The following is a 57,671-nucleotide window of genomic DNA, read 5'->3' on the forward strand; positions in this document are numbered from 1 at the left end:
TACCCGGAACGGATATACTTCAATATGCTATGTTATATGAATAAATAGATTGTATTATTGGTAGGATATCAGTCAATTGATATCAGCTAACTGATTTTATTACAGCACCTATAGAGAGTGATGCTATAGGTGCTTATTTTCTATAGATACTTTTGATATTTAATTCGATAAGGCTAAAGTCTAAGCTACTGTTATTATGAGCAGAAAAATTAGGTAGTTTTTGTCTTTGATTAATGGTACAATATTAATTGGTTAATTGTTGTAAAAAACAGCATGATAGATTTAAAATATTTTCTGGAGTATAAGAAAGGTATTCATTATGGGCAAGACGAATAATAAAAAGATGAGTAAAATAAAACAATTCATTCCTATCTTGTTTTTTATGTTAATAGGAGCTATGTGTGGAGTATTAATCGTTGAATTTATTGAGAATATGGACACGGCAGGAAAGTCCATAGGTCAAATGATACTCTCAGCTGCTTTACTATTCATAGGTATGTATGTAGCAATATTTCTACAGATTATCATCCACGAAGCGGGACATTTGATTTTCGGAATTATGACGGGATATCGTTTTTCCTCTTTTCGTATTGGAAGCCTTATGTGGGTAAGAGAAGGTGATAAGATTAAATTCAGTAGACTTTCAATTGCGGGAACCGGCGGACAATGCCTTCTCATTCCACCGGATATGAAGGATGGAAAATATCCATATATACTATATAATCTCGGTGGAGCAATGATTAACTTTTTATCAGCCCTGATATTCGCTGGTCTTGCATTTCTTAGCAGGGATACCGGAATTGTGTTTCCGCTTTTCATGATGCTGGCAGTGATCGGTGTTGTTTTTGCTTTTATGAATGGTATTCCTTTAAAATTGGGAACCGTGAATAATGACGGGCATAATATTATTTCTCTTGGGAAAGACAAGGAGGCTTTACGGTCTTTTTGGATTCAGATGAAAGCCAACGGGCTAATTGCCTCTGGACACCGACTGAAAGATATGCCGGATGAATGGTTCGAGATGCCTTCCCAAGAAGCTATGAAGAACAGTATGACTTCTGTAATGGGTGTATTGGCTTGTAATCGACTGATGGATGAAATGAAGTTTGAAGAGGCCGAACAAGCTTATGAAAAACTTCTTCATATGGACACGGGTATTATCGGACTTCATCGAAATCTAATGGTGGTGGACTTAATCTATTGCGAACTAATTGGAGAAAACAGACAGGACCGACTGGATGATATGTTAGATCAAGAACAAAAAAAGTTCATGAAAGTAATGAAAAAGTTCCCTTCGGTACTCCGGACTGAATGTGTTTACGCACTACTGGCAGAAAAAGATGATGCTAAGGCTTCACAAATCAAAGCGAGATTTGAAAAAATGGCAAAGAATTATCCTTATCCGAGTGAGATTGATGGGGAGCGCGAACTGATTACATATGCATATAACTTAGAAAAGAGTGAAAAGTTTTAGAATAAACTAGATTTCATAAGCTAAGAATACGAGTTTATACTTCGAGGATTAAATAAGATAGTGTGAAATATTTTTTCAAAGGTTATTAGTAATATGATAAAGACTATTAACAAAAAAAATTCCGAAAACCTTATTTCTAAAGCTTTCGGAAACTTCAAGATTTTTTAAATGCGGATGAAGGGACTCGAACCCCCACGAGTGTTAGCCCGGCAGATTTTGAGTCTGCTGCGTCTGCCATTCCGCCACATCCGCATTTGTGACGAGGATTATTCTAACACAATTAAATTTATATTTCAAGTATGAAAATAAAAAACAAACAGAAAATAACGTTGACCCCAAAGGAGCGGCTATTATGACATGTATGAGGGCACAGAGTTTAATCACTCCCTTCATTAACGACGAACTGAATATCAAGGAATTAGAGGAATTTATTGAACATGTTCGTTCCTGTAAAGAATGCAGGGAGGAGCTTGAGGTATATTATGCCCTTTTAACCGCCATGAAACAGTTGGATGAGGATAAGAATCTATCCGATGATTTCAGTATGGAGCTTTCCGCAAAGTTAGAGAAAGCACAGGAAAAAATCATTCATATTAAATTTGCTTATTATCGAAAGAAAGGTATCCTGATTTTTATTATTATAATGTTAGCATTTTTCATCAGTTTCCAGTATGCTTTCATAAGTCAGGAAAAGGAAAACCCCGTAACCGAGAGTACATTCAAACTTCGTACTGAGTTTCAGAAACGAAGGTATGAGTTGATTGACATAGAACTAAAAGAGAAGCTCGAAGATCAGGGATGGGACTATTAACCATAGTAAACCCGGTATAAACGATATAATTTAATAATGGAATATATTAAATTCGTATAAGATTTTAACAAAAGTGAATAAATTACGAACTCTAAGATTAGTATGAAAAATAATGGTATATCAGGGATATGCTATAAGCAATACAAGAAGCAGTACAAGCACATGATAGATTATGTAATATATATGGACAAGTATTTATAACAAAATGAATGATATTACGAACCGGATTTATTCGGATGGTTATATGAAAGATGGAAAGGAGGATTTCGTAGGTTATTTATACAGTCTCATTACCTACGAAGATATTTATGGATAAAAATAAAAAATTAGTTCTAATTGATGGCCACAGTATATTAAATCGTGCATTTTATGGATTACCGGATCTGACTACCTCAAAGGGAGAGCATACGAACGCAGTTCTTGGGTTTTTAAATATTATGTTTAAGATTTTAGAGGAAGAGAAGCCGGATTATCTGGCAGTGGCTTTTGACACCAGTCATCCTACCTTCCGCCATGAGATGTTTGCCGAGTATAAAGGTACCAGAAAAGGAATGCCGGATGAGCTTAGAGAACAGGTACCGGTGATGAAAGAGGTCTTAAAGGCCATGCATGTCAGCGTAATCGAAAAGCCCGGCTTTGAGGCGGATGATGTTCTGGGTACCTTAGCAACTAAGGCAGAGAAAGAAGGGAATCTTGTGTCCTTAGTATCAGGTGACCGGGATCTGTTACAGCTTGCCAGCGAGAAGATTAAAATCCGGATTCCTAAGACGAAGAGAACCGGCACGGAGATTGAAGATTATCTCGCTCAGGATGTATTGGATCGGTATCAGGTAACACCAAAGCAGTTTATTGATTTAAAAGGACTCATGGGAGATCCTTCCGATAATATTCCGGGGGTACCGGGGATTGGTGAAAAGACAGCAGGTAAATTGATTGGGACATATCAATCCATTGAAAATATATACGAGCATCTGAATGAGATGGCTCCCGGTAAGGTAACAAATTCCCTGAAAGAAAATCAAGACAAGGCATTCTTATCGAAGGAATTGGCTACGATCTGTACAGATTGTGAGCTGGACTTTAAGATGGAAGATGCTAAGATTGGCAACCTATATAATGAAGAGGTATATCTCTGGTTTAAAAAGTTGGAGTTTAAGAATCTGCTTTCCAAATTCCAGACGGAGGAGGTAACCCTTACAACCGGTATTGAAGAAGGCTTTACTACGGTTGAGGATTTGGCTGAGGCAGATAAAATATTTGGCATGATGGATGAAAAGGTAGCACACCCGGTGGGGCTTCATCTAATCGTAGAAGAGGACAGTATTATTGGTCTGTCCTTATGTAATAGTGAAGAAAACGTATATTATATCAGATGTACCGATTTTATTACACAGGATTATCTAAGGGAGAAAGCCAATAAGCTAGCGAAAGGATACCTGGTATCTGTGATTGGATTAAAGGAACTGTTACCGTATCTTGCATTTTCAGAGAAAGACAATGTATTTGATGCTTCAATAGCAGCTTATCTTTTAAACCCCGTTACCGATACCTATCATTATGATGATATTGCCAGAGATTATCTGGCTCTTACGCTTCCTTCTAGGGAGGATTTACTTGGTAAGGCTTATCTGTCAAAGGCAGCGCAGGAGAACCCTACAGCTTTTCTATCCTATGCCTGCTACAGTGCCTATGTGGCTTACCGGTCTGCAGAGAGACTTCGGGATCTGTTATATCGTTCGGAGATGCTGCATCTATTTGAGACAGTAGAGATGCCTCTGATTTATACCTTATATGATATGGAGGTTAGGGGAATTCGTGTAGATAAAGAGGATTTAAAGGTTTATGGGGATCATCTGGAAACCGGTATTTTATCCTTAGAAAAGCAGATCTATGAGCAGGTGGGAGAAAGCTTTAATATCAATTCTCCGAAACAGCTGGGAGTGATACTCTTTGAGAAGCTACGACTACCCTTTGCAAAAAAAACTAAAACCGGTTATTCCACGTCAGCGGATATTCTGGAAAAGTTACAGAGTGAGCACCCCGTGGTGGCAATGATTTTGGAGTACAGACAACTGACGAAATTAAAATCCACCTATGCGGATGGCCTTGCGGGTTATATCAGAGAGGATGGAAGAATTCATGGACGTTTCCATCAAACCATCACGGCAACAGGTAGGATCAGCAGCACTGACCCTAACCTTCAGAACATTCCAATCCGCATGGAACTGGGAAGACAAATTCGTAGGGTATTTATACCGGAAGAGGGATATGTGTTCTTGGATGCGGACTATTCTCAGATTGAACTGAGGGTGTTAGCTCATATGTCAGAGGATGAGAAATTAATAAATGCCTATAAGGAGGCGAAGGATATTCACCGTATCACGGCATCCGAGGTGTTCCATACTCCATTTGAGGAAGTGACTCCGGCACAGCGAAGTAGTGCGAAAGCCGTTAACTTCGGTATTGTCTATGGTATCAGTTCTTTTGGACTTGGTCAGGATTTAAATATTAGCAGAAAAGAAGCGCAAATGTATATTGAAAAGTATTTTGAAACCTATCCTAAGATCAAAGCTTATCTTGATAAATTAGTGGCAGATGCGAAAGAGGAAGGTTATTCTACAACCTTATTTGGACGCAGAAGGCCGATTCCTGAGCTTAGTTCCAGTAACTTTATGCAGCGCTCCTTTGGTGAGCGGGTTGCCATGAATTCTCCAATTCAAGGAACTGCAGCTGATATTATTAAGATTGCCATGATTCGGGTCAATCAAAAGCTTAAGGAGTTAAAGATGCGCTCCAGACTCATACTTCAGGTTCATGATGAGCTTTTGGTGGAGACGCATAAGGAGGAAGTAGCTGAAGTATCAAAAATCATGGTAGAGGAGATGCAGGGAGCTGCCGAGCTTATGGTTCCTTTAGAGGCTGAGGTAAAGGAAGGAAAGAACTGGTTGGAAGCTAAGTGATTTTCATAATATGTTATATTCATAGGTTGAAATCCTGATTAATTACTTTTATAAAGAAATTAGCCATGTAATTTATTCATAAATATAATTAATATCTTGAGTGCGGATGATATCAGGATAAAACCAGGATACAAATAGGATATGTCTATGCCGATGTAATATTAAAGGAGAATTTAATCATTGAAAATGAGATTATGAAATAAATGAAATAAGCTAATAGAATTGTCATAAAATAAACAGGATATAATCAATAAATAAATCGATAAATCAAACATTATATATGTTATGATTATTGAGTAATATAGCGAGGATAAGAAATTGATTTATGACCCGGCACATTCAGATAAGAAAGAGAATAATAATAAGATGAAAATCATTGGGATTACCGGTGGTATTGGTAGCGGTAAATCTTTGGTAGCTAAGCTTTTGGAGGATAAATACAATGCTTATGTCATCAATACCGATGAAATTGCCAGAAAGCAGATGGAACCGGATGGGATTAGTTATCCGGGAGTTGTTCGTTATTTTGGTGATGAAATCCTTCAAAAGGACGGCAAGATAGATAGAGTCCGTTTAGCACAAATTGTTTTTGCTGATAAGGATAAGCTCCTTAAAATAAATGAACTTACCCATCCTTTGGTTTTGGAAGAAGTGCAGCATAAAATCAGTGAAAAACGTAAGGAAGGGACTACGGATTATTTTGTAATAGAAACAGCCCTTATGATTGAATCCGGTTATGATACCGCCTGTGATGAGGTTTGGTATGTATATGCACCTGAAGAGGATAGAAGAAGTCGGTTAAAAAGAGACCGGAATTATACCGATGATAAGATCGATGCGATCTTTGCCAGTCAAAGCAAGGAGGAGGATTTTCGCAGAAAATTTTCCAAAGTGGTTGAAAATGACGGAAGTAAAGAAAATCTTGAGGAACAGATTAATAGATTAATCATGTCTATACAATAGAGTTACGTGTCAATCATTAATTCTTAAAAAGCAGTTATGATCGTTTGAATTGAATAAAGAACAATTTTATATAAAGTAATTTTACTTCAATACAGAAGTATTAGATTATTCATTTACTTATAGGTTCTTGACATTGTATATAAACATATCTGATATAGACAATGTCGAATCTTTCCTTGACAAAAGTCATGAAATGAGGGATACTCAGTTAGAATATTAAGTGAGGATAAGGAAGATTAACATGAAATTATGCAGTATAGCAAGCGGCAGCAGTGGCAATTGTATCTATGTCGGCAGTGAACAGACCAATTTATTAGTGGATGCCGGTATTAGTGCAAAGCGAATTGAAAACGGACTAAACGGCATTGATATCATGCCTGATACTATACAGGGAATACTGATAACCCACGAGCATTCGGATCATGTGTCAGGTCTAGGAATTCTGGCCAGACGTTATCATATACCAATTTATGCAACAGGGGAGACAATTAAAGCGCTAAAGCGGATAAAATCCCTTGGGAACATATCCGAGGATCTTTATTGTCCCGTAGAACCCAATAAGACATTTGAGATAAACGACATTAGTATAGAACCCTTTGCAACCTCCCATGATGCTTCTGATCCGGTCTGTTATACGATGCAGGCTAGTGGATATAAGGTGGGAATCGCTACGGACCTGGGTATGTATGATGATTATATTGTATCAAAGCTTAGTGATTCGGATCTTCTTATGGTAGAAGCAAATCATGATGTTAATATGCTAATGGTAGGTAAATATCCGTATTATCTGAAACAGAGAATACTTGGTAACAGAGGGCATCTTTCCAATGACACCTCTGCAGATTTAATCAGTAAATTAATGAATTATAAATTAAAACATATATTACTTGCACACTTAAGTAAAGAAAATAACTATGAAGAATTAGCTTACGAAACCGTATGTTGCGAACTTACAAACAGAGGATGCGATTTTGCATCTCTTCATTTGAGTGTAGCACATAGAGAAAGACCGTCAGAGATGGTACTTTTATAGATTATTAAATACGAAAGGCATGGTTGATATTATGAAGAGAACTGTAATTACAGTGGTAGGTAAGGATAGCGTAGGAATTATAGCAAAGGTTTGTACCTATCTGGCGAATAATAAAATTAATATTCTAGATATTTCCCAAACGATTGTACAAGGGTTTTTTAATATGATGATGATAGTGGATACTTCCGAAACGCCAAAGGCTTTTGATGTGATATTAGAAGAGTTAGAACAGATTGGCACAGAAATCGGTGTAATAATAAAAGCACAGCATGAGGATATTTTTGATAAAATGCACAGAATATAGATAGGAGACGGATAACATGATTAATATACATGAGGTCATCGAAACCAATAAGATGATAGAACAGGAAAACCTGGATGTCAGGACGATTACACTCGGCATCAGTCTCTTGGATTGTGCAGGGCCGGATTTGGCTGAGGTAAATGCTAAAATATATGATAAAATCACCACGACGGCTAAGGATTTAGTAGCTACCGGGAACAAAATACAAAGGGAATACGGTATTCCCATTGTGAATAAACGAATTTCTGTTACGCCAATTGCCTTGGTAGGTGCGGCGGCGTGTAAGACGGTGGAAGATTATGTATCAATAGCAAAAACTCTTGATCGGGCAGCTGCCACAGTAGGTGTTAATTTTCTCGGAGGTTATTCTGCTTTGGTGTCTAAGTCCATGACAGCAAGCGATGAACTGTTAATCAGATCCATTCCACAAGCGCTTTCTCAGACAGAGAGAGTCTGCAGTTCTGTGAATGTAGGTTCTACCAGAACCGGTATCGATATGAATGCAGTTAAGCTCTTAGGCGATATTATCCTTGAGACAGCACAGCTGACAAAAGAGAAGGATTCTATTGGTTGTGCCAAACTTGTGGTATTTTGTAATGCACCAGATGATAATCCGTTTATGGCCGGTGCTTTCCATGGTGTAACCGAAGGAGATGCGGTAGTTAATGTTGGAGTTAGTGGACCCGGAGTAGTGAAAAAGGCGCTGGAAAGTGTCCGGGGAGCAGATTTTGAAACCCTATGCGAGACGATTAAAAAAACTGCATTTAAGATAACCCGTGTTGGTCAATTGGTAGCACAAGAAGCATCTAAAATGTTAAATGTACCATTTGGCATTGTTGATCTTTCTTTGGCACCGACACCTGCGATAGGTGACAGTGTGGCAGAGATCTTAGAGGAAATCGGGTTAGAGTATGCAGGTGCACCGGGGACAACCGCTGCATTGGCACTTTTAAATGATCAGGTGAAAAAGGGTGGTGTTATGGCTTCCTCTTTTGTAGGAGGACTAAGCGGTGCCTTTATTCCGGTAAGCGAAGATCAGGGAATGATTAATGCTGTGGAAGCCGGAGCGTTAACCTTAGAGAAATTGGAAGCTATGACTTGTGTTTGTTCTGTAGGACTTGACATGATTGCTATCCCCGGAGATACCAAGGCTACTACAATTTCTGGAATTATTGCGGATGAGATGGCAATCGGTATGATTAATCAGAAGACAACTGCAGTTAGAATTATACCGGTAATCGGGAAAACAGTAGGAGACAGGGTTGAGTTTGGTGGGCTGCTGGGTTATTCACCAATTATGCCCGTAAATCAATTTTCCTGTGACAATTTTATTAACCGTGGCGGAAGAATACCGGCACCGATCCACAGCTTTAAAAACTAAGGAGTATGACTTTTTTCATCATTAGAATCTAACATATTAATGTATAGTAATTGTAGCATTATATTATATAAAATAATTAAAATGAACCGGACCAGGATGTATGTCGTCTAATCTATGCGATTTCCCGTCAAACAAGACGGCCTGGCCCCCGGTTCTATGTTGTGTAAGCAATAAAATATTTCATAGGAAAGGCAGTGTTAAGATGAATAAGAGCTTGGAACAACTGGACTATAAGGGGATTTTTAAATACTTTACAGAAATATCTAAAATTCCGAGAGGTTCGGGTAACGAAGGGGAAATTAGTAAATATCTGGTGACATTTGCAAAAACGCATAATTTGGAGTATACTCAAGATGAGGCGAAAAATGTAATTATGATTAAGGAAGCTTCTCCCGGTTATGAAGATGAACCTGCCATTTTACTTCAGGGACATATGGATATGGTATGTGAAAAGCTTAAGGATTCCACTCATGATTTTCTCAAGGATGAAATTAAGCTAATTGTCGATGGGGATTTTCTTCATGCAGACGGTACCACCCTGGGAGGAGACAATGGAATTGCAGTTGCTTATATCTTAGCATTGTTTTCAGATGAAACCTTACCTCATCCGAGGCTTGAGGCGGTAATAACAACCGATGAAGAAGTAGGAATGCTTGGAGCTAAAGAGTTAGATCTTTCTGGTCTAAAAGCAAAATATATGATTAATATGGACTCGGGAGAGGAAGGATATCTGCTTGCCAGCTGTGCAGGAGGTTTAACAGGAACCTGTTACTTACCGATTAATCGTATCACAGAATATGGTAAAAAAATCAAGGTAAGTATCGGTGGCTTAATTGGTGGTCATTCCGGTATGGATATCGTAAAAAACAGATCCAATGCCAATAAGGTAATGGGACGTTTGTTGTTTGATTTGAGAGAAAGTGAGCAATTCGGAATAATCCATATGGAGGGTGGCTTTAAGGATAATGTTATCCCCAGGGAGGCTTACGGCGAACTTTTAGTTACTGTAGATGAAACAACGAATAATTCGAAGGATGAAAAGGCATTAACTGAAGCGTATCTTAAGATAAAAAGTAGAATAGATGAACTTACTAAGGCATATCAGCACGAGCTGTCCGGTAGCGAACCGGATTTGAAAATAACAGTAGAAGATCTGGGTGACGGGGAATATCCTATGCTTCATCCTGTCTCCTTTGAAAAAGTGCTTTTTATGCTGGTAAATATGCCATATGGAGTACAGGTAATGAGTTCTCATATCGAAGGCTTAGTGGAAAGCTCTTTAAATCTGGGTATTTTCAGATTGGAAGAGGATAAGGCGATTTTTTGTAACTCAGTTAGAAGTTCAATTGGTAACTATAAACATTATATCAGTAACCGTTTAAATTATTTGGTTAGTTTTTTGGGGGGAGACTACGAAGTCAGGTCCGAATATCCGGCCTGGGAGTATAAAAAAGAATCTCCGCTCAGGAATCATTTAAATCGAATTTATAAGGAACTATACGGAAAAGAGATGAAGGTAGAAGCAATCCATGCAGGACTTGAATGTGGATTCTTCCATGAAAAGATGCCCGGTATTGATATTGTATCAATCGGACCGGAGTTATACCGTATTCATACCATCGAAGAAAGACTTAGCATATCTTCGGCAATACGGGTATATAAGTTCGTAGAAACCGTTCTTAAAGAAAAAATAGGGGATTTGTAGATAATCGATAAGCATGAGTCTTACTACACGGACCGGGGGAGTCACAGTGGAACGTGTAACGTTAGTTTGGATTTTAATACCAAAGTAACAATTCTCTGACACATTTACATGATATTCTTCAAAGATATGGAACTTTTCAGAAACTCACACTAGTAACTCTAACTCCTTCACTTGGATCTGATGCTAAGTAGGGTTGTTCGTATACAAAGGGGAAACAGGAATGAGGCATAGTGAGGATTTCGCCGATTAAAGAATATGTAGCTGATGAGCAATCCGGCAAGTAATGGAGCAAGTCATAAGGGTTACAGTAGGTTTTTTGTGGTTGAGCACAACGATATTAGGAGATGAAATTATGAATAAGGGAGATACAAATTCAAATTTTGATTTTGATATGGATCCGGAATTTAATGAAAATTTTTATAAAAACATTGATAAGGTTTTAAGTGATATAGATGAAGATGAAACCATTGATGACGAAAAAAACAATGATAGTAACTATGAATTAGAGGATGAAGATGACACTTTAGAGCGTATGGCTCTTACGGATGAGATGGATGAAGAAACCGAGGAAGAAGTGAATGATGAGTTGAACGATATTAATGCTTCCCTCGCGAAACAGATTTGTGAAGAACTTCAAAGTATTGATGCCGGAAAAGCAAGTATAAAGAAGAAGAAACTACCAAAATGGAAGAAGGTACAAGGTGCAATTATTGTAGGGCTTATTTGCCTCCTTGGGTTTGCGTTTTTCCTTGGATTTACGAAACCGGGAAACCAGTTGCTTATGCGGATGGGTATAGATTTAGGTGGTAAGATATGGGCCACCTGGACCAGAGATTTTGAGAAGGAACCGGAATTAGTTGAGGATACGGATCGTTTAGAGGAGGATCTTAAGTCAGATGCTGAGGAAATAGATCCAAATACGATACTATGGCCTGAGCTTCCGGGCCAAGGAAGGCATGAAGATTACGCTTATAATATACTCTTATTAGGGGAAGAAGCAATCGGTTCCGGATCAGCAAGAGGAAGAACAGACCTGATTATCATTGCTACCCTCAACACAAAAGAGAATTCAGTTAAGCTTACTTCACTGATGAGAGATATGCTGGTACAGATACCGGGATATCAGGATAATAAACTTAATTCTGCTTATGAAAAAGGCGGAATACCTCTGTTATATGAGACGATAGCATTAAACTTCGATATAAAGCTGGATGGCTGTGTCATGGTTAACTTCGAAAACTTTGAAAAGATCATTGATAGGCTGGGAGGCTTGGAGATAACCCTGACGAAGGGTGAAGCAAAATATCTAAATACAACGAATTATATCTCAAAACCGCAATACAGAACAGTGGTTGAGGGTAAACAGAAGTTAAACGGTAACCAGGTCTTAGGATATTCCCGTATCCGTAAAAGAGCAACAATCACTGGTGAGAATAATGATTACGGAAGAACAGACAGACATAGAATTATCTTAAATGCGATATTTGAAAAGTATAAAACCACCAGCAAGGTAGATCTGGCTTCTATTATGTTCAGTGTATTACCTATGATTACTACCGATATTAATGGACAGAATTTTGAAATGCTTTTAAATACTTTTATCGATATGGGAACTATGGAAATCGAACAATTAAGAATTCCTGCAGAAGGAACCTTTACCGATAATGTTAAAGTTCGAGGTATGGATGTTTTAATTCCTAATAAAGTTGAAAATATAGAGATATTACATGATTTTATTTTTGGAGAAGAGTAACAGCAGAAATGGATTTCGGTAAGTCATACCAAGTAAATTCATCTGCATGAAATGGCACATGAAACACAATGAATTATATATTCTGTTGTTTGAGCAAGTGCATGTATGCATTGGGAAAAGGGGGCATACATGCACTTGACTGATGCAATAGTGGGGCCTCTACAGGAAGAGGAAATCACCTATTGAATAAAATGAAATCCTACGAGGCACAATGCCAATAAAGATAAACAAAGCCCCTAGGATTTGTCTTGGATCTAATGTGGATACGTGTCTACAGTTATAAATCTATTATAACCATCATATAATGATGCATCATATAAGTTTAAATCTTAGTATGATAATTCCAATATTACAATTAAGCTTATAGGAGGGGTTTTAAGCAACAGCTGACTTAGGATTTGTAAGAAGTTGCATAAACCGAATGCACATCAATATCAGGTGGCGGTGGTAGATTGAAGAGACTGTTAAGAAAGGCAGAGAAGATTTATAATCATTTATTCCGTACAAGGAGGATCTTTTTTTTCTATCTTGTATTACTTATTTCGGTATTATTTATTACAGGATTTGAAATGAAACTCTTACATACGGAGATACTAGTGAAACAGATAAAGCAGGAAGGTATTGATTATGATGCTTTTCGTGATTTGCGGATAAATGAGAAAGTAATTAGAAAGATTGATAAGAAGGTAAAGCACATAGTTAAGCAGCATCCTAGGCTGAAAGGATATGCTTATATTGATAATATTGCATATTTGACCTTTTCCATGCTTGCGAAAGATTATAATCCGGTAGCCCACGGTGTATCGGACGTAGATACCTTCTTGAGGGGAATTGGCGATGTAGCAGGGACAGAAAGCTTTCAGGAGCTATATCGATATTATAAAGCGATTTTTTCTGACCTTATGTTTTTTCCGGTTCCGAGTAAAAATTCTAAGGAAGAGGATATTGAATATTGGGACACCTGGTATGATCTTCGTAAATACGGTGGAAACAGACGCCATGAGGGAACAGACCTTATGGCTATAGAAAATGTCCGGGGAATCTTACCGGTGGTTAGTATGACCGACGGCATTGTAGAGAATATGGGATGGTTGGAACAGGGCGGTTACCGTATCGGGATAAGATCGGAAGCTGGTGGTTATTTCTATTATGCCCACCTGGATACTTATGCACCGGAACTAAAGAAAGGTGATAAGGTGATTGCCGGACAGCTGTTAGGCTTTATGGGAGACTCTGGTTATGGAAGCGAAGGAACCATTGGCAAGTTTGATGTTCATCTTCATCTTGGTATCTATGTGGATTCAATCATGGGGGAGATGAGTATAAACCCATACTACATTTTAAAAATGCTCGAAGACAATCGATCCGGTTATCTCTATGAATAAAAATAATTTATAAATTAAGCATCTAAACTCTTTTGTAATCATCAGGGAGATTAATATACCGAGTCGTATTTGATATATCTGATTTGTTGCACAACAACGATAAAAAAGAAAATCTTTATATTTCATGGTGGTTTATGGTATAATTACAGGCATAAATGCGTCAATATAAGAATATGGACAATCCACCATACGGCAAAATTTTATTACTGCTCAAGTTTGCGGGCTAACAGCAGAATGGAGTGAATTCATGGAAGTTTATCTTGATAATTCAGCTACAACGAAAGTAACTGAGAAAGTCAGAGACAAAATGATACAAGTGTTATATGAGGACTATGGCAATCCATCCTCAAAACACATTATGGGAATGAAGGCTGAACAATATATGAAGGAAGCTGCCGATATAATTGCATCGACACTTAAGGTTGATTCGAAGGAACTTATCTTTACTTCCGGAGGTACGGAAGCTAATAATTTAGCACTTATTGGCACAGCCTTGGCTAATAAACGAAGAGGACGGCATATTATAACGACTAGAATTGAACATCCAAGTGTACATCAACCTCTAATATATCTAGAACAGCTAGGTTATGAAATCAGTTTCATCCCGGTGGACAAGAGTGGAAAAATTATAAAAGAAAAGCTGTATGAGTTGGTGAAAGAAGAGACGCTTCTGGTATCTATAATGTATGTAAATAATGAAATTGGAGCGGTACAGGATATTCCCGAAATTATTAGAGAGTTAAGGCAGAGAAAGAAAGATATTCTGATCCATATTGATGGAGTACAAGCGTTTGGAAAGTATCGGATACATCCCAAACGGGAAGGGATTGACCTCTTTACCTTTAGCGGTCATAAAATTCACGGTCCCAAGGGAAGCGGTGTCCTCTATGTAAGTGATAAGGTGAAGCTCAATCCTATGGTTTTTGGTGGTGGTCATCAAAGAGGTAGAAGATCCGGTACGGAAAACGTTCCTGCTATTGCCGGAATAGGACAAGCAGTCTCAGAGCTTTATGAAGACTTCGATCATAAAATTAATAAAATGTACGAGCTGAAACAAACCTTCCTGAGGGAGGTAAGTAGGCTGGAAGATGTTACAGTTAACGGGCTTGTGGCAGAATGTACGGATGATTTTGACATGGAACAGCTTAAGAAGACGGCGCCCCACATTATGAGTGTAAGTTTTCAAGGTGTGAAAAGTGAGGTTTTCTTACATGCTCTGGAAGATAGGGGGATCTATGTATCCTCCGGTTCAGCATGCAGCTCCCATCATCCACAGCCCAGTGTGACGTTAACAGCAATTGGATTGCCAAAGGACTTAATGGATGCTACGCTGCGGTTTTCCATGTCTGATAAGACAACTATGGAAGAGATACAATATACATTGGCGAATATCAAAGAATTATTACCGATACTAAGAAGATATACGCGGAAGTAGACGGATTATCATTAGTTTAATAGATTAAGCAACAGGAATAAGTAAGTTATTACTACGAATATAAAACAAGAAATAACAGATGAGTATTATTATTTTATATAACTGATTGCATGGTAGGTATTGGTACAGTTATAATGACGTAATCAATAAAAGAAAGAAGTAAAGTTTATTAATATAACTCCAGGAGGAAGTTAAATGTTTAAAGCATTTTTGATAAAATACGCTGAGATTGGTCTGAAAGGAAATAACCGCTATCTCTTCGAGAATGCATTACGGGATCGTATGAAGGATGCATTAAAACCGTTAGGTGACTATAATGTCAGCAAGGAACAGGGCAGGATATTCGTGGAATGTCCTGATGAATATGATTATGATGAGACGATCGATGCACTTAAGAAGGTATTTGGTATTTCCTCTATCTGTCCTGTTGTGGTGATTGAAAGCTCAGAGTGGGATGCCTTGACTAAGGGGGTTGGTGACTATGTGGAAGCAATGTACCCAGACCGTCACTTTACCTTTAAGGTAGAGGCAAAACGAGCAGATAAGAAGTATCCATACACCTCTCCGGAGATTTGTTCCCATATGGGTGCTTATCTTCTAAGGCGTTTTGGCGAACTAAAAGTAGATGTTCATCAGCCGGAAGTACGTATTACGGTTGAGGTTCGTTCAAAGGCGTATGTTTATTCCATTGTGATACCCGGCCTTGGAGGTATGCCGGTAGGGACCAACGGAAAAGCCATGCTGCTTTTATCAGGGGGGATTGATAGCCCTGTAGCTGGATATATGATTTCCAAAAGAGGAGTATCCATGGCCGCCACTTATTTTCATGCTCCTCCCTATACCAGTGAAAGAGCAAAACAAAAGGTGGTAGATTTGGCTAAGAAGATTGCGAAATATACCGGACAGATAAAACTGTTTGTAGTTAATTTTACGGACATACAATTGTATATCTATGATAAATGCCCTCATGATGAGCTTACAATTATCATGCGCAGATATATGATGAAGATAGCGGAAAAATTGGCAGAACAAGAGGAGTGCTTGGGTCTTGTAACCGGAGAAAGTATCGGACAGGTTGCAAGTCAAACCTTGCATAGTCTTGCGGCAACCAATGAAGTATGTACCTTACCGGTGTATCGTCCTTTGATTGCTCTGGATAAGAATGAGATAGTTGATATAGCACAAAGGATCGATACCTTTGAAACATCCATTCAGCCGTTTGAAGACTGTTGTACAATATTCGTAGCAAAACATCCGGTAACAAAACCAAATCGGAAAACGATCAGACATTCTGAGAAAAATCTGGAGGAGAAGATCGAAGATATGATAGAGACTGCGTTAAGTACCGTGGAAACCATTGTAGTAGAATAATGGCGATGGTGTATGAAAGATTAACTATGATAAGGCAAAAAAAGAGCTGTTAGAAAGGATTGTTCTATCCTTTCTAACAACTCCAGATAAGCGATTATAAATTAGCCAACAATATAAGGTTTTAATATAGCTAGGATTTCTTCCATGTTCTCCTCGCTGTGGATGTTTAAATCGATTACCTTAGATAAATCAAGACTAAAGATACCCATGATGGATTTTGCATCTATAACGTATCTGCCGGAAACTAAATCAAAATCGGAATCGAATTTAGTCACATCATTAACAAATGCTTTTACCTTATCAATTGAATTTAATGATATTTTAACTGTTTTCATAGGGCCATGTTCCTCCTTTATTCGAATATATGTATATACTATATTTTAACAAATCAAAAGTCAATATACAAAGTTCATAAAAAAAAGAGGAAAAGTTGTGTAGGTTCTTATAGCTAGAATAAAATTAATATAAAAAGGTTTGTTGTAAAATACGGCTTTCAGGAGTATTACGTTAGATTATTCTCCAAGCGATTCATGATACAATACAGCCTTCATACCGTAATATTCATGAAGTAATTAATTACTTCTAAGTGAGTTGAAACATGATAAAGGGGAAATCAGGGTTAGAAAGGATAAGTATAATAAATGAAAAAGACAGCAGCATTTTTGACCCTCGGATGTAAGGTGAATACCTATGAAACCGAGGCAATGCGTGGGATGTTTGAGGCAGCAGGCTATGAAATCGTAGATTTTAAAGAGTTAGCTGATGTATATGTTATAAATACCTGTACGGTTACCAACATTGCAGATCGTAAATCAAGACAGATGCTGCACCAGGCCAAAAAAAGAAATCCAAAAGCAATCATAGCAGCGGTAGGCTGTTATGTTCAGGCAGCTGAACAAGAGCTATTGGCTGACAGTGCAGTTGATATTGTTGTCGGTAATAATAAAAAATCTGATATTGTCACCATGGTCGAGCGTTTCTATATGAGTAAGCATAAGGAAGAGCTGGTTACGGATATTAACAGGGAAAATGAGTATGAAGAGCTGCATGTAATCACAACCATGGAAAAAACCAGAGCATTTATTAAAATCCAGGATGGATGTAATCGTTTCTGCTCTTATTGCATCATTCCTTATGTTAGGGGGAGAGTAAGAAGTAGAGGTATGGATGACATTCTTTCCGAAATAACATCACTGACAAAAAAAGGTTATAAGGAATTTGTACTAACAGGAATTCATATATCTTCCTATGGAACAGATTTTACGGAGTTTATTCATGAGAAAGATGGCAATGAAGATATTGACGATGATAAGACTAGGATACCATTGGCACAATTAATTCTTCTGATCAGCCAGATACCGGGAATTGAACGAATAAGACTGGGTTCATTAGAACCGGGAATAATAACAGAGGATTTTGTTAACGCTGTATCAGGAGTGGAACAGTTTTGCCCACATTTTCACTTATCGTTGCAAAGTGGAAGTGATACGGTATTAAAACGAATGAATCGAAAATACACTGCAAGAGAATATTTTGATAAGGTAGAGTTATTGAAAAAGTTCTTTGAACAGCCGGCATTTACTACCGATGTAATCGTGGGATTTCCGGGCGAAACCCATGAGGAGTTTGAAGAAACTTTAGATTTTGTTAAAAAAATAGGCTTCTCACAGATTCATGTATTTAAATATTCTAAGAGAGCCGGAACAAAGGCTGCGAATATGTCCGGTCAAATCTCAGAAGAGATAAAAGGCATTAGAAGTAATAAACTGATTACGATAGCAAATAAAATGTCAAAAGAATACAAATCATCCTTTATGGGAAAAATAGAGAAAATTCTTATCGAAGAAGACCTTATGATTGATGGGAGAACCTACCAGGTAGGTCATAATGAAAGATATCTAAAGATGGCCATAAATTGTGATGAAAATCTTTCAAATCAGATTGTAAATGCTAAGGTAACAAGTTATTTAAAGGATGATATCCTTCTTTGTGAAATAACTCATTGAATTTTTTGACTAAATATATTAATATAGAATAAATAGAAAACTAATCCTATAGATCGATTAACAACACAAGTGCCTAGTCGCAGTTCGGGAGAAACTTATAATAAAGTGTTTGTTCCGGTTTAGTCATCAGAATGATAAGGAAGTGAAATAATGCCAAAGCCTAATAATACACAATTTTTTAAAGTGCAGAAGGATACTGAGGTTGTTGTAAGTGAAGTGATACAGACAGTTTATTCTGCTTTAACGGAAAAGGGATATAACCCTGTAAATCAGATTGTCGGTTATGTTATGTCTGGAGACCCGACCTACATAACGAGCCATAAGGGTGCTCGAAGCTTAATTATGAAAGTAGAACGGGACGAGATTATAGAGGAGTTGTTGCGTTTCTTCATCGATCATAAAATAAGTCAGAAAAGCACCAGATAATTATAGAGGGAGAACACACAATGAGGATTATGGGACTGGATTTCGGTTCTGTCACTGTAGGGGTAGCAATTAGTGATCCACTTTTGCTTACTGCGCAGGGAATTGAGGTAATACGCAGAAAGCAGGAGAATAAGCTGAGGCAGACACTAGCTCGGATAGAACATTTAATTGCTGAATACGATGTAACCTCAATTGTTGTAGGATATCCGAAGCATTTGAACAATTCCATCGGAGAACGGGCAATAAAAGCAGAAGAGTTTGCGGGGAAGTTAAGAAACAGAACGAATTTAGAAGTGATTCTTTGGGATGAACGTCTAACAACGGTGGCGGCACATCAGGTGCTTTCAGAGAGTGGACTTAATATTAAGGAAAAGGCCATGGTTGTTGATAAACTGGCAGCAGTTTTCATATTACAGGGGTATTTGGACAAGTTAAATTTTATTAAGAATGGAGAAATTAGTGGGGATATAGGAAAGGATTAGGTTGGGATATATTATGGATCAAAAACCAGAAGAAATTATCTTTACATCAGAGGATGGGGAAGAAGTGGTTTTTCAAGTTTTGGAACAGACCCGTCTAGGCGGCGTTAATTACCTCTTAGTCAGTGTCCCTGAGGAGGATGACGATGAGGCAGAGGCTCTCATTCTAAAGGATATATCGAAGGATACGGATGAGGAAGCTATTTATGATATTGTGGAAGATGACCGAGAGCTTTACATGGTTGCCGCAATATTTAAGGAACTACTAGATGATATAGAATTCGATTAATTGCATGAATATATAATTAGATGAAATTAGGTGATGATATGCCTGAAAAGCAGGAGCAGTTTAAGTCATTATTAAAACGAAACGGACTGAAGGTAACCACCCAGAGGGTGGTAATTTTAGAGGAGTTAAGCAGTCGGCCGGGAAGACATCTGACAGCTGAGGAAATCTATGATTTAGTTAAGAAGAAGTACCCTGAGATTGGGTTGGCTACTGTTTATAGGACAATTCAGCTATTATCAGAGTTGAATTTAATTGATAAGCTTAATTTAGATGATGGATATGTCAGATATGAAATTGGGAGTAAAGGTCAGGAGGAATCCTGTCACCACCATCATCATTTGATATGTGTGGATTGTGGAAAGGTTTATGCTTTTCAGGACGATTTGCTGGAAACACTGGAAGAACGTATTAAACAAACCATGGGCTTTGAGGTTGTAGACCACGAGGTAAAACTATATGGTCACTGTAAAAAATGTTTAGAACAATCTAATGAATCTAATTCATAGTAAGTGATTTAACGAGGGATTTGTTTTGCGATTTCAATCTTAAATACACTTAAATATATCATGCACTTAGTTAATGGATAGAAATAAGTACATAATAACCATTGGAGGTGCAAATATTTGAAAGAAAACGAACAGAAAAAGAATAACAGGGAAGACTTACAGGGTGTTAAGATAATACCACTTGGTGGTTTGGAAAAGATAGGAATGAATATTACAGCAATTGAATACGAAGACAGTATTATCGTTGTTGATTGTGGTTTGTCTTTCCCGGATGATGAGATGTTAGGAATTGATTTGGTAATTCCTGATGTAACTTATTTAAAAGAAAATATTGATAAGGTAAAGGGTTTTGTAATTACTCATGGACATGAAGATCATATCGGTGCTCTCCCTTATATCTTAAAAGATATTAATGTACCAATTTATGCTACAAGATTGACGGTTGGTATTATTGAAAATAAATTAAAAGAACATAACTTATTAAAAAATACGAAGAGAAAAGTAATTAAATACGGTCAGTCGATTAATCTAGGATGTTTCCGTATTGAGTTTGTAAGAACCAACCACAGTATTGCAGATGCGGCGGCGTTAGCTATTTATACACCGGCAGGAGTAATCTTCCATACCGGTGACTTTAAGATTGATTATACGCCGGTCTTTGGGAGTCCCATTGATCTTCAAAGAATTGGTGAAATCGGTAAGAAGGGCGTATTAGCACTTTTATGTGACAGTACGAACTCCGAACGCCCGGGTTATACGATGTCCGAAAGTAGCGTTGGAAAAACCTTCGATAACATATTCGCTGACTATGCAAAGCAAAGAATTATTGTAGCAACCTTTGCATCGAATGTTGACCGTGTTCAGCAGATTATTAATTCCGCTGAGAAATTTGGCAGAAAAGTAGTCATCGAAGGCCGTAGCATGGTTAATATTATTACAACGGCAATTGATCTTGGATATATAAGAATGCCGGAAAATATGTTGATTGATGTAGAGATGATGAAAAACTATACGGATGATCAGTTGGTGTTAATTACTACCGGAAGTCAGGGGGAAGCCATGGCAGCCCTTTCCCGTATTGCAGCAGCCATTCACAGAAAAGTGTCAATAAAACCGGGTGATGTAGTTATACTTAGCTCAACACCGATTCCCGGCAATGAAAAAGCGGTATCTAAGGTGATTAACGAACTTTCCATGAGAGGTGCGAAAGTGATATATCAGGATACTCACGTATCCGGCCATGCCTGCCAGGAAGAAATCAAGCTGATGTATTCGCTGGTAAAACCCAAATATGCGATTCCGGTGCATGGTGAGTATCGTCATAAGATGAGACACGCTGAGATCGCGCAATTGATGGGTGTACCTAAAGATAACATATTTCTAATTAATTCCGGTGATGTTCTGACCTTATCTCAGGAGAAGGGTAAAGTAACAGGAGAAGTACCTGCCGGAGGTATTCTTGTAGATGGATTAGGTATTGGCGATGTAGGTAATATTGTACTACGTGACAGACAGCATCTGTCAGAGAATGGCTTAATCATAGTTGTGGTATCTCTGGAGAAATATACAAATAATATAATGGCAGGTCCTGATATTGTTTCCCGTGGATTCGTTTATGTGAAGGAATCCGAGAACCTGATGGAGGAAGCCAGGGTTGTAGTAGAAAAAGCCTTGGAAAAATGCTTGAGCAGAAACAACACTGAATGGGGCAAGATAAAGTCCGAAATTAAAGATTCCTTAAGTGATTATATTTGGAAGAAGACTAAGAGAAATCCTATGATCTTACCGATTATTATGGAAGTATAGATAAACTTATTGTTTTAATCCAACAAGGTAGATATTAGTTGTTGATAGAAGAAGCAGCGATGCCGGGTTGTGTGGATAAAAGGAGCGATTATATGGCGGCGAAATCTTCATCCGTTAAAGTAACATTAAAAATAACGAGCTTAATCCTGCGTTTGCTTATGAATATAATTTTTTATATTCTGGTTGTTATTCTGATTATAGATGTCAGTCGAAGGGCATTTGATTTTACTTATCAACTTTACGGACCTGTTACGGTGGATCCTGCACCCGGTCGAAAGATACTAATACAGATTAAACCGGGTGAAACGACGATGGATATTGCAAATAAGCTTGAACTTAACAGGGTGATTAAAAACAAATATTCCTTTTATTTAAAAGCAAGACTGCAAAATCTTATGATACAGACCGGAACCTATGAAGTGTATTCCTCTATGACTTATAAGGAAATATTAGATGAAATCACGAATTATAAAAATTCTATTATACAGGATCAGGAACAGCAGTCGGAAGAACAAACGGAATAGCACAGTTTTTATATGAATGATTAACAAGTTTGCAAGAGTGAATATTAATGTATGAAACTCTAGTTGAATAAACTTTAGCTAGCCAATATGATGGGGCTTAAGATAAAATGCGATGAATACATGGTGTACATGATGATTAATCGGAAAGGGCTTGGTAATTATATGATAGTTGACGAAAGAATTACAGCGTATATCAATTCCTTAGATAAAGAACTAAAGAAGGAGTTACTGGATCTGGAGAAGGAAGCGCTGGTAAATCATGTACCTATCATAAAAAAAGAAACACAAGGTTTTCTTCGGTTTTTACTTTGCATGAAACAACCAAAACGTATCTTAGAGGTCGGAACAGCCATTGGCTTTTCCGCCCTCTTTATGAGCGAATATACAGTAGATGATTGTAAAATTACAACGATTGAAAAGGTTAAAATGCGGCTTGTGGAAGCGGAGAAAAATTTTAGTAATCCAATATTTTCTCATAAAGATAAAATTAAACTACTAAAAGGGGATGCTTCGGAGGTTTTGAAAGAGCTGGTATCAAAGAATCTGAAATATGATTTTATTTTTTTAGATGCAGCGAAAGCACAATACATGAATTTTCTTCCGGATCTCATGAAACTTTTAGATAAACAGGGTGTGTTAATTACAGATAATGTATTGCAGGACGGAACAGTTACAAATTCCCGCTATAGTGTTACAAGAAGAGATCGGACCATACATGCTAGAATGAGAGAGTATCTATATGAGATTACCCATATGGAAGAATTGGAGACAACGATCTTGCCGGTCGGAGATGGTGTTTCTATCAGTTATAGAATATAAGAAGACAATTAGAGCAACGCAGTGAATGTAAATACGGTTAATGCCAATAGATTAGAAATAATACAAGTAAAAAACATAAAGTTCATTAAAAGAGTTGATAAAGAGACTTACTTTTTGTACTATGTACGGAGAGTAATGATCCATATGGATGAGTTGCCAACAAAGTGTTAAAAGTTTAGAAAGTGTGGTTTTATGATAGATGAGAGAAAGAAACCGGAGCTGTTAATTCCGGCAGGAAATTTAGAGACTCTTCGTACAGCCGTTATGTATGGAGCCGATGCCATCTATATTGGCGGAGATTTATATGGACTAAGAGCCAAGGCTAAGAACTTTTCCATTGACGATATGAGAGAGGGTATTGCTTTTGCTCATAGCCATGGAAAAAAGGTATATGTAACTGCCAATATTACCGCCCATAATCAAGATTTATCAGGGATTAGAAATTATTTTAGAGAATTAAAAGCCTTCGGTGAAGACAGACCGGATGCTTTCATTATATCAGATCCCGGTGTGTTCTCCATTGCATTGGAGGAGGTACCGGAAATAGAGGTGCATATCAGCACGCAAGCTAATAATACGAATTATGAAACCTACCGATTTTGGCATAAGCTAGGGGCAACTAGAGTGGTAACTGCCAGAGAATTATCTTTGGAGGAGATCGTGGAACTTAGGTCTAAAATTCCTCATGATATGGAGATAGAGACCTTCGTTCATGGAGCAATGTGTATTGCTTACTCCGGACGATGCCTACTCAGTAATTATTTTACCGGAAGGGATGCCAATCTTGGTGCCTGTACGCATTCCTGTCGTTGGAAGTATCATATCGTAGAAGAAAAAAGACCAGGAGAGTATCTACCGATAGAGGAGAATGAGAGAGGAACGTATATATTTAACTCTAAGGACTTATGTATGATAGAGTACATCCCCGAACTGGTGAAAGCAGGAATTGATAGCCTGAAGGTGGAGGGAAGAATGAAGACAGCACTTTATGTGGCTACGGTAGCAAGAACCTATCGAAAAGCGATTGATGACTATTTTAAAGATCCTAAGCTTTATGAAGAGAATAAATCGCTTTATTTGGAAGAGGTCCGTAAAGGAGTTAACAGGCAGTTTACAACAGGCTTCTTCTTTGGAAAACCTTCTGAAGAGGATCAAATCTACGATCACAATACTTACGAAAAAGCATATACTTATCTTGGAACCATATCTGGTGAAAAAGATGGGTTATATGAATTGGAGCAGAAGAATAAATTCTCGGTTGGAGAAACCATTGAAGTAATCAAGCCAAGTGGTGAGACAATCCAAACAGTGGTTAATACAATAACCGATGATCAGGGAAATGAGATGGATAGCTGTCCCCATCCTAGGCAGAGAATTTTTATCAATATAGGAACAAAGTTAAATCCCTATGATATTTTAAGGCGAAAGGAATAAAACTTATATATATCCTATCCTATTATCCTTTTTTGGAGCATAGGTAGTATAAGCGGTCTACTGTCCTTTTTTTGGAGGTAAAGAAAATTAAGCAGTCCTACTGTCCTTTTTTCGGTGGTAAAGAAAATTAAGCAGTCCTTCTGTCCTTTTTTAAGAGGGATAGGCACTTTATGTCAATAATGCGCATAGGATAATAATGAAACTTAAGCATTGAGGGTGCTTATCTTCGTGAAATCGTTTCCAAAGCCGTTAAGTACGAAAGAGGAATCGGACTATCTGATACGATGCAAAGAAGGTGACAAAGAAGCAAGAGATAAGTTGATTGAACATAACTTAAGATTAGTAGCGCATATCGTGAAAAAGTACAATATGGTAGATAAAGAAACAGATGATTTGATATCGATTGGAACTATCGGATTGATTAAAGCAATCGATACCTTTGATGATGAGAAAGGGATTCGCCTGGCAACCTATGCTTCCCGGTGTATCGACAATGAGCTCTTAATGATGCTCAGGAGCGGTAAACGTTTAGCCAAAGAAGTGTATTTATACGATCCTATCGGATCCGACCGGGAAGGCAATGAAATCAATCTGTTGGATATTATAGAAGAAGCAGAAGTTGATATTGTTGAAAATATCGTTCTGGAAAATGACATAAAAAAACTGTATGGTTTGCTCGGTAAAGTATTAACAGATCGGGAACGGGAGATTATCTGTTTGCGTTACGGATTGAGTAACCATAAAGAAGTAACACAACGGGAGATAGCCAATAAACTTGGTATATCGAGAAGCTACGTCAGCAGGATAGAAAAGAAAGCATTAAAGAAACTGCGTGAGTGCTTTGAAATATAGTAATCGCTGAAGCAGTTTCTTTGAGAAGAATTGCAAAATGCTACTTTTCCTGTCAGCGGATGCTTTAAATAAATAATGTGTTTTATCCACTATACTTATTAACAGACTGTTGCTGATTTGCATAAAAGGCAGATTGGCAGCAGTTTTATTATGCGTATATCACTGCATATCTTTTATATGTATATTTGTATGCATATATTTCTTGTAATAATTTAAGTTATGTGTAAAAATGGAAGTAATATGATAATGCAAAATAGAAGAAATGAGGGGTGGCGATTAGTATATACTATGGCATTCATCGCTACCATATAGTATGTTATTAGTGGGTAAATAAATATATGCCAATCTATATGCATAATAATAGTACATGTATTCACAAATGCATTCAGATATTAGATAGCGGGCATGTAAAAAGGAGGTAGAAAATGAATGTAGCAATTGAAGTAGAGAATCTGGTTAAAAAATACGGAAATAATACGGTACTCCATCAGCTTACCTTCACAGCTATGCAGGGAGAGATATTTGCTTTACTTGGGGCCAATGGTGCAGGTAAGACAACCACCTTAGAGTGCATAGAAGGCATCAGAAGTTATCAGGAGGGCAGTATACATGTGCACGGTAAGATAGGAGTTCAGTTACAATCTACGTCGTTACCCGGAAGTATTACAGCAATAGAGGTATATAAATTATTCAGTAAATGGAATAAGATCAAAGGAGATATGACATTATTAGAACGGTTTGGTGTTTCTGATTTTAAGAATAAACAGTATAAATCATTATTGACTGGCCAAAAGAGGCGCCTGCATCTGGCAATTGCGCTCGTACATAATCCCGATATTATTTTCCTGGATGAACCGACTGCAGGGCTTGATGTTGAAGGACGGGTTGCTTTACATAATGAAATCAGAGGATTAAAAGAAGCCGGTAAAACAATAATCATGGCAAGTCATGATATGGCTGAGGTAGAGAGCTTATGTGACAGAATCGCAATCTTAAGGGAAGGAAAATTGGCTTTCCTAGGCACTGCAATGGAGCTAACACAAACCTATTATGGAGAAAGCAGGATCATTATTCGAACCAGATATCCATTTCCTACCCGAAATTTAATAAACAGTAAACAAGTTAAGACAACGGAAAACGATCAGAATTATCTTGCGGTAATCACTGAAGACATCGGAGACGCTCTCCTTGAACTGTTGACTATACTAAAGGAGTTAGATAATGATGTGTTGGATATTAAAATAGAGAGGGCAACCTTAGAACAACGTTTTATGGAGATAGCAAAGGAGGGGAGATAAGTATGGGTGCATTTATCTATGGCGTAGCTCTTCAGTGGAAATTGGATTTAAGAAATAAAGGAGTATTAATTACCTATTATCTGGTTCCTTTACTTTTCTTTGCATTCATAGGAACGATATTTACCTCGATTAATCCGGAAGCTAAGGAAACCTTAATTCAGTCAATGACAATATTTGCAATTACAATGGGTGCTTTTCTCGGATCACCGATACCGCTGGTGGAATTGTATTCCAGTGAGATTAAAAAAGCATATAAGGTAGGTAAAATCCCATTGTGGACAGGAATTGTGAATAATTTAATCTCTGCCTTTGTTCATCTGTTTCTAACCAGTATCATTATTTTTTTAGTTGCACCGATTGCATTTGATGCAACCAGACCAGATAATATTTTGTTTTATTTTGTTTCCCTGGCTATTTTTCTTATTGTGTGTCTATCCGTTGGAACGGTTCTTGGACTGTATATAAAAAGTACTTCGAAGTTAACGATGTTTTCTCAGATCTTATTTTTACCGTCACTAATGCTCTCCGGAATTATGTTTCCGGTGGAATTACTACCAAAGGGATTACAAACAGCAGGCTTTCTCTTCCCTGCAACCTGGGGACTAAAAATTATGACAAGGTTGCAAGTGGATTTATTATTATACTTACCGTTGATTGGATTCTTTGTTTTGGCCTGTATCATTAACTTCATAAAATTAGCAAGGATTGGCATTGATTGATATAACATATGATAGAAAAAGATTAATAAGAGTATGAACGGTATGGATTCTACTTGAGTTATCGTCCGTATCATATTCTAATGAAAGGAGTCATATATGGCTTATAGAGAGATAAAACAGGTAATATCAGGTGTTACTCAGTTCGATGGAGCCGGAGTCAAGTTGGTACGTGTCATAGGGTATTCGAATGTGAAAGATTTTGATCCATTCTTAATGCTGGATGCATTTGACTCGAACGATCCCAAGGATTATATCAAAGGTTTTCCGTGGCATCCTCATCGGGGGATTGAAACAGTAACATATCTGATCCATGGGGAAATTGAGCACAAGGACAGTATTGGAAATCAAGGGAGCATCAGAGACGGCAGTTGCCAATGGATGACGGCAGGAAAAGCAATATTACATCAGGAGATGCCGCAGCCTTCAAATCGAATGTTAGGTATACAACTATGGGTGAATTTACCGAAGAAGGATAAAATGGTACCTCCTCAGTACCGAGATATCTTGCCGAATATGATACCTAGAATTGAAAAAAACGGTTGTAGGGTAGGAGTCTTGGCGGGGAATTATGAAGGGAAGGAAGGGGCTACCCAGGGTGATTATGTGAAAGCTATGTTTCTGGATGTAGAGATGAAACCGGATTCAAGCTGGACCCTAAGTACAGAACCACAAGATACTGTCTTTATCTACATTGTAGAGGGTGAAGGATATTTTGGTGGATCCATACCAATGCATATTACATCGAAAAAGGCGGTATTATTTCATGAAGGGAATGAACTTAAGGTAAGTACCTCTGATAAAAGTATAAGATTCTTTGTGTTTTCAGGAAAACCGTTACAGGAACCTATAGCATGGGGCGGACCAATTGTTATGAATACGGGAGAAGAGCTTGAAAAGGCTTTCCAAGAAATTAGAGAAGGTACCTTCGGGAAGAAATAGATCGGGAAATCCTTTGATCGTTGTTGAGCATTATTAACTATGAAGGTTAAAGTCGATATGAAATAATAAAAGAGAAGGAGAGACGTGAGGTAACCCCTGTCTTTCCCTCTCTTTTGTATACTGTATCAATACAACAGTATATTATTGAATTACATCTTTGTCGTCCACTTGGAGCAGTCCCAAACTTTTGTTACAAAATCCTCATAAAAATCAGGTTCGTGACAAATCAATAGAATGCTTCCTTTATAATCTTTTAATGCTCTTTTTAATTCTGCTTTTGCATCCACATCCAAATGATTCGTCGGCTCATCCAGTAATAGTATATTCGTTTCACGGTTAATTAACTTACATAGCCGAACCTTAGCTTGTTCACCACCACTTAAGACTCTGACCTGGCTCTCGATATGCTTTGTGGTTAGTCCGCATTTAGCTAAGGCAGATCGAACCTCATATTGAGTAAATCCGGGGAATTCCTTCCAGATCTCTTCGATACAGGTGGTAGTATTACCGGGTGCCATCTCTTGTTCAAAATAACCAATATGAAGATAATCACCTAGGGTTACAACTCCGCTTAAAGGCTTGATTAAACCAAGAATACTCTTTAACAAGGTGGTCTTTCCAATACCATTCGCACCAATCAAAGCTATCTTTTCGCCACGTTCCATGGATAAAGATAGGGCTGAAGAAAGAGGGTCATCATATCCGATTACCAGTTCCTCGGTTTGGAAGATGTATTTACCTGCAGCCCGGGCTTCCTTAAAATAGAACTCCGGTTTTGGTTTATCCTTTGCTAACTCTATGACATCCATTTTATCCAGCTTCTTCTGGCGGGACATTGCCATGTTTCTGGTAGATACCCTTGCTTTATTTCGGGCAACAAAGTCTTCCAGTTCCTCGATTTCTTTTTGCTGTTTTTTATAGGCGGCTTCTAATTGAGCTTTCTTCACCTCATATACTTCCAGGAATTTATCATAATTACCTACGTAACGGTTAAGCTCCTGATTTTCCATGTGGTAGATAATGTTAACTACACTGTTTAAAAAGGGAATATCATGAGAGATAAGGATAAAAGCATTCTCATAATCCAGTAGATATCTCTTCAGCCATTCGATATGCTGTGCATCCAGATAATTCGTAGGCTCATCCAGAAGAAGAATATCGGGCTTCTCAAGTAACAATTTACCAAGAAGGAGTTTAGTTCTTTGTCCGCCGCTAAGATCACTGACATCGCGGTCTAGACCGATTTCATCCAAGCCCAAAGCTCTGGCAATCTCATCAACCTTCGCATCAATAATATAAAAATCATGGATTGTCAGAAGGTCCTGTATCGTACCAAGTTCTTCAATCATATCGGGAAGTTCATCTTCTCCTGCATCACCCATGGCATCGCATATTTGGTTCATCCTTGTCTCTAATTCAAATAGTTTTGCAAAGGCAGACTGTAACACGCTTCGAAGAGTCATACCCTTGGTAAGCTCAGTATGCTGATCCAGATATCCGGCTTGAACATGTCTTGCCCATTCAACTTTACCTTCATCGGGCATAAGCTTTCCGGTAACGATATTCATAAAGGAAGATTTACCCTCACCGTTTGCACCAATTAAACCGATATGTTCTCCTTTTAACAAACGAAAGGAAACATCCTTAAAGATTGCTCGGTCACCAAAACCGTGACTTAAATTGGATACATTTAATATACTCATAATTTAAACTCCTTATCAAATCTATAAATTGAATGAATATTCATAATATTTTTTACACGCTTACGATGTTACATTCTACACTAAATCTAGACAATATTCAATAAAAATGTAGATATATTGTAAGTGTTGCTGTGAGAAAATTTCACGATATACAAAATTTAAGTTGAAATAATGGGATTAAAAGATAATCTATTGTAAAATAAGATAAAATAAAACCAATTATATCAATATTATTGAAAATCAAAGCATGTTTTGCACTATTTAGAAAATAAGTATGGACTAATGCTGAAAATTGCATTATAATGTAAATATTAATAATTTCCTCTATTACAATATTTTAGTATATATGGCCTACCGAATTTCGTAAGAATTATAAGATGGAGGATTAATTGTATAAACAATACGCTGATTATAATAGGTATAAACACCCAATATGTCTAAAAACAATTTAATAATTGCTAAATTGGCACAGAAATGTTGCAATTTTGTATATTAAGACATATAATGAAGATGCAAGTAGGCAGGAGAGAAGCTTATGGAGTTCAACAATAAGAAGAAAAGACTTGGCGATATACTAATCGATGCAGGTGTTATTGATGAGCAACAGTTAGCAACCGCATTAGCACAGCAGAAAGAAAAAGGACAAAAACTCGGGGAAACCCTTATTGATTTGGGTTATACAACGGAAGTGGAGATAGCTAATGCCTTACATAGGCAACTTAACTGTGATTTTGTTGTTTTATCTGAACGAAGAATTGAGCAGGACATTATTAAATTGGTCGGAGAAGAAATTCTTAGAAAGCATTCTGTAATTCCGTTTGAATTCAAGAAAGGATCTCCCAATGTATTAAGAATTGCGATGTCGAACCCTTTGGATTATATAGCAATTGATGACATTGCGATTGTAACAAATTTTCAAATAGAACCCGCTGTTGCAACCTCCCATGATATTGCTTCAGCGATTGATAAATATTACGGTAACATAGAAGCTCTTAAGGTTGCACAGCGATATACGCAGGAAAGAGATAATCTAATTAAAACAGAGCAGACAACCCAAGAACAGACATCGGATGAGATAGATAATGCACCTATCGTTGTGCTGGTTCGATCTATTATTGAGCAGGGAATCAGACAACGGGCCAGTGATGTACATATCGAACCCTTAGAAGATGATATTCGGGTTCGTTACAGAATTGACGGAGTACTAAGTAAAGGTAGAAGATACAGTTTAACCTTGATGCCGGCAATTATAGCCAGAGTAAAGATTATATCCGGAATGGATATATCCGAGAAAAGAAGACCTCAGGATGGCCGTATCTCCTTAACCGTTGGCCGTCTGGAATATGATATCCGTTCTTCCATACTTCCTACGGTATATGGAGAGAAGGTAGTGCTTCGTATCGCATCAAAGAACGGTTTTACCAGGGATAAAAGGGAACTGGGTTTTACAGAAGCTGAGCTGGTACGTTATGATAAGATGATTTCACAACCCCATGGTATCATATTAATAACCGGACCGACAGGAAGCGGTAAGTCAACGACACTTTATACCATTCTTACCTCATTAAATAAAGAGGGAGTTAATCTAATAACGATTGAAGATCCTGTAGAGGCACATATTCCCGGTGTAAACCAGGTTCAGGTGAATGACAAGGTAAATCTAACCTTTGCCAGTGCCTTACGTTCTATCCTAAGACAGGATCCGGATATTATTATGATCGGTGAAATTCGTGACCAGCAGACCGCGGAAATAGCAGTAAAAGCATCCATAACAGGTCACCTTGTAGCCAGCACGATACATACGAATTCAGCAGCAAGTACGGTTACCCGTATGACGGATATGGGAGTAGAGCCTTACCTTTTATCTGAGGCTTTAGCAGGAATTATAGCACAACGTCTTGTTAGAAAGTTGTGTCCGGATTGTAGAAAAAAAAGAGAAGCAACAGAGGTAGAAAAACATATCCTTGGTTATCCCGATACGAAATCATTACAGGTACATGAGGCAGTAGGATGCGTGAAATGCAATGACACCGGTTACATAGGACGAATCGGCGTATATGAGATTTTACAGACCTCGACCAGAATCAGAGAGGCAATCCGAAAGAAATGGCCGACCGATGCAATTGCAGAAATTGCGGAGTCAGAAGGAATGAAGCCTCTTCGAAAACGGGCCATTGAATTGGTTTATGAAGGAATAACCACGGTGGAAGAGTTGCTACGGATCTCTTTTGATGAGGAATATCTATAACTAATTTCCTATAACAAATCTTAAGATTTTCTTAATATTTAGTCGATAAACAATAGGAGAATGTAATGATGGAGGATGATATGAATCTTACGATAGATGATTTATTAAAAGACGCACAAAACAGAAAGGCATCGGATTTACATCTTACCGTAGGAGTATCCCCAAAATGCAGAGTTCATGGTGATTTGATTGACATGGGATATCAGCCGTTAACCCCTGCTGATACGGAAAACCTGATTATGCCGATTGTGCCACCACGGATGAAGGAGATATTAATATCGAAAGGTGAAGTAGACTTCTCTTATTCGATTACCGGAGTAGGAAGATATCGTGTTAACGTATTTAAACAAAGGGGCAGTTATGCTTTGGTTATAAGAATTATTAATACCACGATACCTAGGCCGGAGGCGTTAGGTTTGCCTTATTCTGTTGTTGAGTTGACAAAGAAGAAGAGAGGGTTGGTTTTGGTAACAGGACCAACAGGTAGTGGTAAATCCACGACTCTAGCCTCATTACTTGATATTATAAATACCTATTACAACAACCATATAATCACTTTGGAAGATCCGATCGAGTACTTGCACCATCATAAGAAATCTTTGGTGAACCAGAGAGAGATAGGGCTTGATACTACGTCCTTTGCCAGTGCCCTGCGTGTTGTACTTCGTGAAGATCCGGATGTTATATTAGTTGGTGAGATGCGTGATTTAGAAACCATAGAAATTGCCATAACCGCAGCGGAGACAGGTCATCTTGTGTTCTCCACCTTACATACATTAGGTGCAGTCAGTACAATAGACCGTATTATAGACGTATTTCCGCCGCACCAACAACAACAGATCAGGGTACAGCTGGCATCTGTATTGGAAGGCGTGATATCGCAACAATTAATTCCCACCTTAGACGGGACAAGCAGGGTTGCTTCCTTTGAAGTAATGTTGCCGACACCGGCAATCCGAAGTCTGATCAGAGAAGGAAAGAACCATCAGATTGCTTCTTTTATCCAAACCAGTAAAAAGATAGGTATGCAGACAATGGACGATGCAATTTTTGAATTATATCTTAAGGGAATGATCCATAAAGAACAGGCGTTATCATTTGCACAGGATCTAACAGCAATGGAACGTAAGGTTAATCAGTAATAAATAAATTCATAGCTTCTATTTATCATAAATTATTGGTACTACTACTTAGGTAAATCTTGATTGCTATGATTAGAATCTTGAGGTATATACTAAGATTAATATAGTATAGGAGGGAATTATCTTGGCCGGGTATGCCTATATTGCCATAGATATGAATGGAAAAGAGAGAAAAGGAAAGATGGAGGCACCGGATGAAGAGAAGGTGTTCCATAGTCTGAAAGCAGATGGGTATTTTCCGGTCTCGATTAAGGAGCTAGGTATACTCTCCAGAGATATTAATATTCAGATAACGAATCCGGTAAAACCTAGGGATTTAAGTGTATTTACCCGACAGTTTGTTAGTATCTTAAATGCCGGTGTGCCTATTGTAACTGCCTTGGACATGCTGGTAGAACAGACCGAGAATAAAACCCTGCGTAAAGCGATCAGCTCTACCTTATTATTGGTGGAAAAGGGCGAAAGACTTGCCGATGCAATGCGTAATCAGGGAAAGATCTTTCCACCGGTTTTTATCAACATGGTGGAAGCCGGAGAAACCTCCGGTAGCTTGGAAGTTGCCTTAGAACGGATGGCAGTGCACTTTGAAAAGGAAGCGAAGCTAAAAGCACTACTAAAGAAGGCCAGTGTTTATCCCGCATCACTTGGGATTATATCCTTGGCAGTTATAGTATTAATGTTAGCTTTTGTAATACCAACTTTTATGGATATGTTTGCTGATATGGATATGGAGATGCCGAAAGTCACTTTAGCTATTATGTCTGCCAGTAATTTTTTAATCAACAGATGGTATTTTGTCCTTGGAATTATTGTAATCATAAGTGTTGCTTTGATTATTTATAAGAATACATATAGCGGTAAAATGGTATTTGCAAAGATCGGACTAAAACTACCTCTAATAGGAAAGTTAAATATTAAGACGGCCAGTGCAAGATTTAGTAGAACTTTAAGTACTTTATTGGCAGCCGGGATACCTCTGATGGATGCAATTGATATCACTGCTAGGACAATGGATAATATTCTGATTAAAAAGATGCTGATGCAGTCCAAAGAAGAAGTGGCAAGAGGTGTACCGCTTTCTATACCGTTAATGTCATCCGGTATCTTTCCCCCTATGGTATACCATATGACAAAGATTGGTGAGGAAACCGGTAATATAGAAGTTATGTTGAATAAGATTGCTGATTATTATGATGAAGAAGTGGAAGTAGCAACCCAGGCATTGGTAGCTGCCATGGAACCACTAATCATTATCATAATGGCTGTAGTTGTCGGTGGTCTTATCTTAGCGATTTTACAACCTATGTTTTCTATGTATGAACAGATGGATTCTTCTCTGATGGGTGGTGATCCGGGGGCAGGTATTGCTCCTTAAGAAAAGTAGCTGGTTTTACGGACACAATATGTTAACTTGGTCCGAAGCGGAAGGCTTACCTACTAATCTCTCAAACTCTAATGCTAAATCCGTTTTGAACATAAATAACAAATGAATAGGAGAGAAAGAGAATGAAAAGTTTAAAGGAAAACAACAAAGGTTTTTCACTTGTTGAGTTAATCGTTGTTATCGCGATTATGGGGATACTTGCGGTTACCTTGGCACCAAGATTGACACAGTATATTGAAAGAGCTAGACTAGCTAGTGATCAGGAGGCTGTTAATACAATATTTACAGCTGCTAAATTAGCTAATGTGGAAAATCCAATCGGTGACGACCAAGAATTAGAATTAGGTTGGGCAGCACCAGGAGCAGGAGATCCTACTAGTATGTTTACTGTTTCAGCTGATGGAGATACTTGGACTTTAGTTCCAGAATATTTAGACCAAGATGCTACAGATGGTATTAGTCAGGCTTTCCTAGATGATATGAAGGCAGTTCTTGGTAATTTTGAGTTGAAATCAACTAATGTAGAGCCTTTTGATGCTACACCTGAAATTGTAACTCAGATAATACTATCAACTGATTCTAATGGAAATGTAAGTGTCTTATTGGATTATGATGGTGATGGTTCAGAAGACGGTGAGGACTATTCGGTGTCTGAATAATTTATTAGTAATAATTATTTTTCCATCAAACAGGGCTTTGCCCTGTTTGATGGTGTATCAAAAACAAAAGGCAGGATTATTATTATGAATGAATACATAGTGTATGTTTTTGTTTTAATCTACGGATTATTAATAGGAAGTTTTCTCAATGTATGTATCTATCGTATTCCGGAGGAATCCAGCATAGTTGTCGGAAGATCCCATTGTATGTATTGTAATACACAGTTAAAGTGGTATGAGTTAGTACCTGTATTCAGTTATATCTTTTTGTTGGGGAAATGTAGAACCTGTAAAGAAAAAATCTCAATTCAATACCCGATTATCGAAGCACTAAACGGAATGATGTATGTGCTGGTTTTTTATTTATATGGATGGGATACAATGTTGACCATTCTGTTAAACGTTATTTATTGTCTCGTTATTTCAGCTTTAATAGCACTCAGTGTAATAGATTTTAGGACGAATACTATACCGGTTGGTTTTAATATATTTATCATGGTTATGGGACTTATTGCAGTTTTTGTTAAGTATTTTTGGTACGGTAAGAATACGGATATGGTTCTTGATCATACCATTGGATTTTTCGCAATCAGTTTATTTTTACTGTTGATTTTCTATGCTACGAAGGGCAGAGGAATTGGTGGAGGGGATATTAAACTAATGGCGGCTGCAGGCTTATTACTAGGATGGGAGCTTATCGTTTTTGCCTTTTTTGGTGGATGTATCCTGGCTGCGTTTATCCATCCCATCCGAATGAGAATTAGCAACATCAGCAGGGTATTAGCCTTTGGACCGTATCTGTCTGTGGGGATCGTTATTGCGATGCTATTCGGAAATCAGATCATTGATTGGTATCTACAGACGTATATAGTTTAATTAGATTTGAAGGAATTTCATATTTTACATAGACGTAGATCAACTTATTGATAAACTCAAGATTTATAATCAAGTTACCATAGTGGGGGAACAGTATGGCTAAGAAAGTACTAAGTATAGTGATAGGAACTGAATGTACGAAAGTGTGTGAAGTTTCTTATAAAAAGAATTATAAGAATAAGGGCATCAAGGTATATCGAAGCATATCCTTTCCTACTCCGCCAGATACCATTGAGGATGGCTTTATCAAAGATAAGACAGCCTTTGGTGAAGTGTTGAAAAGTGAACTTCGTGAAGGGAAGTTAAAATCCGATAAGGTAATCTTCTCAGTAGCTTCCAGTAAGATTGCGAATCGGGAGGTTATTATTCCACCGGTGAAGGAAAAGCGAATTATGGATATCATAACGACCGGTGCTTCTGAGTATTTTCCGATCGAATTAAATGAGTATATCCTGTCTTATCTTATCTTAGAAAAAAATACCTCGAACAGGAAATTCAAGTCACTTAAGAAAAAGCAAAGCAAAGAGGAGAAAAAGCTTGCGAAAAAGTTAGAGAAAGAGAAGCGAAAAGCTCTAAAGAAAAAGAGCAAGACAGAAATAATTGCTGAAAATATGGAAATGATGGAGGCGCAAGAGAACGAGAAAACCTCCAACCCTAATGATATTGTAAATAATGATAAAGACAAAGGTACGGGTAATGCACAAAAACAAATGCGATTATCCGTATTTGCTGCGCCATCAACCCTTGTAAAGAATTACTACAGTTTTGCTAAGATGATGCATCTAGATATTGTAGCGATCGATTATATCGGTAACAGTAGTTATCAGACCATTAAACGACAAGTTAACCGAGGTACCAACGTTTTTGTACAGATGAATGAGCAGGATACTTTAATCAGTATCCTAAGGGATGATGTATTACTTCTTCAAAGAACGGTGGGGTATGGTGTATCGGCCCTTACAGAAACTGTTATGGAGCAAAATTATTTTAAGATAAATAATGCGAAAGAAGCATTTGAACTATTAAAAGAAAGAAACCTGTTATCCTTAGAGGCAGAAGTGAAGGAGCCGATTCGTTTTGACTCCTCCTGGACAGAGGGAGAAAGTGCAGCCGCCAGTGAATATGTGAATTCTATTGGTTTATCCAAACGAAGAAACAGAGAGAGTGATCTGGAAGTCATTCGAAACATTAGAGATTCACTACATTTTCTGGCTAACAGCATTGCCAGAATGCTTGATTATTATAAATCAAACCATAAACAGATCGATATTGAAGAGATTTATATTACCGGTCAAGGTGTTAATATACTTGGTATTGATGATTTCTTTACCGCAGAAATCGGAATTCCTCACAAGAAGATGGAGAAGCTTTATACAGTCAGTTCTAAGAAAAAAGCTAAAACATATCGAAGTAACCCCAGTGCTTTTATCTCCTGTATCGGTGCCGTTATTAAACCGGTAGATTTTATACCGAGGGAGTTTATCTTAAAGAAACAAAAACGTAGTGCGGTTATTGGCACAATTCTTTTCTCCTTAGTGTGCTTAGCCGGTGCCTCTGGTATTATCTATGTGTCTTATATTGATTACCGGGATGCGAAGGAAGTGTTACAGGATATTCAAGCTCAGTATGATGTCTTACCTCCTTTAAGCGGTGTCCATGAAGAACTTAACGCAGCCAATGCAGAGTTAGGGGAGTTGACAAAACTTAAGGATATGACACAAAGTAATAATGATTACATTAAGGAAATCATTGACGAGCTGGAAAGAAAGTTACCCTCCGGTACTGTCATTCATACGATGGTATTTCAAAATACGGCTGTTACCATGAATGTAACTGCCAATGATGATAGCGCCGGTCCTAATGCTTTGGTATATAAGACTTTAAAGCAACTAAAGACGATTAAGTATTTTAAGGAAAATATCGATGTATCAGGTATCTCTGTATCTGTGGAAAACGGTATATCGAAAGTTAACTTTACGATAACATGTAAATATGTTGATTAACCCGCCAAGGAGGACAGGGTATGAAAAAGAAGAAAATCACAGCAAATCAAATTAAGTTCATTATCAACATGATCAGTCTTACTATATTTGCTGTTGCGTATTTATATATTTTTGATAATTACACAGGTAAGACAGATGACATATATCAGGAAGTGGAACTTATAAAAGCCCAGATGAAAGAGAGGGAACAAAGGCTATCGGAAGAAGATGAAGTTCTCTCTGAAATACCTGAGGTAAAAGAGGAAGGTCAAAAGGTTATCGATAGTTTTCCTGTATATATAGCAAAAGAAGATAATTTTATGTTTATTGAGAAGATGGAAGAAGCACTTGATGTCCAGATATCCTCTGTCAATGTTACGGATAATGTGATATTTTACGAGACAAGCGTTCCTGCGAGATCAGAAGTGTTAATTTCCGAGAATCTTCTGCCGACCTTAGAGGAATCAGATGTTGGTAGTACCGACGATAATAAGGAAGAAAATGAACAAGTAATGACCGGTATACAAAACACAATCAGTATGAGCTTTGTAACAACGTATCAAGGATTTAAGGAATTGGTGGAATATATCCGAGAATATCCAGAACGAACCATCATTGAGAATGCATCCGTCAGTTATGACAGTACTACAGGGAATTTGACCGGAAGTTTAATGTTAAAACGCTTTGCATTGGCCGGCTCCGGTAAGGAATATAAAGCACCTGTCATTGATGGAATTAATATCGGTACAGATAATATCTTCGGTACGGATGATTAGTGAAAATGTGGACTGGAAGGTTAGGTAATATATGGAGAAATCTAGGATACACAAGAAACCACTGAAAATGAATAATAAAGGCTTCTCCCTGGTCGAATTGTTGATCAGTATTGTGGTTTTAGTCATTATCATGGTACCTTTAATGAATAATTTCTTCCGGTCTATGATAATGAACAAAAAAGCAGAGGCATATCAGGTTCAGAGTAATCTTGCAGCCAGTATTATGGAGGGGTTAAAAGACTTAACTATGGATGAAACCATAGCCCAGTTTAATGGAGGCTTTAGTATGCTAACGGAAATACCGGGAAGTTTATCCATAGGGGAAGCAGTCCAGCTAGAAGAGGTACCAGGGGGATATAATAAATCAGACATTCCATTATATGAGCAGTCAACTTACTATTTTGCAATTCATGATATTAAAGTAGGTGGTACTGCTTATGATGCTTTTATTAAGATGAATCCCCAGACCTATAAGAATGCGGCAGATACTATGAACAATTTTTCGATGCCAGATGTGATTAATCTTGATGAGAAGGCGAACGGTTTTTTGTTCTCCACCGGGGTATCGGAGACAGATACGGTTGATGCGAATGCTCTTGCGGCTTTCGTAGCTTTAGGACGGGATTATGCATATAAACTGTGGAAAGAGACGGTGTATCAGGCGTATCTTGATGCTAAGCTTTTATGGGATGAAGAACGGGAAATTGCCGAAATGGAAGGCAGTCCTCTCCCCACTCCATTGCCGATTCCATCCTTTGACATAAATGATCCGACCTATGAAGATTACTGTAAGGAAACTATCATTAAAACCTATATCACAAAGACGATGAAGATATCTGTCAGTGATGATGTAATCGATTATCAAATTAATTATCAATGCGAATGGCCGATTAGTACGACAGGATTGGATACGGTTATTAATTACCCGATTTGTACAAAATCCTATGCAGAGACATCCTTGCAAAACATTTATTTATTCTATACTCCGTCCGATTTTCAGGCATCAAAGGAGGATGTCATAGAGCTAGGTAATCCGGGAGGAGATTCGCTGCATTTTTTTGTGGCTCGGCAAAATGTCATGGCAATCCCCTTAGGTAAGGGTATTAAAATAAATCAACTAGCGGATGATGCAGTAGAGGTATATATCGATAATGAGCAATTCTCCGATCCAATTACCGGCAATTTATTAGCGGAGTCTGTGATTGCCGGTACTCCTATGGGAATGGGAGATATTACCCCGGATATGATGAAATCAGAAAAGAAAGACCGTATCTATGATGTAACAATAAGCATTTATCCATATGAGGATGGCGAACCGATGAACAAGTATCAACGAGAGCTTTATAGGTTACAATCTACCAGAGAGAAATAAATCAGAGGAGGTAAGCAGCTTGAGAAAACAGGGATTCAAACTTAATAATGAGGGTTCCACTCTGCTTACTGTTATTATCTGTCTGGCATTCATAGGAATTCTTGGTTCCATGATGTTATCGGTTACTATGACTAATCTGCAGATGAAGATTGTGGAGAGTAAATCCAAAGCAAATTTTTATAAGGCGGAAATAGCCATAGAGGAAATTAGGACAGGAATTCAAGAGGTCACGATTGAAAAAATCCGAGAGGTTTATGAACAGGTGGTATTGGTGGATTATGCCTCTTATGTTAATTTAAGCCAAAATGATAGAAACGCAGTGATGCAGGATATGGTTGCTGCCAGAGTTATAAAAAGTTTTGGGGATACCGGATCCATGACAGATTCACAGATACTTAGCGCAAGTTCAGTTCCACCTGTATTGGAGAGTTTCTCAGACTACCTATCTATAACCGGTGGATTATCTCTTAATATAGATTCTCTATATAGCTTAATCAGTGGAACAGAAAGATCGGTAGTGATCAAAGATATCCGGGTCGAGTATGAGAAGGACGACTATAAGACCTCCATTACATCGGATATTAAGATTGTTATACCGGAATTTACTTTTGAAGACGGTACGGAGATTATTACATACAGTATGGAAGATAGGCCGTTTCGAGATTATGTTTTGGTTGCCGATGGAGGTATCAGTTCAGTAAATAATTCTAATCAGACAATCATTAATGGCAGTATCTATGCAGGTAAAGATGGGATCACAATTCATAGCAACAGAACCCGTGGTCACTCGGTTGAGATCTATGGAGACAATATTGTTACCAAAGGAGATATCAGAGTTGTTGATACAGCACATTTAAAAATTGGTGATATAAGCAGCGTGGACAAACCGATTCTATGGGCTGACAATCTTGTGACTGTTACGACCCATGATTATAATCCTGCCTCCACATTACCAACCAGTATGGAGATTAACGCGATTAGTATCATTAAAGACGACCTTGCGTTGGAGGGAAAAAATAGTGATGTCAGCTTCCCCAGCGGTGCATATATCGGATACACAGGGTCTTTTACATCCGAAGGCAGTGCGATTATGATAAACGGATCGGGATCTTCCATGGATTTGTCAGGACTTAATTCACTTATCTTGGCAGGTCGGGCTAACGTATCGGTTGAAGATAAAGAGAATAACAAGGATTCTGACATCTTAACCGGAGAATCCCTAGCATTTAAAAGTAATCAAAGAATTTACCTGATTCCGGGAAGACATATTCCGCTGATACTTCATAACCCGGTAACGAAAGCGGATGTAGATGCCTATGGTTTGCCTAACGTAGATTTTACCGATTCGGACATTCCTTTTATGAATTATGTTGCTGCATCGAAACCCTATAAGATCGCTGCTATGCAGGCAGGAACAGGGGCGGGGGCATCAACCCTTCGATATTATTATCTGAATTTTGCCAGCGGGAAGCAGGCAGACGATTACACAAGATTATTCGCCGATTCTCCTTTGCTTGACAGCATGAATCCGTTTACTCTGGGCAATGTGAGAATTCCAACGGTAGACAAAATACAGAGTGTTGGTAACCTCATGACGTATGATAGTACAGACTTGGTTAAATTAACCTCCGGTCTAAGTGAAGATCATACCACTTATCCGGATGATACAACTTTAGATCAACACATCAAAGGAATTAACTTAACGAATCCGATATATACCAATTCGGGATTACCGCCGGTAACTGTAGGCGATCTACCGGAACTTTATGCAAAAATGAATAAATTTCTTACCCTAGATGAAGCAGGCAGTTATGATTCGGATTTGATTTTCGATTATTTTATTAAGGCTGGTAGTGTAAACCAGATTATTGCGAATGCGGCTAACTGGAACAGTACTCTGTTTGAATATCAGGTTGGGAATTATAATTATATCAATTCAGATCCGGACAAGCAGACCTTTCTTATGGTAGAAGGTGATGTTACTATCACGGATTCCTCAATCATGAAGGGTATATTGGTAGCCACCGGTGATATTATAGTATCAGAGAATGCTACAATTCATGGTATGGTGATTTCTACCGGAGAAACCGGTACCGGCGATGGAAATATTGATGTGCAGACGAATGTAGAAGTCATCGGACGTCTGGTAGCAGCAGGAGAGATCCGTCTAAGCTCGAGTTGCAGACTTACGGCAGATGAAGCATTAATTGAGACTTATCTTAAACCGATTTTCGATACGGAGGGTGAAATACTGAATAAATTCTTCAGTAATATGAAGGTGAAATTTAATTATTCCGAAACTTTACCGGCAGATAATTTAGTAGACCTTTCTAACATGATTTACTATGAAAATTGGCGTAAGAACTAAGTGTGAAAGGATTAGATCATTCATGAAGGACAATCGGGGCATAACTTTAATTGAATTGCTTGTTGTTATGATAATCATCGGAGTACTTGGCGGAGCATCGATATTTGGTGCAAGAATTCTGGGGCTGGGAACGGCTAAAAGCTCAACCGGTCGAATTAGCGCCTTTCTTGACTATGTCCAGGTTGAGAATATGACGAAAAACAAAATATACTATATGATAATAAAAAAAGGAAATGACAAAGATTATTATCTCATAGTGGAAACAGCGGATGGAACAGTGGTAAGAAGTGAAAAATTGGATCTTGTTCGGGGAGAAATCACATTTTATAAAAAGAATGATCCGACTAAATATTCTGTAAAAAACTTGACCCTAGATGGTGAAGAGGTGAATCTGGAGGTGAGCTTTCTTAAGGAAAGCGGAGGTATTAGAGAAAACAGAAGCCATGATAAGGTAACGCAGATAGGAATTTCTTCTGCAGGAAGGTCATATTCAATTCGGTTAGTGGAAGTAACGGGAAGACATTACATTGATTAACGAGGTGATAGGAATTGCACTTATGTAAAAACAATAAAGGAACATCTTTAATTGAGTTGATTATAGCTATGGCTATCGCTGCAATTGTCCTATCCTTGATTATGTTTTTTATCAAAGGTTCCACCCAAACCTTTCGTCGTACCAGTGATGAGGTTAATCTTCAACTGGAGGCTCAAACAACCATCAATCAATTAAGTAATATTGCCATGGAGGCTAAATCATTCACCCCAATATCTCTGACAGAGGAAAGATTTATTTTTAGGTATAATGATAACGAGTATTATTCTATCATTTTTAATAACGGTGAAAGACGAATTTATCTGGTGCAAACGACAACAAGATCAGATGCGGAGACAATAGCACCGAATATGCAGGAGCACTTTATGGCGGAGTATGTTGAGAGTCTTACTATGGTTAGCAGCATCAATGGTAAAATGATTACGATAAATCTACAATTATCCTTAGGTAATGAGGAACATGTAATCAGTAAAAAAGTGAAACTTAGAAATGCCAATTAAAGACATCTGAATAAAAAATAGTTTTCAGATTATTAAACTAAGTTAGTTAGTAGATTTATTAGAAATCACTTAGAAATAATCTTATTACAAGATTGAAAATACAGGGATTAGGAATATTAATTGGTAAATGAGGAGGTGTTACCATGAAGAATAAAATTAAGGGTATTCTATTAATTGGAATTATTATGACAATTTCATTTTTTATGCCCAGCTTCTTGGACAACTCCTATAATATACAAGCAGCAGATGAAGCAGAATGGTCAGAAGGTGACGATGGTACAGGGGAGTTTAACGGTTTTACCGTAGTTGAAATAGTTCCCTATAAAGGGATGGGGGAGATTGGTTACTTAATCGGCGGTCAAGAACCGATAGATCAGGAACTGATGACAATGAATAGTGCATCGGGACAACTGAATTTCCTAGGTGGCGCTATTACAGTTTACCCGTCCTATGAAGAGAGTGCGATGCCGGCCTCCGGTAATCCGGAAACCGGATGGTTTCGGGCCAGAACCTATGTTACACAGAACGGTTACTTTGAATATGTTAACGGTTCCGGACCGGAACTATATAGATTAAATACCAATCAAACCATCTATGAGAAAGTAGATGATGGTACCGGTACCCATAAAGCGGTATTGCCAAGCAATATTACTCTTGCGAATGTCTATGAAAATGTATATAACCCGTTAAATTATAAAAATGTGCAGGCATATTTTATTCATCAGGATGATACCGAGATCCCTCTTTATAGTACTTCAATTCGTTATAAGCCTTATAGTGTTACTGAAAATGTAAATCATACCGGTAATTACGATTATAATCCTGATACCCAGAGATTTATTCTTAATAAAGGGGCAGGTAAGTATGATGTATTATTTACAAGCTCCGGTAGCGGATCTTATTTTATGGCGGCTGATTATCAAATTGTAGATGATAACTCCGGGGACTATTCTTATGCTAATATAAACTATATCTTACAGTCCGGTGGTAATTATAGAGTGAATACCAATGGAATGACCTTTACTTATGAACAGTACTGGAATGGTTATTATCGCTGGGTTCAGGATGATACGGCATTATCAAAGCCTACAAATTTTTTTGAAGAGGATGGTAGGATCTGGGTCAAAGGGCAAAGGATATACCAGCCCTATCAGTATACTTATAATGTTCAACTAGTCAACAATGAATGGTTTAAGCGTCATAGCCTTGGTATCCAGGCAAATTATGCCCAGGATTATCCTGTTAGGGTTATTACCATAACTCCGAATGAATTAAATCTACCGGAAAATCAGCATTACATAGATGAGGCAAATTTGTTCTATATTAACGCCAATTACAATCATAACTGGGCTTATATATGGTTATATGAAAACTATAGCCACGAGGGGCAAAGTCTGCCTTACAACCAAAAATATTCCGATAATCAAAACTCTATGGTGGACAATTTGAATTTTGCTGTAAATGATTTAAGCTGGACCAGTGTCGATAAAATCTTTCGCAGAATTGCAGGTATTGGAAGTTATAAAGCATCGCTAATTATTGATTCTACTTTCTATTCACAGGCTATTAACGGTAGTGGAGAATATGATTCGTTATTGAGGCGTAATATCAATGTGGGATATGGCGGCAGTGATAATGGTACCTCCTGTAATGTGGCGAAACTTTATATTATGGTTTACCAAAGGAATATGATAGATTTTTATAATTCCTTTATGAACCCGGATACGACAAGTACTGCGAACCGCATAACCAATAGGACAGTAAATACGAATGTAAATCGTACCGGAAGTACCGGAAGTTTTAGACGGCCAAACAGTTCCTATTCAGCCGGTTCCAATGCTGCACTTTACTGGAATGAAAATACGTTCCTGCCTTACGGATTGAATGAAAATGGTGAGATGGTTGCATTTACAGACCTATATGCCAATGGAATATATAATGCCAATATGTTGGCAACAACGACGGATTTAACAGACAATGTACTCACTTTAAATGGACAGGATATATTCACAAGCAAGTTTTTAGAACCGATTAATTTACCTGACGATTCTCGTGATGATGCCAGTGATCACCTAAGTTCTCTTAATCCGGATGGTACACCGGTTACGTCATTTCGTCTTACGGACATAGTGAATGTTATTACCAATAACGGTACAGGATTTGAAGAAGTTGGAGGCATCTCTTATCCGGATGGTAGCGATGTGGAGGGAGTAGAGGAAGAAACCTCGGATGATACGGTTGATAATCCGGCAGATGATGGGACGGACGGCAGTAATCTAAGAACCTATAAGCGAGTTCTGAACATTCAGCCTACAGCGGATTTTACTGCCTCCGAGGAAGCCATCCGTACCATTTTATCGGAGCATAATGTACAGATTGTTAATATGACCAGTATCCAATTTAACAGCAGTATTGAAGATATCAATGCCCGTTATGATATGATTTATATGGGAAGCGGTGCCGGAAGATACAATTATGATAGATATGGTCGTGTTATTTATAATGATGGAGGGTTAGATCCTTATATCTATTATAATGACGGTGATACCATAGCCATATTAAATGATTTATCAAATGTATGGAATGTAACCACAGAACGATTTCAAGGAAATGATCTTACCTCTCAAAAAGTGGAGGAGTTATCTGAATTTCTTACAGCCGGTTATCCAATGGTACTGGATGCAAATCTGTATCAGAGAACAAATATAAGGACGAATACAGACATTTATGCTTTTATAACTCAGTATAGAAATAACTCATCCTATCCGAATTTCTTAAATACGGCTGACTTTTATAGTACGAATACGTCGATAAAAAGAACCTTTAACAACAGGTTAAGTTATGCACTAAATATTATACGTCCCAGAATAAGCTTGATTGAGCCTATTTTAGCTGAGGATACAGATGAAAGTTATATATATGTTGATCCCAATACGGATTTATTGTCAATAAAATTCAAGATACTACCAAAAAATGCTAATATAAGTCCAAATACTTATAATGCTTATCTTTATGTAGATAAAAATATGGATGGTGTCTTTGACGAAGCAACAGAACAATTATCTGTTGTGTCCGGTGATGGTTCGCTTTGGGAAGGATTACGAGAGAGTAACAGTCGAGTCTATTCCTATCAGTATGATATGTCCGATTTAAATGGAGTTTATCAATGGAAGTTGATTGTTACAAGGCAGAATAATTCAGAGATACGGGGAGCTGTGACAGGTTATGCCACGAACACCAATAAGGAAGATTTATATATTCTTCATATCAGAGATAATAATTCAACGTATAATCTGGAAACTAAGATGAATGATACATCCAGCCTGATGAATCAATACGGTGGGGAAGGAACCTTAAATGATTATAATCTGCATATAGAGTCCATGACCGTAGCAGAGTATGTTACGTATGCTAATGATCCGAATAAACCGGCTTATAACTCTGGTGATTTGTCCGGAACCAGTAGATTACTGCCATATCATTTGGTTATCCTAGATAACCCCAATACATCCATACCAAGTAACAATGTAGCTTTGACTAACTTAAAAGACGAGATAGCCAATGGGCTTCCGGTTATCTTCACGAAAAATGTCTTGGGCTATGATAGACAGGCTTCCTATTACAGTGGTACTCAGACCAGTTTTTTAAGTAGCCGTACCTATAACTATTTAAACCGTAGAAATTCCAACAACTATTGGCTTTGGGAATGGCTTGATAATCAGTTATACATTTATCGTAATATGATAGGAGATAACAGTAGTAACCTCGAAAGAGACAATGCATATACCACAAACTATCTTACAAAAACAAATGAAGGAAGTATCACCAGATATCCTTATCAGATTAATAAAGCGATTCGTATTGCTACTAATCATTATTCGAATGATGTTACGGTTGATTTTAATAAGTCACAAAACAGGATGTTAATCGGGTGGTATTCCTTATCCGATTCCCGAAGCCCTGTTGTAAAAGAAATATTTGGATTAGGAGGAACTAACTCCGAGCTGTATCATGGAACCTATAGCTCCTCACCAAACGATGTAAAAAACAATTATTATCTATTCAGTAATGGGTTATGCTTTTATTCGGGAATTAACTTGGCAGCATCGGATGTAGCCGGCAATGAGGAAGAAATCAAGCTATTTATTAATACAATCATTACAGCATATAAAGCCTCTGACAGGGTGATATCCAGTCCGCCTGTGATTACAATTACCAACCCGGTACCGGTGGTAGAGGGAACGAATAAAGTGATTACCATAAGACCGACCGATCTAGCAGAGGAGGAATTTATCCTTACCTTTGAGATTGCGGAGAGTTCTTCCGTCATGGAGCTGGATTTAACCTTTGATACGGGATTTGTCAGTGATTGGCATCAGATTGTTTATGAGGTGGATGTATCCGGTACCTTAGGAGATCCGATTGATATTATAAATAATAAAGTGAACAATGGCACTTATGCAGTTAAAATTCCTGCCACGCAGTTAGACGGTGAGAATACACTCACAATAGAGGTAACTAATTTACAATCCAACAATGCATCATGTGAGGTGATATTAAAATATATCAGCCCTCCCGTTGTTACCATTGAAGACCCTGTCCCGATTTCAAATTCTTCGGCTCAGTATATCTATGTGGATATTGATTTTTCGGAGGATGATATATCTCTTGAGGGTATGCAGGAGGTGATATTTAAGGTTGAAAAGGATATCGCTATGCCCGCTGTTAATATAAGTATAACTGCAGAGGGAGAGAATCTAATGGATGGCGGTGCCGATGATGTTACGGTTAATAAGTTAGTAGATGGAATAGAACAACCATTAATTTTACCGACGGACAGTGGCTTGTATAAACTTTATCTGCCTTTAACATTAATGAGAGATAAGAACAGTAGAGAAATCACAATAACGGCTGAAGATATCACCTATGGATACAACGGCAGTGCAACCGTTATCTTACTGAGACGTAGTTTATTCCCGCTTGACTGATTATTATTTATAAGATAAAGTAAAATGATCACATAGGGATTTCTTCTTTAATCTTAATGTTAAACATTACTATTAAGGAGAGATATAAAGCAGGTTATCTGTTTGTTTTAACTAAGTGGAAGTTTACAAAAGGATTAGAACCTAAATTATATAGGAGTTTTACTGTAAAATCAGGGTTCGGGAGGCTTAATGAACAAAGTAAAAGGGTATCATAAGATAAAAGATTTGGCAGGGAAGGTAATCAACAGAGAAACAATTACTTACGGCATAGTGGGTGTACTAACGACATTTGTCAACTTTGTAAGCTATGAACTGTTTTTTCGGCTGTTAAAATCCAATCTAATTGCCAATGGTTTTGCATGGGTAATTGCAGTAACCTTTGCTTATATTGTTAATAAGAGAAATGTGTTTCATTCAAAGAGTGAAGTGCTAAAAGATGAGCTCGTTAAGGTGTCGAAATTCTTTGGAGCAAGATTAGTTACTCTGGGTATAGAACAGATGGGTATCTATATATTCATAGAGAAACTAGGAATCTACCGATGGATTGTAAAGGCAGCTTTATCTGTAATAGTAATCGTTATTAACTATATTTTTAGTAAGTTTTATATTTTTAATAAAAAAAGAAAATCACATAACTGACTGGCAGAGTGGAGGAATTGCATTAATGATTAAAGAAAAAGCAATCGTAAAGATAAAAAAAGGCGAAGGGCGAAGCTTAAAGGGCGGTGGTCTGTGGATTTTTGATAATGAAATAGATAAAATCCTTGGGGATTATCAAAACGGTGATCTGGTATCTGTGCATGATTTTGATGACTATTATTTAGGATGCGGATTTATTAATACCAACTCTAAAATCACGGTTCGTATGATGTCAAGAATGAAAGGACAGGAGATAGATCAGGAGTTTCTTACCATGCGGGTAAGGGACGCATGGGAGTACAGAAAAGTCACCGTAGATACTTCCAGCTGCCGTATTATATTTGGTGAAGCGGATTTTCTGCCGGGGCTTGTTGTTGATAAATTCTCTGATGTGTTAGTCGTTCAGTCCCTTGCTTTGGGAATTGATCGAATGAAAATGGATATCTTAGATATTCTTCTAAAGGTTTTAGCAGAGGACGGAATCAAAATCAGAGGTATCTATGAAAGAAGTGATGCCAAAGTCCGAATTAATGAGGGAATGGACCGGATTAAGGGTTTTATTGGTGAAGAATTTGATACCAAGGTTGAAATTATTGAAAATGGAGTGAAATACCTGGTGGATGTGGCCGAAGGCCAAAAAACCGGTTTTTTTCTTGATCAAAAATACAATCGCGCAGCGATTGCTAAGTTATGCAAAGGTAAAAGAGTACTGGATTGTTTTACCCATACAGGTTCTTTTGCTTTAAATGCAGGTATCTGTGATGCTAAGGAAGTGATTGGGGTAGATGCTTCTGAATTAGGTGTTGCCCAAGCAACCGAGAATGCAGTCTTAAATGGCTTAAGTAATACGGTGAAGTTTATCTGTGCGGATGTATTTGACTTGTTACCGGAGCTTGAGAAAAAGGGTGAAAAATTCGATGTTGTAATCTTGGATCCGCCTGCCTTTACGAAATCCCGTAATTCAGTTAAGAATGCAATCAAGGGATATCGTGAGATTAACTTAAGGGCAATGAAGCTGGTGAAGGATGGGGGATATCTTGCGACCTGTTCCTGTTCGCATTTTATGACTCCGGATTTATTCTCAGAAACCATTGGACAGGCTGCAAAGAATGTAAGAAAACGGATACGTCAGGTGGAATACCGTACCCAGTCACCGGATCACCCGATTTTATGGGCAGCAGAGGAGTCCTATTATTTAAAGTTTTTTATTTTTCAAGTAATCAACGATAAGTAATATATAATTTTTCTTTAATTACTCATAGAGTAGAGGGATGTTTAGGAGTATGTTTATGACCTATGAAGAGGCAAGAAAGTATATAGACGAATCCAGTCAGTATGGAAGTAAGTTGGGACTGGAAACCATAACAGAGTTGTTACGAAGGCTAGACAATCCTCAGGAAAAGCTAAACATCGTTCATATTGCTGGGACGAACGGTAAGGGATCAGTAGCTGGTTTCATAGCAACGATACTTACTATGGCAGGGTATCGCGTGGGTAGATATATATCACCGGCGGTTTTTTCCTATCGAGAAAGGATTATAATCTCTTCTCCAAAGAAAGATTTATCTAAAGAGGTATCGATTAATAGAAGTGATGATATGAAACAAGCATGTTTCGATGGGAATAGTCACTTACAAGATGATTATATGGTAAGTGATTTCAATAGTGTGTCTCCTTTGACTATGAATAACTCAAACGATTCGATTGATATAGAATATATCTCAAAACAGGGTGTTAGTGATTCAATTGATAAGATTAAAACAGCTTGTAATGCTATGGTACAGGAGGGTTATGCACATCCTACCACCTTCGAAATCGAAACAGCTATGACCTTTCTATATCTTTCGTGGATGCAGGTGGACTTTGTAGTGCTGGAGGTTGGTCTTGGCGGAAGACTGGATGCAACCAATGTAATTACAAGGCCCATATGCAGCGTCATTACCTCCATAAGCTTTGATCATATGCAATATCTGGGAGATACCTTGGCTCAGATTGCTAAGGAGAAAGCGGGAATTATAAAGAAGGGAAGACCGGTTATAACCTGTGAACAGGAGCCGGAGGTAGTTAATGTAATAAAGAAAAAGGCAGAGGAAAGCGGCTCCCGATTTATTATCTCAGGTATGCATGAAGTTAGTGAAATCAATTATTCCATGGATGAAACTAAATTTTTACATCAAGCTGATGAAGAAGAAAAGCAGTATAAAATCAGACTTTTGGGTCAGCATCAGGTTAAGAATGCATTATTAGCAATACGGGCAGTTAAGACAATAGAGGAGCAGGGATATAGGATTGGCGAAGAGGCTATCAGGTCAGGTCTATATCATACCAGATGGAGCGGACGATTTGAAATCATAAGTAAAACTCCATATATCATAATGGATGGAGCTCATAATGAGGGGGCGGCAATTACACTTCGAAGTTCCATTGAAACTTATTTTTATGGAAAACGTATTATATTTATTATGGGAGTATTGGCGGATAAGGATTATAAAAGTATTATCAGGATTACGGCTCCCCTTGCGGATACAATTATAACCCTGACACCGGATAACCCAAGAGCCTTATCCTCCTCACAGTTGGCTAAGGAGGTACAAGCTTTCTGTAGCAGGGTGATTGATGGTAATGATACCAATAAAGCAGTTATGTTAGCACTTACCGAGGCGAAAAAAAATGATGTGATTGTAGCTTTTGGTTCGTTATCGTTTCTTAAGGATTTTGTAGTGGCATTAAATGAAAATAATAGATGTACAAACAATAAAGAACAAAGTAAATCAATGTGAGTATATATGAATTTTATGATATAAAGAAAGACTGTTATAATCCTTACCTGCCAGTATGCTGTCAGTATGGAATATAATAGTCTTTTAACTTGACAAGTAAAGCTACTTGTCGATTCATCTTGTTATCACTTATATAAAATGCTCATTTATGCGAGATGTGTTTACCTTGGGATTATGGTATGGGTAGAGGAGTTTAATTACTATTTACTTAAAACAGGTGGATCAAAGGTTCCCAGTTTAGAGCTTCCGTCTGCCGATAGAACGAAGGTACGGGTATTTTCAAATTCTTTAAAAAACACATAGTTTTCTGTTACGTGGATCTGCTTATAATAACCTTCCAGTAAAACTTCTGTCTCCATAGTTTGAAGGTTTAGTCTGCAGATTTTACTGTTTTCCATCTCATCAATCTGATAATAAAGATATTTACCGGTATTGGTTATATTATAAGTAGAACAACGTTCCTGAACCAGAACAGTAGGATTACTTCCATCTAAGTTCATTCTGTTAATTGTATAGTTATTGGATAAATCCATGTAATAGATATATTGGCCTTGGAAAATAGGAAAAGCAAAATTACCTGAAACATATGTATTTTCCGTAAAACTGGATAAATCCAAGGTGTTGATGTTATGATCCTTTGTGAATCCGGTATAATACAGTTTATTATTCATAACACCGGCAGGTACAACCGCTTCCTCTAATAAAAGCCGTTTCATTTCACCGTCTATTTTACTACGATAAAGGAATAAACCGTTCTCTACGTCGTAATTCTGATAATACACGTAGTTTCCATTTAAGGTAAGATAACTACCCGGATTATTGGAAATTACTTTAATGTTTTTACCATTCTGGTTGATACGATATACTCCTGTGTTATTAAAGGTAAAAATATGACCCGGATTATTCTCTCTGGTGTTATTTGCCCGGACATAATAGATATAATTATCATCCACATTAATATAAGCAGCTTTATCATCATGAACTTTCTTAACACTGGAACAATCAGAGTTCATGGAATAGAGACTGCCGTCGTCGTTGTCATTACTAAAATAAATCTTACCGTTTATCTCAGCAAAAAGGCCGCCATTATAGATATTACCGGAGGTGTTTCCAATTAACTCCTCATCATTATAAAAGGTCCGATTATGAGTATAAAAAAAGATACCAACAATCGCAAGGATAGTAATAATGACTAAAAAACTTAATACTTTCTTAACTGATTGAAACATAAAAACCTCCGAATATCTGTGTCATAGTATTAAATTTATTATATATCGACAGAAAAGATTATGCAATAATAAGATAACTCTTTCGGTTGCATCCGTGTAAGAGTAATAGTATAATGGGTCACAAAGATATGTAGTTATGGTAAATATGTCCGGATTTTTAACAAAGCTACTACAATAATAATATTTTGTCTCGAACAGGATAGATATTAATTCAGCTAAAGGCAAAGTAGCTGTTAGCATACCGTATGGAGGAAAATAAATAAATGGTGGATTTACAAGAAAGCAGGAAAAAAATTGATGAAGTGGATCGTAAGCTTTTAGAATTATTTGAGTACAGAATGCAGCTGGCGGAGGACATTGCGGAATATAAAAGCAGTGTTGGTCTGCCAGTATATGATCCGGTCAGAGAAGAAGAAAAGATAGCATCCATTAAAAACATGACAACGAATGAATTTAATCAGATTGCAATTGCAGATTTGTTTACACAGATTATGTCCATGAGCCGTAGATTACAATATACAATGCTTTATTCTTCTTTTAGTTTGGGGTTTACTGCATTGAATTCTATTGAGGCTGATCAGGATACAAGGGTAGTGTTTTATGGAGAGAAGGGTTCTTATACGGAACAGGCTATGATGGAATATTTCAAGACTGAAGTAATGGGAATTCCTATGGCTACCTTTGGAGATGTAATGCAGGAGGTAAAGGAAGGTAAGGCTGAGTTTGGAGTGTTACCGATTGAAAATTCCTCCACGGGAACCTTATCCGATATCTTTGATCTGCTGGCAGAATATGATAATTATATTGTTGGTGAGCATGTGATTAAGATAGAGCATAATTTATGGGGTCTACCGGGAGCTAAGATCTCTGATATTAAGACGGTATATTCCCATCGTCAGGGGTTATTGCAATGCTCCGGATTTTTGAAACAACATTCCATGATGAAACAGGTAGAAGGCGGCTCTACGGCTAGTTGCGCCAGAAAAGTCCTAGAAGACGGTGATATTTCTCAAGCTGCAATTGCCAGTAGGAGAGCTGGAGAGAACTTCGGATTAAGTCTATTAAAAGCCTCCATCCATAACGACGAAACGAATTCAACCAGATTTATCGTAATATCGAATAAAAAAATATATTATAATAAAGCTGAAAGAACCAGTATTTGTTTTGAATTACCTCATAAGAGCGGTGCGTTGTATCATATGCTTTCCCATTTTATTTATAATAAGATTAATATGACAAGGATTGAATCCAGACCGATTGCAGGAAAGGCATTTAAATACCGCTTCTTTGTTGATATTGAAGGTAGTATGGAGCATCCTGCAGTTAAGAATGCGCTTCATTGTATTCAGGAGGAGGCAATCGAGATGAAAATACTTGGCAGTTTTCTCCCGGTAAGATAATAATGTTCGTATATTTTCATATTTTCTTCAAAATCTAATCACAAAGTAAACATAATTTCCTGTTAGACTTATTCATAATAAGAAAATTCAAACATCGTGTGAAAGGAGATTGTGCAATGAATGAGTTAAATCATAATAAAGAGAACGAGCAAAACAATCAAGGTTTTAACAATAATCCAAATACAATCGGAATTCATTATTCCAATCATGATCAGAAGCTAGCCGGAAATTCTGACAACCATAGAAATACTAATTACTATACTTATGGTAATAACGGTAATTATATAAGTAATCAAAGCAGCTATCCTTCTTACAGTGAATATTCATCCCACGGTTTGGATGAAAAGAAGATAAAGAAAAAAGGAGCTTTTGTTAAAATTGTGAAATTTACTGTAGCGGCAATCCTGTTCGGTATCATAACAGGAGCTGTTTTTCAAGGATATAATTATTTTATTAAGTCTAAAGATGAAGTTGTTGAGGAAGATAATGATGTAACCGTGAAGGAAAGTGTTAGAGATGAAAGTGAGCTTTTATTAGAACAAGAGGATGACTCCGAAGTTATTGATATCCCTATCGCTCAAACGAATGCCATAGAAGATGGTATTATCTCTGACGTTTCTGATATTGTTGATAAGGTAATGCCATCCATCGTAGCAATCAATTCATCTGCAACAATTACCGGAAGAGATTTCTTTGGAAGGCAATTTAATCAGCCGGTGGAAGGAAGCGGTTCGGGAATTATCATTGGCCAAAGCGATTCTAAGGTTTTAATTGTTACGAATAACCATGTAATTGAAGGTGCTGATACAGTAGAAATTGTATTTGTTGATGACAGCACTGCTAATGCAAAAGTAAAAGGAGCAGAGCCAAGATCGGATCTTGCCGTGGTTGAAGTTGATTTGGATGATTTGTCAAAGGATACGATAAATACGATTAAGGTTGCGGCATTGGGTGATTCCGATGAAGTAAAAGCCGGTGAAATGGCAATTGCAATCGGTAATGCCCTAGGATACGGTCAATCCGTTACAGTCGGGTATATCAGTGCCATAAACCGTGAGATTAACATAGATAATATTAAAATGAAGCTTTTACAGACAGATGCAGCAATTAATCCTGGTAATAGCGGAGGGGCATTGATTAATACGGCCGGTGAAGTGATCGGAATTAATTCTGTAAAATATGCCTCCTATGAGGTAGAAGGTATGGGCTATTCAATCCCGATATCAGAAGCTGTTCCTATGATTAATAAGCTGATGAACAGAGAACTACAGGAAGTAGCAGAGCAAGGTTATCTTGGGATTAACAAAAACGCAGCACAGAATGTAACAGAAGAATTTGCTCTACGATTTAATATGCCGATTGGTGTCTATATCAATGAAGTTATTCCGAATTCACCGGCAGATAACGCCGGTTTGAAGGCAGGACATATTATAGTTGAAGCAGATGATATTAAAATAGAAACCGTAGAAGACTTACTCAACATATTGTCCTATACCAGAGCAGGAGACGAGTTAAAGCTTATCGTTAATGAATTTATTAATGGCAGCTATGAGGAGAAAGAGCTGACCGTTATTCTCGGAGAAAGACCAGAGGAATAAAAGATAGTTAACATTAAAGAGGCTGTTGCCTTAATATGTAGGGAATAAAACAATACTCCCAACATATTAAGAATGTAACAGCCTCAAGTGTTTCATAGAACCAAATACTATTATTAGATCAAAGCTGTCAATATGTAACAATGAAAAGTATGATATCATCAGCACTCTTAATGTTAATATGGAGCATCTGGCAAGATGTTTTTAGCATGGCGCCTTATGCTTCGTTATTAAATGTACTTATTACTTTTGATGATGGTTTAGAGTCAAAAAAGCGCACTGTTTGACGAGCGAAGTGAGGAGTGTTTGGCTCTGCTTTACCATCAGAAAAAGCGATTAGTGCATTATAACGAAAACATACGAAGCCAGGATAAATCATCATGCCAGAGGATCCTATAGTTACCTAGAAACTGATGATATCATACTTTTCATTTACATCTGCAAGTTAAACTTATAATATCATAACTGTAATTCAACTCATAATATAATTACTGTAGATCAGTTCGCTATATCATTACTATCATATTCCCCTATAATATCTTTATAAAGATCTAACCCGTAGCTGGTCCGTTCCGGTTCTTTCTCTATGATACGGAATGTTCTGGTACCGTCTGCAAGCCGTTCAGCGCTTAAGAACATGGACTTTTCAGGCCTTTTCTCATACATTGCTTTGGTGAATTCGAATAAGTGGGTTACCATCAGTACATTCGTTCCATTCTCATAAAGGGCGTTGACAACATCGGATGCAATCTGAGAACCCTCCCGTTCTGTGGTAGTTGCAAAGGATTCGTTCAGTAATAGCATG

47 protein-coding genes and 1 tRNA gene (2 of these 48 running past the window's edge) are annotated in these 57,671 nt (G+C 37.6%); 43 read left to right on the top strand and 5 right to left on the bottom strand.

All coding sequences use genetic code 11. The features are described 5' to 3' along the window. Both I5677_RS02425 and I5677_RS02430 read left to right on the top strand, forming a co-directional pair. Positions 1-44 carry the end of a GNAT family N-acetyltransferase gene (locus I5677_RS02425; protein WP_243456486.1) on the top strand. Its footprint begins 556 nt before the window's first position, so the window shows 44 of its 600 coding nt (coding positions 557-600); its start codon lies off the left edge, out of view; its stop codon occupies positions 42-44. Between the two features lie 275 nt (positions 45-319). After that, positions 320-1,474, top strand: a complete 1,155-nt coding sequence (locus I5677_RS02430; protein WP_197659984.1) for a M50 family metallopeptidase — start codon at positions 320-322, stop codon at positions 1,472-1,474. Positions 1,475-1,643: 169 nt separating this feature from the next. Here the strand turns inward: I5677_RS02430 and I5677_RS02435 are convergent. After that, positions 1,644-1,726, bottom strand: a tRNA-Leu gene (locus I5677_RS02435). Positions 1,727-1,826: 100 nt separating this feature from the next. Here I5677_RS02435 and I5677_RS02440 point away from each other — a divergent pair. The 11 genes from I5677_RS02440 (at position 1,827) to thiI (ending at position 16,575) form a co-directional block, all read left to right on the top strand. After that, positions 1,827-2,285, top strand: coding sequence for an anti-sigma factor family protein (locus tag I5677_RS02440; protein ID WP_197659985.1), 459 nt, complete (start codon positions 1,827-1,829; stop codon positions 2,283-2,285). 308 nt (positions 2,286-2,593) lie between these two features. After that, positions 2,594-5,245 carry a DNA polymerase I gene (gene polA, locus I5677_RS02445; protein ID WP_197659986.1) on the top strand — a complete coding sequence of 884 codons (2,652 nt, stop codon included), beginning with the start codon at positions 2,594-2,596 and terminating at the stop codon, positions 5,243-5,245. 318 nt (positions 5,246-5,563) lie between these two features. After that, complete coding sequence (gene coaE, locus I5677_RS02450) at positions 5,564-6,208, top strand: dephospho-CoA kinase (protein WP_197659987.1); 645 nt, start codon at positions 5,564-5,566, stop codon at positions 6,206-6,208. A 241-nt stretch (positions 6,209-6,449) separates the two neighbouring features. Beyond that, positions 6,450-7,241 (top strand): MBL fold metallo-hydrolase, encoded by a 792-nt coding sequence (locus tag I5677_RS02455; RefSeq protein WP_197659988.1) that lies wholly within the window; start codon positions 6,450-6,452, stop codon positions 7,239-7,241. A 31-nt stretch (positions 7,242-7,272) separates the two neighbouring features. After that, entirely contained in the window at positions 7,273-7,545 is a 273-nt protein-coding gene (locus I5677_RS02460; RefSeq protein ID WP_197659989.1) for an ACT domain-containing protein, read from the top strand. Between the two features lie 16 nt (positions 7,546-7,561). Continuing rightward, positions 7,562-8,926: a PFL family protein gene (locus I5677_RS02465; protein WP_197659990.1), complete on the top strand. Its 1,365-nt coding sequence runs from the start codon at positions 7,562-7,564 to the stop codon at positions 8,924-8,926. 202 nt (positions 8,927-9,128) lie between these two features. Beyond that, entirely contained in the window at positions 9,129-10,631 is a 1,503-nt protein-coding gene (locus I5677_RS02470; RefSeq protein WP_197659991.1) for an aminoacyl-histidine dipeptidase, read from the top strand. 787 nt (positions 10,632-11,418) lie between these two features. After that, entirely contained in the window at positions 11,419-12,384 is a 966-nt protein-coding gene (locus tag I5677_RS02475) for an LCP family protein (protein ID WP_408632531.1), read from the top strand. Between the two features lie 452 nt (positions 12,385-12,836). Then, positions 12,837-13,769, top strand: a complete 933-nt coding sequence (locus tag I5677_RS02480; protein ID WP_243456472.1) for a M23 family metallopeptidase — start codon at positions 12,837-12,839, stop codon at positions 13,767-13,769. A 247-nt stretch (positions 13,770-14,016) separates the two neighbouring features. Next, on the top strand, positions 14,017-15,204 hold the full coding sequence (locus I5677_RS02485) for a cysteine desulfurase family protein (protein ID WP_197659993.1): 1,188 nt from the start codon (positions 14,017-14,019) through the stop codon (positions 15,202-15,204). Positions 15,205-15,399: 195 nt separating this feature from the next. Continuing rightward, complete coding sequence (thiI, locus tag I5677_RS02490) at positions 15,400-16,575, top strand: tRNA uracil 4-sulfurtransferase ThiI (protein ID WP_197659994.1); 1,176 nt, start codon at positions 15,400-15,402, stop codon at positions 16,573-16,575. A gap of 101 nt (positions 16,576-16,676) precedes the next feature. Here the strand turns inward: thiI and I5677_RS02495 are convergent, their stop codons facing one another. Next, entirely contained in the window at positions 16,677-16,910 is a 234-nt protein-coding gene (locus I5677_RS02495; protein ID WP_197659995.1) for an HPr family phosphocarrier protein, read from the bottom strand. Positions 16,911-17,216: 306 nt separating this feature from the next. Between I5677_RS02495 and mtaB the strand changes: the two genes are divergently transcribed. From mtaB to I5677_RS02560, 13 genes are all read left to right on the top strand, one after another. Beyond that, the gene (gene mtaB, locus I5677_RS02500; protein ID WP_197659996.1) at positions 17,217-18,581 is read left to right on the top strand and encodes a tRNA (N(6)-L-threonylcarbamoyladenosine(37)-C(2))-methylthiotransferase MtaB; all 1,365 of its coding nucleotides are present in this window, start codon (positions 17,217-17,219) and stop codon (positions 18,579-18,581) included. Positions 18,582-18,731: 150 nt separating this feature from the next. Then, the gene (locus I5677_RS02505) at positions 18,732-19,007 is read left to right on the top strand and encodes an IreB family regulatory phosphoprotein (protein ID WP_197659997.1); all 276 of its coding nucleotides are present in this window, start codon (positions 18,732-18,734) and stop codon (positions 19,005-19,007) included. Positions 19,008-19,027: 20 nt separating this feature from the next. Then, the gene (ruvX, locus tag I5677_RS02510; RefSeq protein ID WP_197659998.1) at positions 19,028-19,489 is read left to right on the top strand and encodes a Holliday junction resolvase RuvX; all 462 of its coding nucleotides are present in this window, start codon (positions 19,028-19,030) and stop codon (positions 19,487-19,489) included. Between the two features lie 13 nt (positions 19,490-19,502). Next, on the top strand, positions 19,503-19,775 hold the full coding sequence (locus I5677_RS02515) for a DUF1292 domain-containing protein (RefSeq protein WP_197659999.1): 273 nt from the start codon (positions 19,503-19,505) through the stop codon (positions 19,773-19,775). Between the two features lie 38 nt (positions 19,776-19,813). Continuing rightward, positions 19,814-20,281 (top strand): Fur family transcriptional regulator, encoded by a 468-nt coding sequence (locus I5677_RS02520; RefSeq protein WP_197660184.1) that lies wholly within the window; start codon positions 19,814-19,816, stop codon positions 20,279-20,281. Between the two features lie 117 nt (positions 20,282-20,398). Then, positions 20,399-22,087 (top strand): ribonuclease J, encoded by a 1,689-nt coding sequence (locus I5677_RS02525; protein ID WP_279380737.1) that lies wholly within the window; start codon positions 20,399-20,401, stop codon positions 22,085-22,087. 38 nt (positions 22,088-22,125) lie between these two features. After that, positions 22,126-22,611 (top strand): endolytic transglycosylase MltG, encoded by a 486-nt coding sequence (locus tag I5677_RS02530; RefSeq protein WP_197660000.1) that lies wholly within the window; start codon positions 22,126-22,128, stop codon positions 22,609-22,611. 162 nt (positions 22,612-22,773) lie between these two features. After that, the gene (locus I5677_RS02535; protein WP_197660186.1) at positions 22,774-23,430 is read left to right on the top strand and encodes an O-methyltransferase; all 657 of its coding nucleotides are present in this window, start codon (positions 22,774-22,776) and stop codon (positions 23,428-23,430) included. A gap of 192 nt (positions 23,431-23,622) precedes the next feature. Next, positions 23,623-24,864 carry a peptidase U32 family protein gene (locus I5677_RS02540; RefSeq protein WP_197660001.1) on the top strand — a complete coding sequence of 414 codons (1,242 nt, stop codon included), beginning with the start codon at positions 23,623-23,625 and terminating at the stop codon, positions 24,862-24,864. Positions 24,865-25,092: 228 nt separating this feature from the next. Beyond that, positions 25,093-25,716: an RNA polymerase sporulation sigma factor SigK gene (sigK, locus tag I5677_RS02545; RefSeq protein WP_197660002.1), complete on the top strand. Its 624-nt coding sequence runs from the start codon at positions 25,093-25,095 to the stop codon at positions 25,714-25,716. 425 nt (positions 25,717-26,141) lie between these two features. Then, a complete protein-coding gene (locus I5677_RS02550) occupies positions 26,142-27,014 on the top strand; it encodes an ABC transporter ATP-binding protein (protein WP_197660003.1) in 873 nt (290 codons plus the stop codon). Between the two features lie 2 nt (positions 27,015-27,016). Then, on the top strand, positions 27,017-27,733 hold the full coding sequence (locus I5677_RS02555) for an ABC transporter permease (protein WP_197660004.1): 717 nt from the start codon (positions 27,017-27,019) through the stop codon (positions 27,731-27,733). A gap of 96 nt (positions 27,734-27,829) precedes the next feature. Next, entirely contained in the window at positions 27,830-28,672 is an 843-nt protein-coding gene (locus tag I5677_RS02560) for a pirin family protein (protein ID WP_197660005.1), read from the top strand. 149 nt (positions 28,673-28,821) lie between these two features. Here I5677_RS02560 and I5677_RS02565 read toward each other — a convergent pair whose 3' ends face one another. Then, entirely contained in the window at positions 28,822-30,375 is a 1,554-nt protein-coding gene (locus tag I5677_RS02565) for an ABC-F family ATP-binding cassette domain-containing protein (RefSeq protein ID WP_197660006.1), read from the bottom strand. Positions 30,376-30,910: 535 nt separating this feature from the next. Between I5677_RS02565 and I5677_RS02570 the strand changes: the two genes are divergently transcribed. The 15 genes from I5677_RS02570 (at position 30,911) to I5677_RS02640 (ending at position 52,642) form a co-directional block, all read left to right on the top strand. Beyond that, positions 30,911-32,623 (top strand): GspE/PulE family protein, encoded by a 1,713-nt coding sequence (locus tag I5677_RS02570; RefSeq protein ID WP_197660007.1) that lies wholly within the window; start codon positions 30,911-30,913, stop codon positions 32,621-32,623. Positions 32,624-32,688: 65 nt separating this feature from the next. Then, complete coding sequence (locus tag I5677_RS02575) at positions 32,689-33,765, top strand: type IV pilus twitching motility protein PilT (protein WP_279380738.1); 1,077 nt, start codon at positions 32,689-32,691, stop codon at positions 33,763-33,765. A 124-nt stretch (positions 33,766-33,889) separates the two neighbouring features. After that, positions 33,890-35,140 (top strand): type II secretion system F family protein, encoded by a 1,251-nt coding sequence (locus tag I5677_RS02580; protein ID WP_197660008.1) that lies wholly within the window; start codon positions 33,890-33,892, stop codon positions 35,138-35,140. A 131-nt stretch (positions 35,141-35,271) separates the two neighbouring features. Then, complete coding sequence (locus tag I5677_RS02585) at positions 35,272-35,808, top strand: type II secretion system protein (RefSeq protein ID WP_197660009.1); 537 nt, start codon at positions 35,272-35,274, stop codon at positions 35,806-35,808. An 84-nt stretch (positions 35,809-35,892) separates the two neighbouring features. Then, positions 35,893-36,684 (top strand): prepilin peptidase, encoded by a 792-nt coding sequence (locus I5677_RS02590; RefSeq protein WP_206762664.1) that lies wholly within the window; start codon positions 35,893-35,895, stop codon positions 36,682-36,684. Between the two features lie 95 nt (positions 36,685-36,779). Next, complete coding sequence (locus I5677_RS02595; protein ID WP_197660010.1) at positions 36,780-38,687, top strand: type IV pilus biogenesis protein PilM; 1,908 nt, start codon at positions 36,780-36,782, stop codon at positions 38,685-38,687. A 20-nt stretch (positions 38,688-38,707) separates the two neighbouring features. After that, complete coding sequence (locus tag I5677_RS02600; protein ID WP_197660011.1) at positions 38,708-39,442, top strand: hypothetical protein; 735 nt, start codon at positions 38,708-38,710, stop codon at positions 39,440-39,442. 31 nt (positions 39,443-39,473) lie between these two features. Beyond that, the gene (locus I5677_RS02605; protein ID WP_197660012.1) at positions 39,474-40,814 is read left to right on the top strand and encodes a type IV pilus modification PilV family protein; all 1,341 of its coding nucleotides are present in this window, start codon (positions 39,474-39,476) and stop codon (positions 40,812-40,814) included. Between the two features lie 19 nt (positions 40,815-40,833). Further along, a complete protein-coding gene (locus tag I5677_RS02610; RefSeq protein ID WP_197660013.1) occupies positions 40,834-43,182 on the top strand; it encodes a bactofilin family protein in 2,349 nt (782 codons plus the stop codon). Positions 43,183-43,204: 22 nt separating this feature from the next. Continuing rightward, the gene (locus tag I5677_RS02615; RefSeq protein ID WP_197660014.1) at positions 43,205-43,717 is read left to right on the top strand and encodes a prepilin-type N-terminal cleavage/methylation domain-containing protein; all 513 of its coding nucleotides are present in this window, start codon (positions 43,205-43,207) and stop codon (positions 43,715-43,717) included. A gap of 14 nt (positions 43,718-43,731) precedes the next feature. Continuing rightward, entirely contained in the window at positions 43,732-44,235 is a 504-nt protein-coding gene (locus tag I5677_RS02620) for a prepilin-type N-terminal cleavage/methylation domain-containing protein (protein ID WP_197660015.1), read from the top strand. A gap of 143 nt (positions 44,236-44,378) precedes the next feature. After that, complete coding sequence (locus I5677_RS02625) at positions 44,379-49,223, top strand: DUF5057 domain-containing protein (RefSeq protein WP_197660016.1); 4,845 nt, start codon at positions 44,379-44,381, stop codon at positions 49,221-49,223. A 189-nt stretch (positions 49,224-49,412) separates the two neighbouring features. After that, a complete protein-coding gene (locus tag I5677_RS02630; RefSeq protein ID WP_197660017.1) occupies positions 49,413-49,862 on the top strand; it encodes a GtrA family protein in 450 nt (149 codons plus the stop codon). A gap of 25 nt (positions 49,863-49,887) precedes the next feature. Then, complete coding sequence (locus I5677_RS02635; RefSeq protein ID WP_197660018.1) at positions 49,888-51,096, top strand: class I SAM-dependent rRNA methyltransferase; 1,209 nt, start codon at positions 49,888-49,890, stop codon at positions 51,094-51,096. A 55-nt stretch (positions 51,097-51,151) separates the two neighbouring features. Then, complete coding sequence (locus tag I5677_RS02640; RefSeq protein WP_197660019.1) at positions 51,152-52,642, top strand: bifunctional folylpolyglutamate synthase/dihydrofolate synthase; 1,491 nt, start codon at positions 51,152-51,154, stop codon at positions 52,640-52,642. 200 nt (positions 52,643-52,842) lie between these two features. On the opposite strand, the gene I5677_RS02645 is transcribed toward I5677_RS02640, so the two are convergent. Next, positions 52,843-53,871: a DUF5050 domain-containing protein gene (locus I5677_RS02645; RefSeq protein ID WP_197660020.1), complete on the bottom strand. Its 1,029-nt coding sequence runs from the start codon at positions 53,869-53,871 to the stop codon at positions 52,843-52,845. Positions 53,872-54,134: 263 nt separating this feature from the next. Between I5677_RS02645 and pheA the strand changes: the two genes are divergently transcribed. Further along, positions 54,135-55,271, top strand: a complete 1,137-nt coding sequence (gene pheA / locus I5677_RS02650; protein ID WP_197660021.1) for a prephenate dehydratase — start codon at positions 54,135-54,137, stop codon at positions 55,269-55,271. A 116-nt stretch (positions 55,272-55,387) separates the two neighbouring features. Then, a complete protein-coding gene (locus I5677_RS02655; protein WP_197660022.1) occupies positions 55,388-56,869 on the top strand; it encodes a S1C family serine protease in 1,482 nt (493 codons plus the stop codon). A gap of 495 nt (positions 56,870-57,364) precedes the next feature. Here the strand turns inward: I5677_RS02655 and I5677_RS02660 are convergent, their stop codons facing one another. Continuing rightward, on the bottom strand, positions 57,365-57,671 hold the end of the coding sequence (locus tag I5677_RS02660; protein WP_197660023.1) for a MutS-related protein. 1,244 nt of this gene lie beyond the right edge of the window; the window shows 307 of its 1,551 coding nt (coding positions 1,245-1,551); the start codon falls outside the window, past its right edge — the gene reads right to left on this strand; the stop codon is at positions 57,365-57,367.

Origin of the sequence: Mobilitalea sibirica (assembly GCF_015999265.1) — a bacterium.
GTDB classification, from domain to species: domain Bacteria; phylum Bacillota; class Clostridia; order Lachnospirales; family Lachnospiraceae; genus Mobilitalea; species Mobilitalea sibirica.

Coding starts and splice junctions, on each gene's coding strand:
- I5677_RS02430 (WP_197659984.1), top strand. CDS start 320: ATGGGCAAGACGAATAATAAAAAGATGAGTAAAATAAAACAATTCATT.
- I5677_RS02440 (WP_197659985.1), top strand. CDS start 1,827: ATGACATGTATGAGGGCACAGAGTTTAATCACTCCCTTCATTAACGAC.
- polA (WP_197659986.1), top strand. CDS start 2,594: ATGGATAAAAATAAAAAATTAGTTCTAATTGATGGCCACAGTATATTA.
- I5677_RS02455 (WP_197659988.1), top strand. CDS start 6,450: ATGAAATTATGCAGTATAGCAAGCGGCAGCAGTGGCAATTGTATCTAT.
- I5677_RS02460 (WP_197659989.1), top strand. CDS start 7,273: ATGAAGAGAACTGTAATTACAGTGGTAGGTAAGGATAGCGTAGGAATT.
- I5677_RS02465 (WP_197659990.1), top strand. CDS start 7,562: ATGATTAATATACATGAGGTCATCGAAACCAATAAGATGATAGAACAG.
- I5677_RS02470 (WP_197659991.1), top strand. CDS start 9,129: ATGAATAAGAGCTTGGAACAACTGGACTATAAGGGGATTTTTAAATAC.
- I5677_RS02475 (WP_408632531.1), top strand. CDS start 11,419: ATGGGTATAGATTTAGGTGGTAAGATATGGGCCACCTGGACCAGAGAT.
- I5677_RS02485 (WP_197659993.1), top strand. CDS start 14,017: ATGGAAGTTTATCTTGATAATTCAGCTACAACGAAAGTAACTGAGAAA.
- thiI (WP_197659994.1), top strand. CDS start 15,400: ATGTTTAAAGCATTTTTGATAAAATACGCTGAGATTGGTCTGAAAGGA.
- I5677_RS02495 (WP_197659995.1), bottom strand. CDS start 16,910: ATGAAAACAGTTAAAATATCATTAAATTCAATTGATAAGGTAAAAGCA.
- mtaB (WP_197659996.1), top strand. CDS start 17,217: ATGAAAAAGACAGCAGCATTTTTGACCCTCGGATGTAAGGTGAATACC.
- I5677_RS02505 (WP_197659997.1), top strand. CDS start 18,732: ATGCCAAAGCCTAATAATACACAATTTTTTAAAGTGCAGAAGGATACT.
- ruvX (WP_197659998.1), top strand. CDS start 19,028: ATGAGGATTATGGGACTGGATTTCGGTTCTGTCACTGTAGGGGTAGCA.
- I5677_RS02515 (WP_197659999.1), top strand. CDS start 19,503: ATGGATCAAAAACCAGAAGAAATTATCTTTACATCAGAGGATGGGGAA.
- I5677_RS02520 (WP_197660184.1), top strand. CDS start 19,814: ATGCCTGAAAAGCAGGAGCAGTTTAAGTCATTATTAAAACGAAACGGA.
- I5677_RS02535 (WP_197660186.1), top strand. CDS start 22,774: ATGATAGTTGACGAAAGAATTACAGCGTATATCAATTCCTTAGATAAA.
- I5677_RS02540 (WP_197660001.1), top strand. CDS start 23,623: ATGATAGATGAGAGAAAGAAACCGGAGCTGTTAATTCCGGCAGGAAAT.
- I5677_RS02550 (WP_197660003.1), top strand. CDS start 26,142: ATGAATGTAGCAATTGAAGTAGAGAATCTGGTTAAAAAATACGGAAAT.
- I5677_RS02555 (WP_197660004.1), top strand. CDS start 27,017: ATGGGTGCATTTATCTATGGCGTAGCTCTTCAGTGGAAATTGGATTTA.
- I5677_RS02560 (WP_197660005.1), top strand. CDS start 27,830: ATGGCTTATAGAGAGATAAAACAGGTAATATCAGGTGTTACTCAGTTC.
- I5677_RS02565 (WP_197660006.1), bottom strand. CDS start 30,375: ATGAGTATATTAAATGTATCCAATTTAAGTCACGGTTTTGGTGACCGA.
- I5677_RS02570 (WP_197660007.1), top strand. CDS start 30,911: ATGGAGTTCAACAATAAGAAGAAAAGACTTGGCGATATACTAATCGAT.
- I5677_RS02575 (WP_279380738.1), top strand. CDS start 32,689: ATGATGGAGGATGATATGAATCTTACGATAGATGATTTATTAAAAGAC.
- I5677_RS02585 (WP_197660009.1), top strand. CDS start 35,272: ATGAAAAGTTTAAAGGAAAACAACAAAGGTTTTTCACTTGTTGAGTTA.
- I5677_RS02590 (WP_206762664.1), top strand. CDS start 35,893: ATGAATGAATACATAGTGTATGTTTTTGTTTTAATCTACGGATTATTA.
- I5677_RS02595 (WP_197660010.1), top strand. CDS start 36,780: ATGGCTAAGAAAGTACTAAGTATAGTGATAGGAACTGAATGTACGAAA.
- I5677_RS02600 (WP_197660011.1), top strand. CDS start 38,708: ATGAAAAAGAAGAAAATCACAGCAAATCAAATTAAGTTCATTATCAAC.
- I5677_RS02605 (WP_197660012.1), top strand. CDS start 39,474: ATGGAGAAATCTAGGATACACAAGAAACCACTGAAAATGAATAATAAA.
- I5677_RS02615 (WP_197660014.1), top strand. CDS start 43,205: ATGAAGGACAATCGGGGCATAACTTTAATTGAATTGCTTGTTGTTATG.
- I5677_RS02625 (WP_197660016.1), top strand. CDS start 44,379: ATGAAGAATAAAATTAAGGGTATTCTATTAATTGGAATTATTATGACA.
- I5677_RS02630 (WP_197660017.1), top strand. CDS start 49,413: ATGAACAAAGTAAAAGGGTATCATAAGATAAAAGATTTGGCAGGGAAG.
- I5677_RS02635 (WP_197660018.1), top strand. CDS start 49,888: ATGATTAAAGAAAAAGCAATCGTAAAGATAAAAAAAGGCGAAGGGCGA.
- I5677_RS02640 (WP_197660019.1), top strand. CDS start 51,152: ATGACCTATGAAGAGGCAAGAAAGTATATAGACGAATCCAGTCAGTAT.
- I5677_RS02645 (WP_197660020.1), bottom strand. CDS start 53,871: ATGTTTCAATCAGTTAAGAAAGTATTAAGTTTTTTAGTCATTATTACT.
- pheA (WP_197660021.1), top strand. CDS start 54,135: ATGGTGGATTTACAAGAAAGCAGGAAAAAAATTGATGAAGTGGATCGT.
- I5677_RS02655 (WP_197660022.1), top strand. CDS start 55,388: ATGAATGAGTTAAATCATAATAAAGAGAACGAGCAAAACAATCAAGGT.